At 56.1% G+C, this 56,130-nt stretch carries 46 protein-coding genes; 25 read left to right on the top strand and 21 right to left on the bottom strand.

Annotation, left to right across the window (positions count from 1 at the left end; genetic code table 11):
* Positions 1-192: DUF3290 family protein (locus HX778_RS16255; protein ID WP_176982542.1), on the bottom strand; the 192-nt coding region annotated here is incomplete at its 3' end.
* 208 nt (positions 193-400) lie between these two features.
* Here HX778_RS16255 and HX778_RS16250 point away from each other — a divergent pair.
* From HX778_RS16250 to HX778_RS16235, 4 genes are all read left to right on the top strand, one after another.
* Positions 401-790, top strand: coding sequence for a RidA family protein (locus HX778_RS16250; RefSeq protein ID WP_176982541.1), 390 nt, complete (start codon positions 401-403; stop codon positions 788-790).
* A gap of 23 nt (positions 791-813) precedes the next feature.
* Positions 814-1,794 (top strand): threo-3-hydroxy-L-aspartate ammonia-lyase, encoded by a 981-nt coding sequence (locus HX778_RS16245; RefSeq protein WP_038472326.1) that lies wholly within the window; start codon positions 814-816, stop codon positions 1,792-1,794.
* Between the two features lie 18 nt (positions 1,795-1,812).
* Positions 1,813-2,460: a helix-turn-helix transcriptional regulator gene (locus HX778_RS16240; protein ID WP_176982540.1), complete on the top strand. Its 648-nt coding sequence runs from the start codon at positions 1,813-1,815 to the stop codon at positions 2,458-2,460.
* A gap of 89 nt (positions 2,461-2,549) precedes the next feature.
* Positions 2,550-3,422 (top strand): dienelactone hydrolase family protein, encoded by an 873-nt coding sequence (locus tag HX778_RS16235; protein WP_255483414.1) that lies wholly within the window; start codon positions 2,550-2,552, stop codon positions 3,420-3,422.
* A 29-nt stretch (positions 3,423-3,451) separates the two neighbouring features.
* On the opposite strand, the gene HX778_RS16230 is transcribed toward HX778_RS16235, so the two are convergent.
* A complete protein-coding gene (locus HX778_RS16230) occupies positions 3,452-4,360 on the bottom strand; it encodes a LysR family transcriptional regulator (RefSeq protein ID WP_176982538.1) in 909 nt (302 codons plus the stop codon).
* Positions 4,361-4,481: 121 nt separating this feature from the next.
* Here HX778_RS16230 and HX778_RS16225 point away from each other — a divergent pair, with 121 nt between their 5' ends.
* The 3 genes from HX778_RS16225 (at position 4,482) to HX778_RS16215 (ending at position 6,470) form a co-directional block, all read left to right on the top strand.
* The gene (locus tag HX778_RS16225; protein WP_038472317.1) at positions 4,482-5,219 is read left to right on the top strand and encodes an SDR family oxidoreductase; all 738 of its coding nucleotides are present in this window, start codon (positions 4,482-4,484) and stop codon (positions 5,217-5,219) included.
* Between the two features lie 25 nt (positions 5,220-5,244).
* Positions 5,245-6,141 (top strand): SDR family NAD(P)-dependent oxidoreductase, encoded by an 897-nt coding sequence (locus HX778_RS16220; protein WP_176982537.1) that lies wholly within the window; start codon positions 5,245-5,247, stop codon positions 6,139-6,141.
* Positions 6,142-6,209: 68 nt separating this feature from the next.
* A complete protein-coding gene (locus HX778_RS16215) occupies positions 6,210-6,470 on the top strand; it encodes a hypothetical protein (protein WP_038472314.1) in 261 nt (86 codons plus the stop codon).
* Between the two features lie 394 nt (positions 6,471-6,864).
* Here the strand turns inward: HX778_RS16215 and HX778_RS16210 are convergent, their stop codons facing one another.
* Both HX778_RS16210 and HX778_RS16205 read right to left on the bottom strand, forming a co-directional pair.
* On the bottom strand, positions 6,865-7,497 hold the full coding sequence (locus tag HX778_RS16210) for a Vat family streptogramin A O-acetyltransferase (protein WP_176982536.1): 633 nt from the start codon (positions 7,495-7,497) through the stop codon (positions 6,865-6,867).
* Between the two features lie 190 nt (positions 7,498-7,687).
* Complete coding sequence (locus HX778_RS16205; RefSeq protein WP_176982535.1) at positions 7,688-8,596, bottom strand: LysR family transcriptional regulator; 909 nt, start codon at positions 8,594-8,596, stop codon at positions 7,688-7,690.
* A gap of 110 nt (positions 8,597-8,706) precedes the next feature.
* On the opposite strand from HX778_RS16205, the gene HX778_RS16200 reads away from it, so the two are divergent.
* From HX778_RS16200 to HX778_RS16185, 4 genes are all read left to right on the top strand, one after another.
* Positions 8,707-9,921, top strand: coding sequence for an MFS transporter (locus HX778_RS16200; protein ID WP_176982534.1), 1,215 nt, complete (start codon positions 8,707-8,709; stop codon positions 9,919-9,921).
* 111 nt (positions 9,922-10,032) lie between these two features.
* Positions 10,033-10,812 carry an alpha/beta fold hydrolase gene (locus tag HX778_RS16195; RefSeq protein WP_176982533.1) on the top strand — a complete coding sequence of 260 codons (780 nt, stop codon included), beginning with the start codon at positions 10,033-10,035 and terminating at the stop codon, positions 10,810-10,812.
* 76 nt (positions 10,813-10,888) lie between these two features.
* Positions 10,889-11,566, top strand: a complete 678-nt coding sequence (locus tag HX778_RS16190) for a heavy metal response regulator transcription factor (protein WP_176982532.1) — start codon at positions 10,889-10,891, stop codon at positions 11,564-11,566.
* Positions 11,563-12,954 carry a heavy metal sensor histidine kinase gene (locus HX778_RS16185; RefSeq protein ID WP_176982531.1) on the top strand — a complete coding sequence of 464 codons (1,392 nt, stop codon included), beginning with the start codon at positions 11,563-11,565 and terminating at the stop codon, positions 12,952-12,954. The genes HX778_RS16190 and HX778_RS16185 overlap by 4 nt, the downstream gene beginning before the upstream one ends.
* A gap of 26 nt (positions 12,955-12,980) precedes the next feature.
* Here the strand turns inward: HX778_RS16185 and HX778_RS16180 are convergent, their stop codons facing one another.
* The 5 genes from HX778_RS16180 to HX778_RS16160 all read right to left on the bottom strand — a co-directional run bounded on the left by HX778_RS16180 (position 12,981) and on the right by HX778_RS16160 (position 19,456).
* Positions 12,981-13,988: a LacI family DNA-binding transcriptional regulator gene (locus HX778_RS16180; RefSeq protein WP_038472300.1), complete on the bottom strand. Its 1,008-nt coding sequence runs from the start codon at positions 13,986-13,988 to the stop codon at positions 12,981-12,983.
* A 29-nt stretch (positions 13,989-14,017) separates the two neighbouring features.
* Positions 14,018-15,427, bottom strand: a complete 1,410-nt coding sequence (locus HX778_RS16175; protein ID WP_176982530.1) for a sucrose-6-phosphate hydrolase — start codon at positions 15,425-15,427, stop codon at positions 14,018-14,020.
* Positions 15,427-16,797 carry a sucrose-specific PTS transporter subunit IIBC gene (locus HX778_RS16170; protein ID WP_176982529.1) on the bottom strand — a complete coding sequence of 457 codons (1,371 nt, stop codon included), beginning with the start codon at positions 16,795-16,797 and terminating at the stop codon, positions 15,427-15,429. The genes HX778_RS16175 and HX778_RS16170 overlap by 1 nt, the downstream gene beginning before the upstream one ends.
* Positions 16,798-16,860: 63 nt before the next feature.
* Entirely contained in the window at positions 16,861-18,378 is a 1,518-nt protein-coding gene (locus HX778_RS16165; RefSeq protein WP_038472292.1) for a carbohydrate porin, read from the bottom strand.
* A gap of 154 nt (positions 18,379-18,532) precedes the next feature.
* Positions 18,533-19,456, bottom strand: a complete 924-nt coding sequence (locus tag HX778_RS16160) for an aminoimidazole riboside kinase (RefSeq protein ID WP_176982528.1) — start codon at positions 19,454-19,456, stop codon at positions 18,533-18,535.
* 222 nt (positions 19,457-19,678) lie between these two features.
* Between HX778_RS16160 and HX778_RS16155 the strand changes: the two genes are divergently transcribed.
* Complete coding sequence (locus tag HX778_RS16155) at positions 19,679-21,376, top strand: NAD-dependent malic enzyme (RefSeq protein ID WP_038472287.1); 1,698 nt, start codon at positions 19,679-19,681, stop codon at positions 21,374-21,376.
* A gap of 121 nt (positions 21,377-21,497) precedes the next feature.
* Here the strand turns inward: HX778_RS16155 and HX778_RS16150 are convergent, their stop codons facing one another.
* Positions 21,498-22,607, bottom strand: a complete 1,110-nt coding sequence (locus tag HX778_RS16150) for an ABC transporter substrate-binding protein (RefSeq protein WP_176982527.1) — start codon at positions 22,605-22,607, stop codon at positions 21,498-21,500.
* Between the two features lie 246 nt (positions 22,608-22,853).
* Between HX778_RS16150 and tyrP the strand changes: the two genes are divergently transcribed.
* From tyrP to HX778_RS16130, 4 genes are all read left to right on the top strand, one after another.
* Positions 22,854-24,065, top strand: a complete 1,212-nt coding sequence (gene tyrP, locus HX778_RS16145; RefSeq protein ID WP_038472283.1) for a tyrosine transporter TyrP — start codon at positions 22,854-22,856, stop codon at positions 24,063-24,065.
* Between the two features lie 191 nt (positions 24,066-24,256).
* Complete coding sequence (locus HX778_RS16140; protein ID WP_038472281.1) at positions 24,257-26,398, top strand: TonB-dependent siderophore receptor; 2,142 nt, start codon at positions 24,257-24,259, stop codon at positions 26,396-26,398.
* A gap of 1 nt (position 26,399) precedes the next feature.
* On the top strand, positions 26,400-27,497 hold the full coding sequence (locus HX778_RS16135) for an ABC transporter substrate-binding protein (protein ID WP_176982526.1): 1,098 nt from the start codon (positions 26,400-26,402) through the stop codon (positions 27,495-27,497).
* Positions 27,498-27,598: 101 nt separating this feature from the next.
* Complete coding sequence (locus HX778_RS16130; RefSeq protein ID WP_176982525.1) at positions 27,599-28,093, top strand: ATP-binding protein; 495 nt, start codon at positions 27,599-27,601, stop codon at positions 28,091-28,093.
* 26 nt (positions 28,094-28,119) lie between these two features.
* On the opposite strand, the gene pptA is transcribed toward HX778_RS16130, so the two are convergent.
* From pptA to betI, 4 genes are all read right to left on the bottom strand, one after another.
* Complete coding sequence (pptA, locus tag HX778_RS16125; protein ID WP_038472275.1) at positions 28,120-28,350, bottom strand: tautomerase PptA; 231 nt, start codon at positions 28,348-28,350, stop codon at positions 28,120-28,122.
* Between the two features lie 102 nt (positions 28,351-28,452).
* Complete coding sequence (gene betA, locus HX778_RS16120) at positions 28,453-30,138, bottom strand: choline dehydrogenase (RefSeq protein ID WP_176982524.1); 1,686 nt, start codon at positions 30,136-30,138, stop codon at positions 28,453-28,455.
* A gap of 19 nt (positions 30,139-30,157) precedes the next feature.
* Positions 30,158-31,630: a betaine-aldehyde dehydrogenase gene (betB, locus tag HX778_RS16115; RefSeq protein ID WP_176982523.1), complete on the bottom strand. Its 1,473-nt coding sequence runs from the start codon at positions 31,628-31,630 to the stop codon at positions 30,158-30,160.
* 17 nt (positions 31,631-31,647) lie between these two features.
* Complete coding sequence (gene betI / locus HX778_RS16110) at positions 31,648-32,241, bottom strand: transcriptional regulator BetI (protein ID WP_061275843.1); 594 nt, start codon at positions 32,239-32,241, stop codon at positions 31,648-31,650.
* A gap of 291 nt (positions 32,242-32,532) precedes the next feature.
* On the opposite strand from betI, the gene HX778_RS16105 reads away from it, so the two are divergent.
* Positions 32,533-34,575, top strand: coding sequence for a choline transporter (locus HX778_RS16105; RefSeq protein ID WP_038472266.1), 2,043 nt, complete (start codon positions 32,533-32,535; stop codon positions 34,573-34,575).
* 3 nt (positions 34,576-34,578) lie between these two features.
* Here HX778_RS16105 and HX778_RS16100 read toward each other — a convergent pair whose 3' ends face one another.
* Positions 34,579-35,532 carry a GlxA family transcriptional regulator gene (locus tag HX778_RS16100; RefSeq protein ID WP_176982522.1) on the bottom strand — a complete coding sequence of 318 codons (954 nt, stop codon included), beginning with the start codon at positions 35,530-35,532 and terminating at the stop codon, positions 34,579-34,581.
* Positions 35,533-35,645: 113 nt separating this feature from the next.
* Here HX778_RS16100 and HX778_RS16095 point away from each other — a divergent pair, with 113 nt between their 5' ends.
* Entirely contained in the window at positions 35,646-36,287 is a 642-nt protein-coding gene (locus HX778_RS16095; RefSeq protein ID WP_176982521.1) for an HD domain-containing protein, read from the top strand.
* A 415-nt stretch (positions 36,288-36,702) separates the two neighbouring features.
* Here HX778_RS16095 and HX778_RS16090 read toward each other — a convergent pair whose 3' ends face one another.
* Positions 36,703-37,515 carry an arylamine N-acetyltransferase gene (locus HX778_RS16090; RefSeq protein ID WP_176982520.1) on the bottom strand — a complete coding sequence of 271 codons (813 nt, stop codon included), beginning with the start codon at positions 37,513-37,515 and terminating at the stop codon, positions 36,703-36,705.
* Between the two features lie 176 nt (positions 37,516-37,691).
* Between HX778_RS16090 and HX778_RS16085 the strand changes: the two genes are divergently transcribed.
* From HX778_RS16085 to HX778_RS16060, 6 genes are all read left to right on the top strand, one after another.
* Entirely contained in the window at positions 37,692-38,771 is a 1,080-nt protein-coding gene (locus HX778_RS16085; RefSeq protein ID WP_176982519.1) for a LacI family DNA-binding transcriptional regulator, read from the top strand.
* A 110-nt stretch (positions 38,772-38,881) separates the two neighbouring features.
* Positions 38,882-41,953 (top strand): beta-galactosidase, encoded by a 3,072-nt coding sequence (locus HX778_RS16080; RefSeq protein ID WP_176982518.1) that lies wholly within the window; start codon positions 38,882-38,884, stop codon positions 41,951-41,953.
* A 153-nt stretch (positions 41,954-42,106) separates the two neighbouring features.
* Complete coding sequence (locus HX778_RS16075) at positions 42,107-43,108, top strand: LacI family DNA-binding transcriptional regulator (protein ID WP_176982517.1); 1,002 nt, start codon at positions 42,107-42,109, stop codon at positions 43,106-43,108.
* A 47-nt stretch (positions 43,109-43,155) separates the two neighbouring features.
* On the top strand, positions 43,156-44,841 hold the full coding sequence (locus tag HX778_RS16070) for an alpha-glucosidase (protein WP_176982516.1): 1,686 nt from the start codon (positions 43,156-43,158) through the stop codon (positions 44,839-44,841).
* Positions 44,834-46,225, top strand: coding sequence for a PTS transporter subunit EIIC (locus tag HX778_RS16065; RefSeq protein WP_176982515.1), 1,392 nt, complete (start codon positions 44,834-44,836; stop codon positions 46,223-46,225). Before HX778_RS16070 ends, HX778_RS16065 begins: the two co-directional genes overlap by 8 nt.
* Before the next feature lie 103 nt (positions 46,226-46,328).
* Entirely contained in the window at positions 46,329-47,834 is a 1,506-nt protein-coding gene (locus HX778_RS16060; RefSeq protein WP_038472247.1) for a carbohydrate porin, read from the top strand.
* A 55-nt stretch (positions 47,835-47,889) separates the two neighbouring features.
* Here the strand turns inward: HX778_RS16060 and HX778_RS16055 are convergent, their stop codons facing one another.
* The 5 genes from HX778_RS16055 to HX778_RS16035 form a co-directional block, all read right to left on the bottom strand.
* Positions 47,890-48,240: an MmcQ/YjbR family DNA-binding protein gene (locus HX778_RS16055; RefSeq protein WP_176982514.1), complete on the bottom strand. Its 351-nt coding sequence runs from the start codon at positions 48,238-48,240 to the stop codon at positions 47,890-47,892.
* An 84-nt stretch (positions 48,241-48,324) separates the two neighbouring features.
* Entirely contained in the window at positions 48,325-49,227 is a 903-nt protein-coding gene (locus HX778_RS16050; RefSeq protein ID WP_038472240.1) for a DMT family transporter, read from the bottom strand.
* 135 nt (positions 49,228-49,362) lie between these two features.
* Entirely contained in the window at positions 49,363-50,733 is a 1,371-nt protein-coding gene (locus tag HX778_RS16045; protein WP_176982513.1) for an efflux transporter outer membrane subunit, read from the bottom strand.
* A 3-nt stretch (positions 50,734-50,736) separates the two neighbouring features.
* A complete protein-coding gene (locus HX778_RS16040) occupies positions 50,737-52,677 on the bottom strand; it encodes a MacB family efflux pump subunit (protein WP_176982512.1) in 1,941 nt (646 codons plus the stop codon).
* Complete coding sequence (locus HX778_RS16035; RefSeq protein ID WP_176982511.1) at positions 52,674-53,861, bottom strand: efflux RND transporter periplasmic adaptor subunit; 1,188 nt, start codon at positions 53,859-53,861, stop codon at positions 52,674-52,676. Before HX778_RS16035 ends, HX778_RS16040 begins: the two co-directional genes overlap by 4 nt.
* Positions 53,862-54,476: 615 nt before the next feature.
* Here HX778_RS16035 and ansP point away from each other — a divergent pair.
* Entirely contained in the window at positions 54,477-55,925 is a 1,449-nt protein-coding gene (gene ansP, locus HX778_RS16030; RefSeq protein ID WP_061275884.1) for an L-asparagine permease, read from the top strand.
* Positions 55,926-56,130: the final 205 nt, after the last annotated feature.

The following is a 56,130-nucleotide window of genomic DNA, read 5'->3' as shown; positions in this document are numbered from 1 at the left end:
AACACCAGAAATGAACAGTAAAAATAAAAATACGATTATTGTTAGGTCTCGATATTTAGTTTGTAAGCGATGACGCATGTAGAGGCTAAAAAAAACGATCAGGATAAATAAAGCACTAAATATAATGATGTATTTTAAATAATCATTAATATTAGACTGCGTTTGTAGATAGTCGATGCCATAAAATCTCATATAGTTATAATCCCTAAACACTTAAGACCCCGTTTTTATTATAGTAACACATTGCCATTTCCCGCTCTAACGACCACGATCCTGACTTTCTCCTCCCTTCCAACTCACCACTATCTCCCTTGCTGCTTTCCATGTTGAAAACTACTTGATCAACATTTAGTCCAGATATAGATTATTTGTCTAAATCTGAACGCAATTGAGAGGACACATGGCTCCGGATATCACGCTGCGCAATATCGAAAACGTGCCTGCTCCCGTGGGGCACTATTCGCACACCACTACCGCAGGCGGATTGGTGTTTATTTCCGGGCAGCTACCCGTTGCCGTTGACGGCAGCCCACGCTGCGATGCGCCTTTTGAGGAGCAGGCCCGGCTGGTGCTGCAAAACATAGAGTCCTGCCTCGGCTGCGCGGGCGTAACAAAGCAGCACCTTGTTTCCGTGCGGGTGTACATCACGGATATCAATCTCTGGCCGCTATTTAACAAAATCTACGCGGAGTGGATTGGCGAGCATCGCCCTTCCCGCGCGGTAGCCGGCGTTTCACAGCTCCATTACGGCGCAGCGCTTGAAGTTGAAGCCGTGGCGCTCTCTGAATAAGACAACCGATTGAAGGAGGCATAATGAGTGAACTAGTTCTTCCCGTTTATGACGATGTGGTGGCCGCAGCTCAGCGTATTAAAGACCATGCCAACCGCACGCCGGTGATGACTTCCCGCACCGTGAATGAAGAGTTTGGCGCAGAAGTCTTTTTCAAATGTGAAAATTACCAGCGCATGGGTGCGTTTAAATTTCGTGGCGCAATGAACGCCCTCGCCCAGTTCACGCCCGCGCAGAAAGAAGCTGGCGTGGTGGCCTTCTCCTCCGGGAACCACGCCCAGGCGATTGCGCTGGCAGCAAGGCTGTTGGGTATTCCGGCCACTATCGTGATGCCGGAAGATGCCCCGGCGGCCAAAATAGCCGCGACGCGGGAATACGGCGGGAAAGTCATTCTCTATAACCGCTACACCGAAGACCGCCAGCAGATCGGTAACGATCTGGCTGAGAAATATGGCCTGACCCTGATCCCTCCTTACGATCATCCACACGTGATTGCGGGCCAGGGTACGGCGGCAAAAGAGCTGTTTGACGAGGTCGGCGAACTGGACGCGCTGTTTGTCTGCCTGGGGGGCGGTGGCTTAATTTCCGGCTGCTCGCTGGCGGCACGCAGGCTTTCGCCCCACTGTAAGGTTTATGGCGTTGAGCCGGAGGCGGGGAATGACGCGCAACAGTCCTTCCGACGCGGTAAGATTGTGCGCATCGATACGCCAAAAACGATAGCAGACGGCGCGCAGACCACCTTCCTCGGCGACTATACCTTCGAGATGATTCGCCAGAACGTGGACGATATCTTTACCGCCAGCGATGACGAACTGATCGACTCGATGAAGTTTTTCGCCGAGCGCATGAAAATGGTCGTCGAGCCGACGGGTTGCCTTGGTTTTGCTGCCGCACGCGGGATGAAAGAGAGCCTTCGCGGCAAGCGTGTGGGCATCATCCTTAGCGGCGGTAACGTCGACATCAGCCGCTACGGCGAGTTACTCGCCAGGGCCGCACAGCGTTAAACATCAGGAGAGAATAGCGTGACAAAACCAGCAGACAATACCCTGCTAGAGCAGCTCGACAATATTGCCCAGGGGATAAGCGAGACCTTCGCGCCGTTTTGTGAGGTGGTAGTGCATGACCTGCAACAGCCGCAACACTCTATTCTCTCCATACATAACAATCTGTCGGGCCGAAAAGTCGGCCAGGCCGCAACCGAAATGGGGCTGGCTCGCATTGCCTCCCCGGATTTTCCGGCAGTGGTTGCCAATTACGCCAACCAGTTTGCCGATGGTCGCCCGGTAAAAAGTACCTCCATCGGGCTGAAAGATGCCTCCGGGGAGTACGTCGCCGCGCTGTGCCTGAATCTGGATATGACCTTGTTCAGAGGGATGCAAAGCATGCTGTCGCGCTTCACTGAAACCCACGCGGGTCCGGTGGAAGAGCACATTGAACCCGTAGGTTCAGAGGCCATAAGGCTGAGAATCGACCAGTATGCTGCCGGGCTGGCGACGACGCCGCGCGCGCTGAAAACTTCGGAAAGAATTGAGCTGTTGCAGACGCTGAAAAAAGAAGGATTACTGGATATCCGTAAATCGATGGAAACCGTGGCGCAGCATCTGGGCATTTCGCGGGCGTCGGTTTATCTGTATGCAAAACAACAGCCGACCGTGGACGACACGGCGTAATTCAACCGCGATTTTTTTGCCAGGGCAGACAGATGGGTTCTTTGAAGTGGCTGATAGCGTCTTTACCCCAGGAACCAAAGCGCTCCGGAATGGCTCTCAAAAGCATCGCAGTTTCGGTGCTATTCCTCACCCTCAGCGGCTGCCGCTCTGCCCCTGACGCTTCTGCTTCATCAATGCGGCTGGATCGCCGACTCAACGAACAGGTTGTGATGCTGCCGGTCGAAACTGACGGGAAAATCGTTGAGCTCGAAACCACGCTCTACAAGCCTCCGGGCAACGGTCCTTTCCCTCTGCTGTTAATGAATCACGGCAAAAATCCCGGCAACGCCCGCACGCAGCCTCGTTCACGTCACCTTGAAATTGCCTCGGTATTTGTTCACCGCGGGTTTGTGGTTGCCATACCTATGCGGGAAGGCTTCGCGGCATCAGGCGGGCAGTATCCGCGCGACGGATGCGACGTTCGCCGCCACGCGTTTGACGAGGCCAAAGATTCTGCCGCCGCCCTCAGTGCGCTGGTAAAGTTGCCGTATGTCGATCGCACACGCATCGTGGTTGCCGGTCAGTCTGATGGCGGGCTGGTGACCATGGCCCTGAGTACCCGGCAAATTCCCGGCGTACTGGGCGTGATTAACTTTTCCGGCGGGCTACGCATGAAAACCTGCGCAGGCTGGCAGCAAAACTTGGTGAACGCCTACGACAGTATCGGGCAACGGGCGCGTTACCCGTCGCTTTGGTTCTACGGCGATAACGATGAACTTTGGCCGCAGCCGCTGCCGCAGCAGATGTTCAGCGCCTACACAAGCCAGGCCTCCGGGGCTGCAAACCGAGCCCGAATGGTTGATATCGGTACCTTCGGGAAAAACTCCCATGACTTTGCCGACAGCAAGGCCGGCGTCAGACTGTGGTACCCGCAGATGAAAACGTTCGTTCACTCGCTGGGCCTGCCGTTTGAACCTATTTAGCCGGTACTCAGTGCCTGGCCAGCCAGGCACTAACCCACCGCAGGAAACCTCGAGCTATAAATCTCTTTCAGCCAGTCGATAAACACGCGTACTCGCGGAGAAAGCTGCCGGTTTTGGGTATACACCGCAGAAACAGCGATGGCCGGACTTTGCCAGTCGCTCATCACTTCAACCAGCCGACCTGCAGTCAGCGCCTGTTCGACGTGGTAACGCGGGATCTGAACCAGGCCGCAGCCCCGCAGGGCGCAGATAACATAATTTTCCGCTTCGTTGACCGTCACCCAGCCTTTGGGCGAGAAGGCTCGCCGCTCGTTATCGATGATGAATTCGAAGGGATAATTCAGGCCGCCCGTGGTCGAGAAGAAGTTTACACACTGGTGATGCTCGAGATCGTCCGGATGCTCAGGTACACCAAATGACGCCAGATAATCCGGGCTGGCGCACACAATTTGCGGCAAATCCGCCAGGTGGCGCGCAACCAGCGAAGAATCCTGCAGCTTACCGGCTCGCACCACGCAGTCGATCCCCTCACGAACCAGATCAACCAGCCTGTCGCCGCTGCTGATAATCAGCTCGATGTCCGGGTAACGGCGATGAAACTCATCCAGCAGCGGAAGAACTATCTGTGACGCATGCGTTCCCTGCAGGTCGATGCGCAAAATTCCACGAGGCCTGGTGACCACCGGTCGCAGCGCGGCCTCTGCATCATTCAGCTCTGCCAGAATATATACGCAGCGCTGGTAATACGCTTTGCCGTCCTGGGAAGCTCGCACGTGGCGGGTAGTCCGTTCCAGCAGGCGGCAGCCAAGCTGGCTCTCCAGCTCTTTAATCGCATTGCTTGCCGTGGCTCTCGGGATGCCAAGCTGGTCTGCGGCCTGGCTGAAACTGCCCAGCTCAACAATGCGGGTGAACAGCTGCAACGTATCGAATTTATCCATCTATTATTAACCAAAACGAAATTATCTAATCAAATTAGCACCATTTATCCCGAATTCAAAAACATTAACAATGCACCCACGCCCACTCGGGGCGACCCACTCACAGCATCTGGAGAACAACATGACAACTGCAAAGAAAACTGCCCTGGTGACCGGCGCTTCCCGTGGGATTGGCCGGGCTATTGCCGAAAGACTGGCTCGCGACGGCTTCACCGTCATCGTCAACTATGCCGGTAACAAAGCCAGCGCCGATGAAACGGTGCAGGCGATTAAGGCCAGCGGCGGTGAAGCCGTGGCGATCCAGGCCGATGTCTCATCCGAAAGCGATGTCGCTCGCCTGTTTGCCGAAGCGAAAGCCGTTAATAACCAGCTCGATGTAGTGGTGCACAGCGCAGGGATTATGCCGATGGTGAAAATCACGCCAGCCGGCCTCGCTGAGTTTGACAAAGTCATCAACACAAACCTGCGCGGCGCGTTTATGGTGCTGGCTAATGCCGCCGAATCACTGAACGAAGGCGGCCGCATTATTGCCCTTTCAACCAGCGTTATCGCGAAATCCTTCCCGGCATACGGCCCTTACATTGCCTCTAAGGCCGGTGTTGAAGGCCTGGTTCACGTTCTCGCCAACGAGCTGCGCGGCCGCAATATTACCGTTAACGCCGTAGCGCCTGGGCCAACCGGCACGGATCTATTCCTGAACGGTAAAACCGAAGAGCAAATCCAGGCCATCGCCAACCTCGCCCCGCTCGGGCGCATCGGCACACCTGACGAAATTGCCAGCATTGTTGCCACGCTGGCTGGTCCGGACGGCAGCTGGGTGAATTCTCAGGTTATCCGCGTCAACGGCGGCTTTGCTTAAATTTCGCGGCAAACTGGAGAAAACCATGCAGCAAATCATTCTGATAACCGGGGCGTCCAGCGGCTTTGGGGCGTTATCCGCTCGCGCCCTCGCCCATGCCGGACATACCGTCTACGCCAGTATGCGGGACATCGCGGGCCGCAATGCCCCTCAGGTTGAAAGCCTTAAGGATTATGCGCGGCAGCACGAGGTCGATCTCCGTGCCGTTGAGCTTGACGTGCAGTCTCAGGATTCTGCGAATGCGGCCATCGCGCTGATTATTGCGGAACACGGCAGGCTCGACGTCGTGGTTCATAACGCCGGACATATGTCCTACGGCCCCGCTGAAGCCTTCCTGCCGGAGCAGTTCAGCCAGCTGTTTGACATTAACGTGCTGGGCACCCAGCGCGTTAACCGGGCGGCTCTGCCTTATTTGCGCCAGCAGAGAAAGGGCCTCGTGCTTTGGGTCGGCAGCAGCAGTACCAGGGGAGGCACGCCCCCCTATCTGGCCCCTTATTTTGCCGCCAAAGCCGCAATGGACGCCGTGGCCGTGAGCTATGCCGCCGAGCTAAGCCGCTGGGGTATTGAAAGCTCTATTCTGGTGCCGGGCGCCTTTACCAAAGGCACCAACCATTTCCTGCATTCCGGCAAGCCTGCGGATACCGAACGCGAACAGGCGTACACAAAACATGGCCCAACGGCCGGCCTGGAGGATGAAGCGCTGAAAGGCCTGGCGGCCTGCGAGCCGGAAGATGCAGACGTAGCAGACGTGGCCGCGGCGATGGTGGACATCGTGAATGCGCCGGACGGCAAACGCCCGTTCCGGGTGCACGTTGATCCCTCCGACGACGGCGCCGAAGTGGTGAACGCGGTGGCCGACCGCATCCGCAAAGAGTTTTTGCAACGTATTGGCTTAGGCGACCTGCTTACTCCCCGACGGTAAACCCCCGGCCTGCGGCTTATCTTGCATCTGGCAAAAGCTAGGCCGCAGGCCATTTCCTGGAGTGTTTGATGCGCACGTTTCTCTTTCTGTTGAGCGGATTTTTACTCGCCAGCGGGTGTTATCTGCTGATTCGACTTTTTACCCCGGACTACCCGCCAGCCCAGGCGATTATCGCCAGAGGCTTTGCGGTGCTGTGGTGCCTTATTACGGCGGTCAATATGCTGATCGGGGTTATTAAAGTGGGCTACGGCTGGGGTGAAGAGCTGACGATTTTCCTTATCATTTTCGCCCTGCCGGTGATTCCGCTGCTGTGGCTGGTCGAGCGTTAATCCTGGGGGTTACTCGTCAGACTCCTCGATACCTGCATCAATGCCAGAAAAGCCCGGCGGCTGTACGTTTCGCTGCTGCACAGCACTTCATACAAGTTGCCGTGAATTTGCTGTTGATGACCCGTTTCGTGGAAGCCATTTCGCAGGTAAAACGTTTTCCGTTTTATCTGCTGTTCGGCTAAGGGTAAAAAACCTCAAGCGGTTCTCTTTGACCTTCCGGGAAGGCGTGCTGATTAATGCTCTCAATCGCGTGAAAATGCTCAGTTTCCGGGGGTAGATCTTTAATACTTAGTGCCATAAAACCCGCTTTTACTCCGTGGCGGTATGCCATTGCCAGGCTGCTTTGAGCGAGGAACTGACGTTGCCGAATATAAGATGGCAACCGTAAACCAATTCATTCGGTATTGCGAAGTGCTTCAAGATCATTAGACATTATTGCAGTGAGGTATTTAGTAATCAGTTCTACAGGCCAATCCCACCACGCTAATTTTTCCAATTCGGATACTATTTCATCAGAAAATCGTTTCTTTATCACTTTTGCTGGATTCCCCCCCACGACTGTATAGGCAGACACATCAGTTGTGACGACTGATCGCGAGGAAATAATTGCGCCGTTACCAATTTTTACGCCAGGCATGATAAGTGCTTCATACCCTACCCACACATCGTTCCCGATAACCGTGTCGCCTTTGTAGGGCAGATCGCCGGATTGCGGCATAGCTTTTTCCCATCCATTTCCGAAGATGTAAAACGGGAAGGTAGAGAAGCCTGATAGTTTGTGGTTAGCGCCGTTCATGATGAACTGGACGCCTTTTGCGATAGCGCAAAACTTACCAATAACCAATTTATCGCCTATGAACGGGAAGTGATAGAGAACATTTCGTTCAAAATTCTCAGCCCCCTCAGGATCATCATAATAGGTGAAATCACCCACAATTATGTTTGGATTTGTCACTGTATTTTTAATGAAACAAACCTGAGGAAATCCTTCCATTGGATGTTTGTTCATTGGATTTGGTCCGTGCATATTTCCTCCGATTAGAATTTTACCGACATCAGATTATCACACACGACATACTCTTTCTTTTCAGTGAGGCATCTTCGGCGGCTAATGGCTTTAATAGCAAGCGTTCTGTATGGAGTTCTGGTATTTGCATATGCACATTTCCTTCCCAACGAAATATCTATTTCCGTTTTGCCTGATTTGCCTAAGAAGTTCAACCCACCAGCCCGCTGACAAAGTCCAGCAAGGCGCGGGTTTTCGCCGGAACGTGGTGCCGCGAGGGATAATAGGCGTAGAGCGGGAAGCGGTGATCTGACCACGCCGGGAAGAGTGGCACCAGGCGCCCCGAAGAAACGTATTCCTCGCTGCCGAGTTCAAAAATCTGCACCACGCCGAGCCCGGCCAGGCAGGTGCTGAATGCGGTTTCCGCATCGTTGACCGTCAGCATGCCTCTGGGCTGGATCATCAGCTTCTTTTTCCCCTGGTGAAACTCCCAGGCGAACGGTTTCCCCGTCAGCGGCTCGCGGAATAAAATGCAGCGGTGCGGCTCGTTCTGAAGCTCCTGAGGCGTTTTCGGGTGGCCAAAGCGCTGCAAATATTCGGGCGAGGCCATGGCAAAAACCCGCGTGTCGAACAGCTTTCTTGCTATCAGTGACGAAGACTGAGGGTGGCCAAAGCGCAGCGCCAGGTCAAAGCCGTCCGAGATAAGATCGCCCAGCTCATCACGGCTGCGAAGCTCAATTTCAAGATTCGGGTTTTCATCCATAAAGGTGCCGAGGCGCGGCCCCAAAACCTGGCTGGCAAACAGCGGGTCAACGTTAACCCTCAGCCTGCCCCGAATTTTTTGCCTGCCCCCTGCGGCCCCGCCGGTAACGTCGGCCAGGGCGGCAATCAGCGGCATTACCTGTTCGTAGAACTCACGCCCTTCATCGGTCAGCCTGACCGAACGCGTTGTTCTCTCAAATACGCGGATCCCAAGCCTTGTTTCAAGGCGGGCAATCGCCCTGCTCACGCCGGACTGCGACATATCCAGCATCTCTGCGGCAGCGCCAAAACTCAGGGTATCGACAACCGCCGCCATCACGTCCACGCCTTCCAGCAACTGCGAACTTAATGCTCTCATTGGTGACTCCGGGTCATAAGTCTTATGCCTTTCATGCTATCGCATTCTGCCCTTCGCGACGCCACAATTTGCTCGTCATTTCGATCTGTTCACCTTTTCAGGATGGTTTTATGCAATCAAGCAGTACAAATATTGCTGCGCCGCATGGCGCGCATGTGTCCCGGGCCCGCAGTATCGCGGCGGTGCTCGCGCTCAGCCTCGGCTGTTTCACCTTTGTCAGCACCGAGCTGATGCCGGTTGGCGTACTGCCGGGCATGGCCGCCGGACTCAACGTTTCTCTGGGCGTGGCCGGTTATCTGGTCACCATTTTTGCTTTTATGGTGGCCCTCACCGCCGCCCCGCTCACCGGGCTGCTGGGGCACATTAACCGCAAAACGCTGATGGCTGGCCTGCTGGCCGCCTGCTTTGCCGGGAACCTGATTACCTGGCTGGCAACGGATTACTTTGTGGTATTCATTGGCCGTATTCTGGTGGCTGCGGCTATCGGCGTATTTTGGTCAACCGCCGTGGTCACCGCCGTGCATCTGGTGGCTTCACGCAATGCCGTGCGGGCAACGTCGGTTGTTTTTGGCGGTGTTTCTCTGGCAACGGTGCTGGGCGTGCCTGCGGGCACCATGCTGGGTGATTTCTACGGCTGGCGTTCCGTGTTCGCCGCGCTGTGTATCTTGTGCCTGGTGGTTTTCACGCTTATCGCCTGGTCAGTTCCTGCGGTGAGGATCGCCAAATCTGCCAAACGCGGGGCTATTTCCGCGGTGTTTAAAAGTGGCGCCTTACTGGGTATTTTCGGCATCACCGCGCTGGTGGTCACCGCTAACTTCCTGGCCTACACCTACATTACGCCGTTCCTTGAGCAAATGGCCGGCCAGAGCGGCGGGCAAATCAGCATGCTGCTGCTGGTTTATGGCGCAGCAGGCGTTATCACCAACTTCGCCGTCGGGCCATTTGCCGCCCGTGCGCCACGCACAAGTCTGGGAATTGTTGCTGCGCTGTTCACCGCCAGTCTTGCCGGTCTTAATGCGGCAGCCGTCAGCCATACGGCCATCTTCATCACCATTGCGCTGTGGGGCGCGGCCTACGGCGCACTGCCGGTACTGTTGCAAACCCTGGTGTTTAAAGAAGCTTCTCGCCTGGAAGGCGGCGCCGATGCCGCGACCTCGGTCAACGTCTCGGTCTTTAACGCAGCCATCGGGCTGGGCTCTTTGACAGGCGGCCTGCTGATAAACCTGACCGGGCCTCGCCCCATTCCCTATGTTGCCGCCGCTTTTGCGCTGGCCGGGCTGCTCGCCGTGATGGTCACCCGTGAAAACAAATCCCGTGGTGGCTGATAGCCCTGGCTTTCCGTTTGTCATTTTTTTGTCATTTCCAGGTCAGCACTTTGTTGGCCTCCGCTCGCTAAATTAGCCGTGACCCCCTTTGTTGAATCCTGAGGATACACCATGAAATTACGCCATCTCTCTGCTATCGCCTCTCTCGTGCTTGCCGTGCTGGGCAGCTCCGTCGCTCATGCCGACACCACGCCAGCCCCCCAGGAAGTGAAGAATATCGTGCTGGTGCACGGCCTGTTTGCCGATGGCTCTAGCTGGGGCAAAGTTATCCCGCTGCTGCAGGCCAAAGGCCTGCACGTGACTGCGGTACAGAACCCAACTACCTCTCTGGATAACGATGTTGCCGCAGTGAAACGCACGCTGGCGCAGCAAGACGGCCCGGTTATTCTGGTGGCACACTCTTACGGCGGCATGGTCATCAGCCAGGCTGGCGATGAGCCTGAAGTTAAAGGCCTGGTGTATATCGCCGCCCGCGCGCCAGAAGCAGGTGAAGACTACCCGGCGCTCACCAAAAAATACCCTGCGGCTCCGGCTTCTGCTGGCCTGAAGTGGAGCGATGAAGGCTACGGCGCGCTGAGCGAGTCTGCGTTTGTGCATGATTTCGCCGGTGACCTGCCGGTGAAAGAAGCCGAAGCGTATTACGCAGTACAGCAGCCGATCGGTAAAGCCATCACCACGGCAAAAACCACGGTTGCCGCCTGGCACAACAAACCAACCTGGTATGCGGTGTCTACCGAAGACCGCACCATTAACCCGGATTTGGAGCGTTTCATGGCGAAGCGCATGCACGCTCAGACCATTGAGCTGAAGTCCAGCCACGTGTCGCTGATTTCTCAGCCAGAAGCGGTCGCTAACCTGATCATGAAAGCCGCACACGTGCCTGGATACTAAGGTTCACGCATCTTATACTGACGAGACTGGGGCGCCCTGCACGCCCTTTTCTCTCCTTTTAACAGGATCCCGCCGTTTGAAAATCCTCATCATTGAAGACGAAGCCAAAACCGCCTCCTACCTGGTCAGCGGGCTGAACGAAGCGGGCTATACCGCGGACTGGGCGGCCAACGGCATCGACGGCCTGCATCTGGCGCGGGAAGAAAGTTATGACCTGATTCTGCTGGACGTTATGCTGCCGGAAATGAACGGCTGGACGGTGATGGAGCGTTTACGCGCCCACAGCCAGACGCCGGTGCTGTTTCTGAGCGCGCGCGGCACGCTCGAAGACCGTTTACGCGGGCTTGGGCTGGGCGCCGATGAGTACCTGGTGAAACCTTTCTCCTTTGCCGAACTGCTGGCAAGGATCCGCATTATTTTACGCCGTGGTCAGCCGCTGGCCGAAGCCGAAGAAGTGCTGTCGCTGGCGGATCTGATGGTGGACGTTGCGAAGTTCCGCTGTGAGCGAGAAGGGAAACGCATCACCTTGACCAACAAAGAGTTCAAGCTGCTGGTGTGCTTTCTGCAGCATCCGGGGCAGGTTTTGTCGAGAACGTTTCTGGCTTCCCGCGTCTGGGATATGAACTTCGATAGCGACACCAACGTTGTGGACGTCGCGGTGCGCAGGCTGCGGCAAAAAGTGGACGATCCCTTTCCTGTGCGGCTGATTCATACCGTGCATGGCGTGGGCTACCGCTGCGAGCAAGAGTCATGAAGCGCGTCTCGCTGACCTTTCGCCTGGCCGTCCTGCTGGCGGCGTTCTCGTTGGTTGCTTTTACCGTGATGGGCAGCGCGCTTTATTACGCCCTCCGCCAGCAGCTGTCGATACGCGACGATGCCGCGCTGGTTTCCCGCGTGGACCAGATCAGCACGCTGCTGAGGGATCTTGACGCGCGGCAGCTGATCCGCGAAAAGCCCCATTTGTTTGCCAATATGCTGGGCAATACTGAATCCCTGCTGGTGATCCGCTATGTGGGCGGCGCTACGCTGCTGGAAGTGAACCCCATGCAGCGCGCGATTCCCGGCGTTACGGCAGTTGCTGCCAACCAGCGGCTGACGCTTGAGGCCGTGCATCACGCCAATAACGCGGACGGCACGCCGATGGTGTATATGGCCGCGATTAGCCCTTCTGCCAACGATTTACCACCGCTGGAGATTATCTCGGCGCGCGTACTGAGCGACAGAACTCATATCCTGGAAGAGTACCGCAACAAGATTATTCTCTTTGCCTCGATGATGGCGGCAATCTCCGTTGTGCTGGCGGTGATTTTTGCCCGTCGTGGCATTTCCCCTTTGCGCAGGCTGGCCGACCGCACGGCAAAAATCGGCACCAAAACGCTCTCTTCACGGCTTGATAAGCAGGATGTTCCGACCGAACTTGATACGCTGATCGACCAGATTAATGCCATGCTCGAACGCCTGGAACGCGGGTTCCAGCAGTTAAAACAGGTCAGCGCCGATATGGCCCATGACCTGCGCACGCCGATAACCACCCTGCTCGGCCAGACGGAAGTCGGCCTGGGCACCGCGAGGGACAACGCTTATTACCAGCGGCTGCTGGGCTCGAATTTTGAAGAGCTGCAGCGCATGTCGCGGATGATCGACAACATGCTGTTTCTGGCCCAGGCGGAGCAGCCTGACCAGGAGATCCAGCGGCTTCATATTGAGGTTGCCGAAGAGGTCCATCGTATCGGTGAGTATTTTGAGGACCTGGCCGCCGACCGTGACGTAACGATTCAAATTCGCGCCAGCGGAACGGTATATGCCGATGCCCTGCTGCTGCGCCGCGCTCTGGCGAACCTGCTTTCTAACGCGGTGCGCTTTGCACAGCCTGGTAGCGAGATTCTCATTGAGGCGAAGCCAGCAGATAAAGGCATGTCTATCGAGGTGATTAACCGAGGCGAGACGATTTCCCCTGCGCATCAGGAAAGGATTTTCGATCGTTTTTACCGCGCGGACCCTTCCCGTAACGACTCGGCGCACTCCAGCGGGCTTGGGTTATCCATCGTTAACTCCATCATGCAGCTGCATCAGGGCCGCTGCCGGGTTGAAAGTCAGGCTGGCGTAACCCGGTTTGGCTTATGGTTCCCGAATGGCCAGTAGCGCTGGTGGACGATGAACCGCGTGGTTTATGGGTGTCGGCGCACTATTTTGGCCGGAAGATAGCGCTGCAAAGGCTCCGGCGACTGCCCGTCAATCAGGTTGCTAATCAGCTCATAGCAATGAAAAGCCAGCTGGCGGTTATCCTGCTGGATGGTGTCGATTCGCACCGACAGCGAGTCGTAGAGATAGTGATCGTCAAAGCTTGCCAGATGGATATCGCTTTCCAGCAGGTTGTGCTGGCTCATGTAGCGCAGCACGCCTTCAAGCAGGCCGCAGGCGGCGGTGAACAGCGCCTTTGGCGGGCGGCCAAGCTGCGCGCAAAGTGCGGCAAAAGACTCATAGCCGGCACTCGGATGGTAGCTGCCGTGAATAATCCACTCCGGGCGCAACGCAACGCCTGCGCGGGTAAGTCCCTGAGTGAATCCTTCCAGGCGATCCCTCGTTGGCGATAATCTTGACTGCCCGCCCAGAAAGTAAAATTCATCCGCATGTTGGCGGGCAATAGGCTCAATCAGTTCGGCGGTAGGTTGCACAGAATCGGTGATAACCAGAGGCAGCGTGGTGTCGTTCATGTGCCTGTCGAACAGAACCACCGGCAGCTGTTCGCTCAGCTTGTGGTAATCCACCGCACTCAGCATGCTCGAAGCAACAATCAGGCCGTCTACCTGGCGCGCAATCATATTGCTGACCACCATGTTTTCCTGCCCCGGGTTTTCATCCGTGCAGGAGATAAGCAGCTGAACGCCCGCCTCGCGGCAGAGCATTTCCAGCTCGTGGGAGAAAACGGCGAAGCCGTAGTTGGTTATCTCCGGCACCACGAGACCAATGGTGTGGCTGCGATCGTCGCGCAGCGAACGCGCGTGAATGCTCGGCTGGTAGTGCTGCTGTTGCGCAATCGTCATGATGCGCTCGCGGGTAGCCTGCGCCACCCTCAGCTCTTTGCCTCGTCCATTGAGCACCAGGCTGGCGGTCGCCTTTGAAACGCCCGCCAGTTCGGCAATATCTTTAATCGTGACGCGTTTGGTTTTTTTCACAGCGCAACCGTGGCAGTTAGTCCAAACCCTCATTCTATCATGCAGGAACGCAGCGACCAGTAGCGCAACGTGACCTCCGACTCACCGTTGAAAGAGAGCCGCTCTGAAGATTGTGGAAAATAGCGGCTGCTCATCACGCCTTCCCCGTGATTGATAAAAATCTCTACGCTCGAGCTGTCGCAGAGGATCTGCAGGGAAGAAACCTTGCCGTGCCAGTAGCGGTATAGTGGCTCACCCGTCGCCAGGCCCGGACGCTGAAGCGTAATGCCCTGCCCGGTAACTTCTAGCGTCAGGCCGCCGCCAAAATGGATGCCCAGCTCGCCGCTCAGCTCTATCTGTAGCTCAAGACGTTTTGCCTCCAGCCCCGGTGCCAGGCTGGCTTCGCCCTGCCAGCGCTGTTCTGCTTCGCGAAGCTGAGCCAGTTCCGCAATCGGCTGTTGATAAAGCTTGCCGTTTTTAAGCGTCAGCTCCCGCAGGCAGGTCATCTGGTGGATCCAGCCATGCTCCCGCGTTGGCTGCAGCATCTCTTCCCCATCCGGTACGCCCATCCAGCCAACAAGCAAACGCCGTCCGTCCGGAGCCAGCGCCGTTTGCGGGGCGTAAAACTCAAAGCCGGCGTCCAGCTCGTTCAGCTCGCCGTGGTTAAATTTGGCCGAAGCGTAATCAAAGTCGCCGACCAGATATGCCGCCGGGTAAACGTTAAGAAAACGTTCAGCCCGGCGGGCAAGCCCCTGTGGGCAGCACAGCAGCAGGTGTTTACCGTCCAGCGGGAAAAGATCGGGGCATTCCCACATATAGCCTGCATCCGTAAGCCCGTTGACGCCGTGACCGGCGATTTCCCCCCTGCTCTCCCAGTCATGCAGGTTGGCAGAGGAAAACAGCAAAACCTTGCCTTGCTTGTGCAGATCCTGAGCGCCCAGCACCATGTACCAGACGCCTTCGTGCTGCCAGACCTTCGGGTCACGCACGTGGCCGCTGTAGCCCGCAGGCAGCGGCAAAACCGGGCCCACTTTGTCAAAACCGCCGTCGCTGTTTTCTACGGCGAGGCACTGCCAGGCCGTGCGGCTGCCGTCGTCAAACTTAACGTTGCCGGTGTAGCACAGCGTCAGCCTGCCTGCGTTATCAACGGCGCTGCCTGAGTAGCAGCCGTTGCGGTCGTAATCTTCATCCGGCATCAGCGCCAGCGGCTCGTGCCGCCACTGCACTAAATCTGCCGAACTCCAGTGGCCCCAGCACTTGTACTTATGATCTGCTGCCAGCGGGTTCCACTGATAAAACAGGTGCCAGCGCCCGGCAAACCAAGTGAATCCGTTGGGATCGTTCATTAACCCCGTCACCGGGGCGTGGTGCCACTGCGGGTAGTGGGTATCCTGCAGGGCCTTTGGCTGGCCTTTCATTACCGCCTGTAAGATGGCGGGCAGGCGGGAAGCTAACGTCATTATTCAGACTCCGCTTTGTATTTCAGCAGCAGCGAGAGAGCAAACGCCACGCCAAAGGCGATAACCATGCCGATAATGTAGTTCACCAGCGAACTGGCCTGCACGATGGCCATGCCCGGCAGCGCGGTTAAGCCCACAGCCGTCATGTAGACATGCACGGAGACCACCCAGGCCCCGCCCGCGGCGCCACCGATAAGCGCTGCAATAAAGGGTTTAACAAAGCGAAGGTTGATGCCGAAGATGGCCGCCTCGGTAATGCCTAACATGGCCGAAAACGCCGAGGGCAGCGTGATGGCCTTGATTTTCGCGTCCCGGGTTTTAAACCATACCGCCAGGCAGGCACCGCCCTGCGCGACGTTGGCCATCGCCCAGATTGGCAGCAGGAAGTTGACGCCAATAGCCGGGTTGCCCAGCAGCCCGGCCTCAATGGCGTGGAAGCTATGGTGGATGCCCGTTATCACAATCACCGAATACAGCCCGCCAAAGAGCAAACCGGCGAGCCAGCCCGCATGAGCAATGAGCGTGCTGAGTACCAGCGAGATGCCGTCACCCAGCGCCCGTCCGGCCGGGCCGATGATCAGCAGCGCAATAAAACCGGAAATAATGACGGTGAGGAACGGGGTCAGGATCAGGTCTAACGCATCGGGAATAACGCGGCGGAGCTGTTTTTCAACAATACTCATAAACCACACCGCCAGCAGCACCGGGAAGACCGTGCCCTGGTAGCCAATCATCGCCACTTCCAGCCCGAAGAAGTTCATGGTGTGGAACCCGGCGGCCACGCCCCAGGCGTTGGTTAACGCCGGGTGCGTTAAAATCCCGCCCAGCGTCGCGCCCAGATAAGGGTTGCCGCCGAACTCGCGGGCGGCCGTAAAACCAATCAGAATAGGCAGGATAATAAACGCGGCGGAGCTACACATATCCAGCATGATATAGAGCGCGTTGTCCGGGCTAACCCAGCCGTAGGTTTTCACCATCCCCAGCAGCCCCATCAGCAAACCAGAGGCTACAATGGCCGGGATGATGGGAACAAAAATGTTCGACAGCAAACGCGCTATGCGCTGGAACAGGTTCAGCTTTTTCGCCGCCAGATTTGCCGCCTCAGACTTGCTGGACTCCACGATCCCTGCGGCCTGAATAAACGCGGCATACACCTTGTTGACCACGCCGGTGCCGAAGATGACCTGCATCTGCCCTGCGTTGCGAAAACACCCCTTCACCCCGTCAATTTTGCCGATCGCCTGCTGGTCTGCGAGCGCATCGTCAACCAGCACCAGCCGCAGCCGTGTGGCGCAGTGTGCCGCACTGGCGATGTTTTCTTTACCGCCCAGCAGCGGAATCAGCTCGCGGGCAATGTGATTGAAATCCATAGACACCTCTAAACGCTTTATTGTTATTTCGTGGCTCTCCCGCCGCGGCGGGAGGCAAGTTCGTTAAAACCAGGTTTCCATCTGAACGCCAAAGTTCCATTCTCCGCCGGCGTTAAAGCCGCTGCTGCCGAAGGCGTCATTGCCGGCGTATTTGTCCAGCTTGCTGCTCCAGTCCATCCAGGTGGCAAACAGGCGCAGTTCCGGGCGGCTGAAGAAGTCGCCGATGCTGCCGGCCTTCAGCGTTGGGGCGAAAGTAAGCTTGTAGAAGCTGCCGTTGACCGCGTTGCGGTCTTTGTAACCTTCAGGTTTAAGATCCATGTACTGATAGCTGCCCTCGAAGGCCAGGGCAAAGTTTTGCGTCACCTCTTTAATAAGCCGCGCGTTGACCGTCGCCCACTGATAGCTGTCGCCCTTCACGTAGCGATCTTTACTGCTTTGTGCCAGCAATGCCGGGGCAATATGCCAGCCGCCGCCAATAGGCGTCACGCCAAAGCTCGCAAAGCGCCAGGTATTTGCCTCCGACAGCAGCGCGCCGTCTGAGCCAATGCCCTTTACCTCTGCCCCAAGGCCGTGGCCGTAAAGCAGCGCGGTTTTGGCGCTACCTTCGCGCAGGCCGTAGAAACTGTCATTATGCAGCCCCACCAGGGTATGCACGCCGGTATTCGCCGCTTCTTTTTGAATCAGATCGCCGTTTGCATCTTTGCGGTCGTCGTTGTCTTTCGCCCGCAGCCCCGTCACCATCAGCTGGAACGGCCCGGCAAAGTGATTCATGGTCAGCATATAGTTCTGGACGGTGTTGCCGGTGTCCTCGAGGTTGCCGAAGTTACGGCCATAGACCGCAAAGTTACTGCGCAGGCCGTCATTCCATTTCACGTCATACACGCCGCCGCCGGTACCCGCGAGGAACACCACGTCCGAGTCGAGCCAGTGAATGTCGAAGTTGTCCCGGTCAAAGCGCTTACCTGCCCACCAGGTACTGCCTTTAAGCGGGCCGTCGAAACCGGGCAGATTGCCCAGCTCGGCAAAAGCCTGGCGAATGTTCAGGTCGCTTGAGTCTGCCGACCAGTCGTTATAGGTTTTTTGCCCGTCAGCCAGCATGGCCTTAAAGCGGGTGGTTGTGCCGTTGTCGAGCGTCTGGCGATGCTCCAGATTTAGCTCAACGTAGGTATCCGCTTCGTTACCCAGGCGCCCTACCGCGCCGCCGGTTTCCCCTGCGGGGGTTAAATAAGGGCCGCTTTTGCTGCTGGAAGCAGAATCGTTCATTAGCAGGCCTGAACGCGCGTACCCGTGGAACTCAAAGCCATTTTGTTTATCCGCTTTAGATTCCAGCCTGGCGGTGCGTTCAGCAACTTCTTTGGTCGTCGCCTGAGTTTGTTGCTGTTGGGAAGCGAGCTGTTGAGCTTTGTTTTCAGCCACGGTTGCGCGTTTCTCGGCCGCCTGTGCGCGGCTTTCCGCATCCTGTAATCGCTGTTCCATCGCCGCAAGGCGTGATTCGATGCTGCTTAAATCCGTGGCGGCCTGTACGGAGGCCGTGCCGACCAGCAGCGCTATCATCACCGCCAGTTTGCTTTTCTGATACATGTTCGTCGTGTCCCTGAGAGGCTAATGTCAGTTATTTTGCTAAACCGGTTTAGTCAAAAAAGGGTAACCAGGCCTGAATGCTGAAAGCAATGAATTTGGCTAAACCGATTTAGTAAATGTGACAGGCACGACAATCAGAATATATTTTACCCGGCTACAGCGACTGCTCGACTTCCTCGCGACGCGGTAAGGCGGTCATCGCGCCTTTCGCCGTCGTCGCCAGCGCGCCGCAAAGCTGCGCCTGAGCGACAATCTCGGCCAGCTGCCGTTCGCTTTCGGGTAATCCCTGAGCCGCCAGGCCGCTGAGCAGCCCGGCGACGAAGGCATCACCCGCGCCGGTGGTGTCCACGCAAACTACGGGCCTGGCGTCAAAGTGATAGATTTCCCCCCGGTAGTAGACCAGCACGCCATCCTTGCCCTGCGTCACCAGCAGGAGGCTCATCTGATAGCGACCGGCCAGCTCGGTAATACCTTCCCGAAGGTCAGCTTTGCCGCTGATAAAAATAAGCTCTTCGACGGAAAGCTTCACGACATCGGCCAGCAGCAAGGCTCTGATCAGGCATGCCTGAAGCTCGGCGGCGTTGTGCCACAGATCGGGGCGGATATTGGGGTCAAAGCTCACCTGGCCGCCGGCTTTTTTAATCTGCTCCATCGCTGAAAACGTGGTGCTTCGGCTGGGCTCTGCGCTAAGGGCTATCGAGCAGACGTGCAGCCACTGGTGGTGCCTGAAGGACGGGATATCGCCCGATTCAAGGAATAAATCCGCGCCGGGACGAACCATAAAGGTGAACGTTCGTTCGCCGTGCTCGTCAAGATCGACCACCACGGTGGAGGTTCTATGGTCTGCATCCAGACGCATAAAATCGATGTTTACGTTTTCGTCTTTAAGGGTTTGCCGCATAAAGCGACCAAAGGGATCGTCCCCTACGCGGCCGATAAATCCGCTGCTGCCGCCGAGGCGAGCAATGCCTACGGCGACGTTGGCCGGCGCGCCACCCGGGCATTGCAATAGTCGGCCGTTGCCGTCCGGAAGCAGGTCGACAACCGCGTCTCCAAGAACCCAAACCTGTACGCTCATGGTATCTCCATTCTCAAGCTAAATTTTGCTAAACTGGTTTAGCTATTTAAGCACACTCAGAGAACACGCTGAAACAAAATTACTGATGATTTGGGGGACTTGTGTAACCAAAGTTCTTAGTCTGACTGTGTCAGATGCCAAACCGCTGTGCCATAATATCGCGCGACAACTCACCGAATGAGCCTTATTGGCAAGACGTTACGTCGAAAAAAGAGTATGCACATGGACATCAAACCTAAAAAACATCGTTCGCTTTACATCCCTTACGCCGGACCCGTTTTACTTGAATTCCCCCTGCTGAACAAAGGCAGCGCTTTCAGCATCGAAGAGCGCCGTAACTTCAACCTGCTTGGCCTGCTGCCGGAAGTGGTTGAAACCATCGAAGAACAAGCGGAACGCGCCTGGATCCAATACCAGGGCTTCAAAACCGAAATCGACAAGCACATCTACCTGCGCAACATTCAGGACACCAACGAAACGCTGTTCTACCGCCTGGTCGAAAATCATCTGGAAGAGATGATGCCGGTGATTTACACCCCGACCGTCGGCGCGGCCTGCGAACGCTTCTCCGAAATTTATCGTCGTTCCCGTGGCGTGTTCATCAACTATGAAAATCGTCACCACATGGACGATATCCTGCAGAACGTGCCTAACCACAACATTAAAGTGATCGTGGTGACCGACGGCGAGCGTATTCTCGGCCTCGGCGACCAGGGCATCGGCGGCATGGGCATTCCGATCGGTAAGCTTTCGCTCTACACCGCCTGTGGCGGCATCAGCCCGGCTTACACCCTGCCGGTGGTGCTGGACGTAGGGACCAATAATCAGCAACTGCTGAATGACCCGCTGTATATGGGCTCTCGCCACCCGCGTATTACCGGCGACGACTACTACGAATTCGTGGATGAATTTATTCAGGCCGTGCGCCACCGCTGGCCGGACGTGCTGCTGCAGTTCGAAGACTTCGCGCAGAAAAACGCCATGCCGCTGCTGACCCGTTACCGGGACGAAATCTGTTCGTTTAACGACGACATTCAGGGCACCGCGGCGGTAACCGTCGGCACGCTGATCGCCGCCAGCCGTGCGGCAGGCAGCCAGCTCAACCAGCAGAAAATCGTCTTCCTGGGCGCAGGCTCTGCAGGCTGTGGCATCGCCGAGCAAATCATCGCTCAGATGCAGCGCGAAGGGCTGAGCGAAGAAGCCGCCCGCAGCAACGTGTTCATGGTCGACCGCTTCGGCCTGCTGACCGACAACATGCCTAACCTGCTCTCCTTCCAGACTAAACTGGTGCAGAGTCGCGAAAGCCTGTCTGCGTGGGATCTGGAAAACGAAGCGATTTCGCTGCTGGACGTGGTGCGTAACGCGAAGCCAAATATTCTTATCGGCGTTTCTGGCCAGACCGGCCTGTTCACCGAAGAGATCATCCGCGAAATGCACAAGCACTGTGCCCGCCCAATCGTGATGCCGCTGTCCAACCCAACCTCCCGCGTGGAAGCAACTCCGCAGGATATCATCACCTGGACCGACGGCGCCGCGCTGGTGGCCACCGGCAGCCCGTTTGCGCCGGTGAGCTGGAAAGACAAAACCTATCCTATCGCCCAGTGTAACAACGCCTACATCTTCCCGGGCATTGGCCTGGGGGTGATTGCCTCCGGTGCGTCACGCATTACCGACGAAATGCTGATGGCGGCCAGCGAGTCCCTGGCGCAGCACTCTCCGCTGCTGAACGACGGTGAAGGCATGGTGCTGCCTGAGCTGAAGGATATCCAGAAAGTGTCCCGTGCGATCGCTTTTGCGGTGGCGAAAATTGCCCAGCAGCAAGGCGTGGCGGTGGTGACGTCTGCCGAAGCCCTGAAGCAGGCGATTGATGAGAACTTCTGGCAGCCGGAATACCGCGATTACCGCCGGACGTCTATTTAACGAAGTCATCGTGAAAGCCTTTCAAACCCGCCTTTTGGCGGGTTTTTTACTTTTGATTCCGCGCTTTAATGAAGTCCACAAAGCACGGAAAGCGGCGGAGGGATGCCTGCGGTTCTTGAAATCACGGTTTCTTATACGAATAGCTCAACAGAATCGGATCGTCAGGAATCTGCGTAAACTGCGTAATTATCTGGTGGTAATCCGCCGTAGGGTCAAGATCCTGCAATTTTTGCGGATACAGGTCTTTGGCTAAAATCTCCATCCCGATGATGTTATACGGGTGATTATAGAAGTGGTGGTAAACGCCATACACTTTGCCCTCTTTTACCGGCTCAATGCTCTGGAACGTGGTACGAGCCAGCAGCTTATCAAAGGTCGCATTCACTTCCTGCGGCGTGCCGCCATAGCCAAACGGCAGTACGCTTGGGTTCGGGCGTTTGGAGCCAGACATAATATAGACGTCAGGCTTCATGGCGATTATCTGCTCCATCGACACAAACCCTGCGCTGCCCGGCAGCAGCGTAGAGCCAATATTCTTCCCGCCTACGGCTTCGACCAGCGCCCCCCAACCGTTATGCCCGTGGGTGAAACAGCAGTTTTCGGTGTTGCCGGCAATCGGCTCAATAAATACGGTCGGTTTATTTTTAACGTCGGCGGTAACCTGCTGGATATGGGTCAGGTGCTGCTGATAATAATCGGTGTACTCTTTCGCTCGTTTTTCCTGATTAAGCACGGTGCCGAGCAGCTTCACGCTGTTCGCGGTGTTTTCCACCGGGTGCAGCTCATAATCAACAAACACTACGGGAATATTCAGTTTCTTAAGTGACTTAATGACGCCGGTTTGCTCCAGCGCGGGCTTGGCTCGCAGTTGCGCAATCATGATGTCCGGCTGCTGGGCCAGCACGCTCTCAAGGTTAACCTCGCCCTGATCGCTAAAGCCCATATCAATAATCTTCGTGGCCTCTGGCCATTTGCGCTTCAGTACGTCCCAGGTTTGGGTATCCTGCTTTTTCGGCAGGTTATTCCAGGCCACGACGCGCTTGAACGGATCTTCGCGGTCGAGCAGTGCGAGGGAAAGAATGTCGCGTCCGTCCTGCAAAATGACGTGCTGCGGTTCTTTTTCGATAGTAATGCGCTGGTTATCCATGTCGGTAACCGTGATGGGATACGTTGTTGCACCGCAGCCTGCCGAAGCGAGCAGTAACCCTGTCAGGACAAAATTTGCTTTCATTGATTGATGCTCTCCATGAGAAAGAGATTAGTTATTATTACTATTTATATTAATAAAGCCTTAATTCTCCCCGGCATGGCAAGCGCTCATTGGTTTAATTTTATTACGTGACAACGTCACTTAAACTCCATTTGGATTGTAAACATAACGATACACACACCGTAATCCTCATTTGACGCACCTGAGATTTTCCCTTACCCTGCGCGGAATAATTGCATACAGCTCTTCGTAAATTCAGAGGGAAGCGTGAAGAACAGGACTCTTGGCAGTGTTTTCATCGTGGCGGGAACCACAATTGGCGCAGGAATGCTGGCGATGCCGCTGGCTTCGGCGGGGGTAGGTTTTGGCGTCACGCTGCTGATGCTCGTCGGCCTTTGGGCATTGATGTGTTATACCGCGCTGCTGCTGGTTGAAGTTTATCAGCACGTCTCTGCGGACACCGGCCTTGGCACCCTCGCCCGGCGCTATCTTGGTCGCCCCGGGCAGTGGTTAACCGGTTTTAGCATGCTGTTCCTGATGTACGCTCTTACGGCGGCCTACATCAGCGGGGCGGGTGAACTGCTGGCCGCAAGCCTGAGTCAATGGCTTTCGACCTCAATTTCAGCCACCTCCGGCGTATTAATGTTTACCCTGGTCGCGGGCGGGATTGTCTGCGTCGGCACTCACATGGTGGACATGTTTAACCGCGTGTTGTTTAGCGCCAAAATCATTTTACTGGTGGTGATGCTGGCGCTGATGATGCCGCATATTCATCATACCAACCTGCTGACGATGCCGATTGAAAAAGGGCTGGCGCTCTCCGCTATTCCGGTAATTTTCACCTCTTTTGGCTTCCACGGCAGCGTGCCGAGCATCGTTAGCTACATGAACGGCAATATTCGTAAGCTGCGCTGGGTGTTTATCGTCGGCAGCGCCATTCCGCTGGTGGCCTATATCTTCTGGCAGCTCGCCACCCTCGGCGCGATTGACTCCGCTACCTTTACCGGGCTGATGGCCGAACACTCGGGACTTAACGGATTCCTGCAGGTTGTTCGTCAGGTTGTGGCCACCCCGCACGTGGAGCTGGCGGTGCATCTGTTTGCCGATTTCGCGCTAGCCACGTCGTTCCTTGGTGTTTCCCTGGGGCTGTTCGACTACCTGGGTGACCTCTTTGCCCGCAACCGCAAGGCTTCTGGCCGCCTGCAAACCGGGCTGATGACCTTCCTGCCGCCGCTGGTCTTTGCGCTGTTTTACCCGCAGGGCTTTGTGATGGCGCTGGGCTATGCGGGCGTTGCGCTGGCGGTGCTTGCCCTGCTGGTGCCTTCCATGCTGGTGTGGCAGAGCCGTAAGCAGCACGTCGATGCAGCCTGGCGAGTTGCGGGCGGCAAACCCCTGCTCGCGCTGGTCTTCGCCTGCGGTATCGCGGTTATCGTGATTCAGGGTCTGATTGCCGTTGGCCTGCTGCCGGAAGTCGGATAACCCCCTTCGCATTCACGCGGGACGCTCGTCCCGCGATCCCCTCTTTTCCTGCTTATTCCCCGCTAAATCATCAGGATTTTGGATAAAAAACCAGTAATTATGTAAGCAGAGTTAATATTGTAAATGCTAATTATTGTCATTATCATCTTAATTCCCATTATAAAATCGCTTCAGCACAGACAATAAACAACATGACTCGCATTTCATTTGGTTCTACTTTCGTTCGCCAGGCGCTTCTTAATTCAAAATTATTAATCATTTCAACCTTCATCGTGGGTGCCCCGGCTTTTGCGGCCGATAAGCCCAAAGAAGACACGCTGACGGTCGTGGCCAACGCTAACCCGGACGGCTCGTCAACCAGCTATACCCAGGATGACTCTGCCATCGCCTCGCGCAGCAAAACGCCGCGCAGCGAAATTCCGCAGTCCGTTAGCGTTGTCACACCTCAGGTGATTGACGATTACGCGGTCACTTCGGTCAACGACGCGATGAAGTTCGTCAGCGGCGTCGCGCAGAGTAATACCCTCGGCGGCATCGAGGACGGCTTTGTCAAACGCGGGTTTGGTTCGAACAGCGACGGCTCGGTGTTTATCGACGGCGTGCGCAGCAATCAGGGCCTGGCGATGGACTCCAGCATCGATCATGTTGAAGTGTTGAAAGGCTCGGCCTCCCTGCTCTACGGCATCCTGAACCCCGGCGGCGTAATTAACCTCGTCAGCAAGAAACCGCAGTACACCTGGAACACCCACGTCAGCGGCACAAGCAGCAGTAACGGCGGTGGTTCCGGCATGGTCGACGTGACTGGCCCGCTCGGCAACGGTTTCGCCTTCCGCCTGGTGGCTGAACGCCAGCACGAAGACTACTGGCGCAACTTTGGCACCGATGAACACACGTTGATTGCCCCGTCCCTGAGCTGGTACGGCGATAAAGCCTCCTTCAACATCAGCTACGTGGAATATAAGTTCGACATTCCTTATGACCGCGGCACGGCGTTTATCAACGGCAAACCGCTGAACATCCCTTACGATCGCCGCATCGACGATTACGCCAACCACGCCTGGGGCAAGAACAAACGCCTGACGACCAATTACTCGTACAAGCTGGATGACACCTGGGAAACCAACCTGAACTACGCCTGGATGCAGCGCCGCTACGACAGCAACGAAGTGCGCGCCACGGCGGTCGATCCAAACAGCGGTATCGTCTCCCGCCGCGCGGACGCCAACCGCGGCTTTAACCATCAGACCGATTACGCGTCATGGGATATTAACGGCAGTCCGGAACTGCTGGGGATGACCCACGACATCACGCTGGGCGCGGACTACGAGCAAAACGAAACCTACAAAAAGTATTCGTACCGTGGGAAGGTGTCAAAAACCTTCAATATGAATAACCCGGTGTACGGCGAAGCGCCGGTAACCAACAGCAGCACCTACAGCGACGCCAACAGTAACCTGCGCACTAATCTCTACAGCCGCTCCGTGTTTGCGAAAGACAGCATTCATCTGACCGACCAGTGGATAGCCGTGCTGGGTGGCCGCCTGCAGCGCTACACTCAAACTTCCAGCTCGGGCTGGGTAAAGCCGCAAACCACGCTTGAAGACAGAGGCGATGCCTTTCTGCCGCAAATGGGCCTGGTGTACAAAATCATTCCGGACGTTTCGCTGTACGGCAGCTACAGCAAATCATTTACGCCCTCGACACAGACCGACGATAACGGCAACGTCGCCTCCACCGAAAAAGGCACCACCTGGGAAGTGGGCGCGAAATGGCAAATGTCACCACGCCTTACCAGCAGCCTGGCGCTCTACCGCATTGATGAAAAAGACATGTCGGTGTTTATCAATGGCGTTACGCGCAACATCCCGAAAGCGCGCTCTACCGGCGCAGAATTAGAGCTCAACGGCGAAATTGCCGAGGACTGGAACCTGACGGCGAACTACAGCTACGACAAAACCGAGATCGTCGAAGACGATATCAACCCGGTAAACGTCGGCAACCGTCTGGTGAACGCCCCGACGACCATGGGCGGCCTCTACCTCAGCCATACCCTGCGTTTCTCCTGGCTGCCGGGTGAATTACGCCTGGGCGGCGGCGGACGCTATGTTGGCAGCCGTGCGGGTGACCCGGAAAACAGCTTCACCATGCCGGCTTACACCGTGGCGGATGCGTTCATTGCCTGGGACAGCAAGCTGGTTGGCAAAAACACCGAGCTGAAGCTGAACGTCAAAAACCTGTTTGACCGCGAGTACTATGAATCCAGCGCCGGTAACCTGCGCGTTATCGAAGGCGAGCCTCGCACCGTTTACCTCTCCGCCAGCGTGGATTTCTGAGATGAGAAAGTCGCTGTTACTGGCGGCCCTGCTGGCGCTCAGCGCCGGCAGTCAGGCCAAAACGATTACCGATATTCTGCAGCGTAAGGTTGAGGTGCCGGATAACCCGCGGCGCCTTGTCGTCGGCGAAAGCCGGATGATCTACACCCTTGCGCTGGTAGAAGACGGTAACCCGGCGAAGCGCGTAGTCGGCTGGCCTGCGGATCTACAGCGTCTGGACCCGCAGACCTGGAACCGCTATACGGCGGCCTTCCCGGAGATCGGCAATATCCCGATTATCGGCAACAATAACTTCTCGCAGATAAGCGTCGAAAAAGTTATCGCCCTGCATCCGGACCTGGTGATTTTGCCGATCTACGCCAAAAAAGAGAGCAATCACGACAGCTTTCTAAACCAGCTGACGCAGGCGCATATCCCGGTTATCTATGTCGATTTCCGCGTCGATCAGCTGAATAACACCGTCCCGAGCCTGCGTATTCTTGGCGAAGCGCTCAACGACCAGCCGAAAACGGAGAAGTTTATCGCCTTTTATCGGCAGCATATGGAGAAAATTGCCCAACGCTTAGCGGACGCTAAACCCGTTAAGCCCACGGTAATGCTGCAGCTGCATTTAGGGGATAAAAGCGACTGCTGTACCACCGTCGGGCGTGGAAATCTTGCCGATCTGCTGGCCTTTGCTGGAGGGGATAATATTGCCGCGAGCCGCTTCCCCGGCGTTTACGGCAAAATTTCCCCAGAGGCGCTGCTGACGGTTAACCCGGATATTTACATTGCGACCGGCAGCGCCGGGCCGGATCAAAAAGGCAGGCTACAGCTTGGCTCCGAGGTTTCGGCGGCTCAGGCTCAGCAAAGTTTCGCGCAAGTTCTTGGGCAGCAGAAAGTGGTTTCCAACCTGAACGCGGTTCACAGCGGTAAAGCGCTGGCGATATGGCACAATTTTTATCTCTCGCCGTGGCACCTGCTGGACGTTGAGTTCTTTGCCAAAACCTTCCACCCTCAGCTGTTTGAGGATATGGATCCGCAGCAAACGCTGGATGAAATGAACCAGCAGTTCCTGACGGTGAAGGAAGCGGGAACTTACTGGACGAAGCTGAAGTAAAGCCTGGGCGGGTCAACGCCTGGCCCGCCATTTTTACCAGTTGTATCTGTCGCCCCGCAGGTAGAGATTAGTGCAGACATGTTTCTGACCCTGAGGTATTGATGTCGACTTTCCCCGATAAACCCACTCTTCACCTGCTTTGCGGCAAAATCGCCGCCGGTAAATCCACGCTAAGCGCAAAGCTTATGGCAGCGCCCAGCACCATTCTGGTCAGTGAAGACAGCTGGCTTGCCGCGCTTTATGGCGAGCAGATGCAGAGCGTGGCGGACTACGTGGCGTGCTCCGGCAAGCTGAAAAACGCGCTGACGCCGCATCTCGTTTCCCTGTTGAGGAGCGGGCTGTCGGTGGTGCTCGATTTCCCAGCCAATACGCTGGCAAACCGGCAGTGGATGAAAACGCTGATTGACCAGGCTGGGGTGGATAACCGCCTGCACTATCTGGACGTGCCTGATGACGTTTGTCGGGAGAGATTGCGCGCCCGCAACAGCAGCGGAACTCACGATTTTGCCGCTACGGACGCGCAGTTTGATTTGATTACCCGCTACTCCGTTGCGCCGGATGAAAGCGAAGGTTTTACGATAATCCGCTATGCATAAGGTGACATTGTCACCTTTTATCTCACTTACAGACTGTAGCCCGGCTTCTTAAGCAGCGCGTCCATCTCGGGCGCGATCTGGGTGTCCCAGACTTCTTCTTTCCAGCGCGACTGTTCAATCATCTTTAGCGCCACGGACAGCGATTCGTCCTTCGAGCCGAAGTGCTTTTTCAGCACGTCACACATTTCGCTGGCAACGGCCTGCTTTTGCTCTTCGGTAAGGTCACGTGGGAAACATTTGATTTCGATATGCGGCACGGTGATTCTCCTTTTTGTTGTTGAGCAGTAGTTTTACTGCTTCACAAGGGGATCGGGCAAGCGCCGGGCAAAAGAAAGGCCAGTTTTACTGGCCTTTAATGGTTACTGAATTTTGCGAACCGGCTCTTTTCTCACCGGTGCCTGTTCCGCTTTGTAATAGCTGGCGGTGCTGCGCGGCAGCGCGGCCTTGCCGCGAATAGCATCGGCAATTTTTTCGCCAATCATAATGGTGGTGGCGTTCAGGTTGCCGGTGATGATTTGCGGCATGATGGAAGCATCGACCACACGCAGCCCCTGCAGGCCGTGAACCCGGCCCTGCTCGTCCACCACGGCCATTTCGTCGTGGCCCATTTTACAGCTGCCGCACGGGTGGAACGCGGTTTCCGCATGGTTACGCACAAACTCATCCAGCTGTTCGTCCGTCTGACAGTCAAGACCCGGACTGATTTCGCGCCCACGGTATTTATCCAGCGCAGGCTGCTGCATGATCTCGCGGGTAATACGAATGGCGTCGCGGAACTCCTGCCAGTCCTGTTCGTGAGACATGTAGTTGAACAGAATGCCTGGGTGCTCGTGCGGATCGCGCGATTTCAGCTTCACGCGGCCCCGGCTTGGGGAACGCATAGACCCCACGTGGCACTGGAAGCCGTGCTCTTTCAGCGCGTTCGAGCCGTTGTAGTTAATCGCCACCGGCAGGAAGTGGTACTGAATGTTCGGCCATCTGAACTCTTCGCGGCTGCGGATAAACCCGCCCGCTTCAAACTGGTTACTCGCGCCAACGCCGGTGCCGTTAAACAGCCACTCCGCGCCGATTTTGGGCTGGTTGTACCATTGCAGCGCCGGGTAAAGCGACACCGGCTCTTTGCATTCGTACTGCAGGTACATTTCCAGGTGATCCTGAAGGTTCTCGCCTACGCCCGGTAAGTCGTGAACCACTGGGATTTCCAGGCTTGCCAGGAATTCGGCATCACCTACCCCGGAACGCTGCAGGATCTGCGGCGAAGCAATCGCGCCTGCGCTCAGCAGAACTTCTTTACGTGCTTTCGCCACGGAATGCACGGGGCTGTCGTTCACCAGATATTCCACGCCAACCGCGCGCAAATTATCAAAGATGATGCGGTCGGTGGTGGCATGCGTCACGATGGTCAGGTTTTCACGCTTCTTTGCCTCATCGAGATAGCCACGGGCGGTGCTGGCGCGGCGGCCTTTTGGCGTCACGGTGCGGTCCATCGGCCCGAAGCCTTCCTGCTGGTAACCGTTCAGATCGTCGGTACGCGGATAGCCCGCCTCGACGCCCGCCTCGATCATCGCGTGAAACAGCGGATTGTTACCCTGCTTAGGCGTAGTGACGGACACCGGGCCTTCGCCGCCGTGGTAATCGTTCGGCCCGATATCGCGGGTTTCCGCTTTACGGTAGTACGGCAGGCAGTCCAGATAGCTCCAGTTCTCCAGCCCCGGCATCGACGCCCAGTTGTCGAGATCCATCGCGTTGCCACGGATGTAGCACATGCCGTTAATCAGGGATGAGCCGCCCAGCCCTTTGCCGCGCCCGCACTCCATGCGGCGGTTATTCATAAACGGCTCCGGGTCGGTTTCATACGCCCAGTTATAGCGCTTACCCTGCAGCGGAAATGCCAGCGCTGCAGGCATTTGAGTGCGAAAATCAAAGCGGTAATCCGGGCCGCCGGCCTCAAGCAGCAGGACGGTGGTGTCGGGATCTTCCGTTAAACGTGCAGCTAAAACATTACCTGCGGAACCAGCTCCAATAATGATGTAATCAAATTCCATTCATCCTCCTCAGGTGGGATTAAAAGATTGACTGCCAGGTGCCCATCTCCAGTTGGATTGACTTAACTTGCGTATAGCTTTGCAGGGTCATCAGGCCGTTTTCGCGCCCGATGCCGGAATGCTTGTAGCCGCCAACAGGCATTTCTGCCGCCGACTCGCCCCAGGTGTTAATCCAGCAAATCCCGGCTTCAAGCTGATGGATAACGCGGTGCGCCCGAGTGAGGTCGTTGGTGACCACGCCAGCCGCCAGGCCGTAATCCGTATCGTTGGCGCGGCGAATCACTTCCTCTTCTGTTTCGTAGCTGAGGATCGACATCACCGGCCCAAAGATTTCTTCACGGACGATTTTCATTTCATCGCGGCAGTCGGTGAAGACGGTGGGGGCAACCCAGGCGCCATTATCAAAATCTCCGCCGCGCAGTTTGTCGCCGCCGCATAGCAGCGTGGCGCCCTCTTCACGACCGGACTCGATGTAGCGTAGGACGTTTTCACGGTGCGGGAAGCTGACCAGCGGGCCAAAGTTAGTTTGCGGGTCCATGACGTCACCGGCGCGAACACGGCCGACGCGTTCAATAATTTTCTGCTCAAATTCGGCTTTCAGCGCGGCGGGAATAAACACGCGGGTGCCGTTGGTGCAGACCTGCCCGGAGCTGTAGAAGTTGGCCATCATCGCGATGTCCGCCGCCCGGTTGAGGTCCGCGTCGTCGAAAATAACCAGCGGAGACTTGCCGCCCAGTTCCATCGTGACCTGCTTCAGCGTTGAGCCCGCCGCGTTCGCCATCACCTTCTTGCCGCTGACTACGCCGCCGGTGAAGGAAACTTTGGCGATGCCAGGGTGTTCCGTCAGCAGTTGGCCAGTTTCCGCGCCAAGCCCCGGCAGAACGTTAAAGACGCCGGCCGGCACGCCCGCTTCGGTGTAGATCTCTGCCAGCTTAAGCGTGGTAAGCGGCGTCACTTCGCTCGGTTTGAAGATCATCGCGTTACCTGCCGCCAGCGCGGGGGCGGACTTCCAAAGCGCAATCTGAATCGGGTAATTCCACGCGCCAATGCCGGCCACCACGCCCAAAGGCTCCCGGCGGGTGTAAACAAACGAGCTGTCCCGCAGCGGGATCTGCTGGCCTTCCAGCGTCGTCGTCAACCCAGCGTAATACTCGAGCACGTCTGCACCGGTAACGATGTCCACGCTGGAGGTTTCGCTGAAAGCTTTGCCGGTATCGAGCGTTTCCAGCTCTGCCAGCTCATCGTTACGCTCGCGCAGAATGTCGACCGCGCGGCGCAAAATGCGTGCACGCTCAACGGGCGTTTTCGCCGCCCAAATCTTCTGCCCTTTCTTCGCGGCTGCAACGGCGCGCTCGACGTCTTCCCGGCCTGCGGCCTGAACTACCGCCAGCACTTCGCCATTGGCCGGGTTGATCGTGTCGAAGGTTTTACCGCTTTGCGCGGCAACGTAACCTCCGTCGATATAAAGCTGTTGTTCACCAAATCGGGACATATTATCTCCTCGCTAAATTAGGTTTTCGCCGCAGCAAGATGCTGATTAATGAATTGCGTGGTCAGCACGCTCGCCGCTTTGCGGTCAAATGGTTTGCCGCTTAAGGCCGCGCGCAGCCAAAGGCCGTCTATCAGCGCAGCGAGGCCGTAGCCCGCCAGCCTGGCTTCCTGCTTCGGCAGCTCGCGTCTGAACTCGGCGGTGAGCGTGGAAAGCAGGCGACGGCTGCTGACCTGCTGTAAGCGATACAGCATCGGCTGGTGCATGCTGCTGGCCCAAAATGCCAGCCAGGCTTTCATCGCCGCACTGTGGGTCTGCGTCTCGTCAAAATTTCCGTCAACGATGGCGCACAGCCGCCGTTCAGCAGAAGCGCCTGGCAATGCCTTAAGTCTGCCGACGACCGCATCGCGAAGCTGGGTCGTCACATCACGCATGGTGGCTTCCAGCAGGCCGTTTTTGTCCTGGAAGTAGTGGCTGATGATGCCGGTTGATACCCCGGCCCGGCGGGCGATTTGCGCCACCGTCGCATCATGCATACCCACTTCATTTATTGCGCTTAGGGTGGCGTCAATCAGCTGCCGCCGCCGTATCGGCTGCATACCTTTTTTGGGCATGGCCCCCGCTCCATTCATCAATTCTTGTTATCTATTTAAGCTTTTATTGATTGAACGTTCAATATAAAATGTGTATTAATTGTTATGCAAAGGTAAGGAAGACGCGAATTATTCGCATTTCAAAAACAAAAAACAGGAATTAACATGCTAAAAATCAACATGATAACGTTTTATGTTTTATAGAAACCCAACATTGATTGCGGATTTGTTAAAAATCCCCCTCTCTTCAACTTACAAGAAAAACTTAACTGCTCATCTGAGTAGTCACCGTTACTTAACCTGAGGTAATCGATGACGAAGCCCGTTACTGCCCCTGAAACCAGCGAAAAAGACAAAATCAACCCGGTGGTGTTCTACACGTCCGCCGGGCTGATTTTGTGCTTTTCCCTGATGACCATTTTCTACAGCGATTTCTCCGCAAATCTGATTAGCCACACCCTGAACTGGGTCTCTTCCCGTTTCGGCTGGTATTACCTGCTCGCCGCCACGCTCTATATCGTTTTTGTGGTGTTTATCGCCTGCTCCCGTTTCGGCTCCATCAAGCTCGGGCCGGAACAATCCAAGCCCGAATTTAGCGTACTGAGCTGGGCGGCTATGCTGTTTGCCGCCGGGATAGGCATCGACCTGATGTTCTTCTCCGTTGCCGAGCCGGTGACGCAGTATATGCAGCCGCCGGAAGGTGCCGGGCAAACCATCGAGGCCGCGCGCCAGGCGATGGTCTGGACGCTGTTCCACTACGGGCTAACCGGCTGGTCGATGTATGCGCTGATGGGCATCGCGCTGGGCTACTTCAGCTATCGCTATAACCTGCCGCTGACGATTCGCTCGGCGCTGTACCCCATTTTCGGCAAGAAAATTAACGGCCCGATCGGCCACACGGTGGATATCGCGGCGGTGATTGGTACGATTTTCGGTATCGCCACTACGCTTGGGATTGGCGTTGTGCAGCTGAACTACGGGCTGAACGTGCTGTTTGATATCCCGGATAGCCTGGGTGCCAAAGCGGCATTGATCGTGCTGTCAGTGGTTATCGCCACTATTTCGGTGACCTCCGGCGTCGATAAAGGCATTCGAATCCTTTCCGAGCTGAACGTGGCGTTAGCGCTGGGGTTAATCCTGTTCGTGCTGTTTATGGGCAACACCGAATTCCTGCTCAACGCGCTGGTGCTGAACGTGGGCGATTACATCAACCGCTTTATGGGCATGACGTTAAACAGCTTTGCGTTTGACCGCCCGGTGGAATGGATGAACAACTGGACCCTGTTCTTCTGGGCCTGGTGGGTGGCGTGGTCGCCGTTTGTCGGCCTGTTCCTCGCCCGAATCTCCCGTGGCCGCACCATTCGTGAGTTTGTGCTCGGCACGCTGATTATTCCGTTCACCTTTACCCTGCTGTGGCTTTCAGTGTTCGGCAACAGCGCGCTCTACGAAATTATTCACGGCGACGGCACCTTTGCTCAGGAAGCGATGGCCCATCCGGAACGCGGCTTCTACAGCCTGCTGGCGCAGTATCCCGGCTTTACCTTTAGCGCATCCGTAGCGACGATTACCGGGCTGCTGTTCTACGTCACTTCGGCGGACTCCGGCGCGCTGGTGCTGGGGAACTTCACCTCTAAGCTGAAGGATATCAACAGCGATGCGCCCAACTGGCTGCGCATTTTCTGGTCCATTGCTATTGGCCTGCTGACCATGGGGATGCTGATGACCAACGGTATTTCCGCGCTGCAGAACATGACGGTGATTATGGGGCTGCCGTTCAGCTTCGTGATCTTCTTCGTGATGGCCGGATTGTATAAATCCCTGAAGATAGAGGATTACCGCCGCGTCAGCGCCAGCCGCGATACCGCGCCGTACATGATGACCGCACAGGATCGCCTCGGCTGGAAAAAACGCCTGTCCCGACTGATGAACTACCCCGGCACGCGCTATACCCAGAAGATGATGGACACCGTTTGCTACCCGGCAATGGAAGAGGTTTCTCAGGAGCTGGAGCTGCGTGGTGCGAAGGTCGAGCTTTCCGTCGAGCCGCCGCTGCCGGATGAAAAACTGGGGCACCTGGAGCTGCGGGTACATATGGGCGACGAGCAAAACTTCGTCTACCAGATCTGGCCGCAGAAATACTCGGTGCCGGGCTTTACCTACCGCGCCCGCAGCGGTAAATCAACCTATTACCGGCTGGAAACCTTCCTGCTGGAGGGCAGCCAGGGCAATGACCTGATGGATTACAGCAAAGAACAGGTGATCATCGACATTCTCGACCAGTACGAACGCCACCTGAACTTTATCCATCTGCACCGTGAAGCGCCGGGCAACAGCATTACGTTCCCGAACGTGTAGCGTCTAACAAATCCTCTTGTACGCGGCGGGCGTGATGCCCATCCGGCGCACAAAAGCCCGCCGCAGCGTATCTACCCCGGAAAACCCGCTGGCGGCGGGGATCGCCTTCACCGGCAGCTTGCCGGACTCCAGCAGCTGTCTTGCCTTCGCCACCTTCTCCGCTTCCAGCCAGTCTCCCGGCGTGACCTGCAGTTCGTGATGAAACAGGCGCGTTAGATGCCGCACGCTGAGGTGAATATGCGCCGCCATTTGCCTTACGGTGGTTACCTCCGCTATGTTGGCGATTGTCCAGCGCTGGAGATCCTGCAGTGCGCTTCGCCCGCTGAGCGAAGTTTTTTGCTCGCGGATAAAGTGGTTTTGGTTCACTGGCCGCTTAAAGAACATCACCAGCCTGGCGGCAACGTCCTGCGCCACTTCCCGGCCAAGATCCTCCTCCACCAGCCGCAGGGCGAGGTCTAACCCAGAGGTCACGCCCGCCGCCGTGCGTAGCGGACCGTCCATGACGTACAGCGCATCGGCGGTAACATCGGTGTCTGGATAGCGGGCCGCTAAAAGCGATGAAGCCGACCAGTGGGTGGTCACCTTCTTGCCGCTTAACAATCCTGTTTGCGCCAGCAAAAGCGCGCCGGTGCAGACGGAGCCAAAACGGCGGCTCTGCTCGCAAAGTCCGGTCATTATCTGGCGCTGTTTATCGCTAAGCGTTCTGTCTGCCGCATCCGGCGCACCGGCGACCAAAAATGTAGTTTCCCGGCCGCTAACCGCCGTTTCAAGCACATCATCAGCCAGCATTTTGACGCCGGAAGAAGCCACAACCGTCGCTGCTTCCAGCGCAATAATGCGGGATTGGTAAACCTCGCGATGCAGCACGCGATTTGCCTCGGCAAATACGTCCAGCGGACCTGATACATCCAGCAGCTGTACGCCGGGCACCGCCAGGATCAGGATTTGATGCGCCATTCTTTTCTCCACGTCGCGAAGTACGGCATAAGTCTTAAATCGTCGCAACACGATCATTTAAGACATTTCAACTGCGGCCTATGCTACTCCAACCCCAACGTGAGGAGAAAGAGATGAGCTTAAAAATTAACGGCATTGCCATTCCGGACACAAAAATGGCCCGTGAAGCCACGCAGCTGGTGCGTGACACCGAATCAGATTTGCTGTTCCACCACTCCAGCCGGGTTTACTACTGGGCCGCGCTGGCCGGGCAACGCCGTGAACTGAAGGTTGACCACGAGCTGCTGTACATCGGCTGCATGTTCCACGACATGGGGCTGACCCACGAACATTGCAGCTGCGACAAGCGCTTTGAAGTGGACGGCGCGTTTGCCGCGCAGGATTTTATGCGCCAGTACGGCGTCAATCAGGCCGATATCGACAAAGTGTGGACGGCGATTGCGCTGCATACCACGCCGGGAATCCCGGAATTTATGGCCCCGGAAATTGCGCTGGTGACGGCAGGCGTAGAAATGGATGTGCTGGGGATTGATTACGATAAATTCAGCGACGAACAGCGCGAGCAGGTGGTGAAGCAGCACCCTCGCCCGGCGGCATTTAAAGAAGAGATTATTCAGGCATTTTACGACGGGATTAAAAACAAACCGGCCACCACGTTTGGCAACGTGAAGGCCGATGTCATTCAGGATAAAGAACCTGGGTTCGAACCGCTGAACTTCTGCAGCATTATTCGTGCTTCCCGCTGGGCTGGTTAAGCAACCTCAGGCGGGTGACTTAACTGTCACCTGCCCTGTACGGCGGCGATGGTATCAAGCCCGGTACCCGGCTGTGGATCGTGAGCAAAAGCGCCAATGACCATAAGAGAAAGTACGATTGCCAGAAAGATGTTTTTCATAACGTGTGTTAACCGCTTGCCGCACTGATTAGGACCGCCGCTATGCTAAAAGAAAAAGGCTCAAATTGATAAAGGAAATTTTCAAAGAAACGTCAGTTTTTGAATATTCCTCATATTATTCCACTTTTTGCCCTTGCGTCCGGCCGAAAACAAGATATATCCACCCCCTGGGGGCTCACGGTTAATATTTAATTTTGTATTTTTCGCGGAATATTTACGATCGCTGCGGATCGCCGCCTCTCGCTGGCACGAGCTGCGGCGGTGATGGGGGAAAATCAGACCGGTTTTATCACGCCAATACGCACCAGCATCGCTGAAAAATCATCAAGGCTGATGCCGTGGTTCGGGTGGTCGAAACGTAAATTGAAGTTTTTCTGCAGAAGGTCATAGACCTCTTGCGCTCGGGTAAACACCGGGGCATTTTCCCCTACGCTTGAAAGCGTATTTTTAGTGCCGTCCGCATGGTAAAGGCTCAGCGCCAGGCAATAACGGAAGTGGGATTCAGGCCAGGTCGAAACGTAGTGGTTCCCGGCTTCGTAATCAGAGTCGTACTGCGGTTCGAGGCTAAAGCGATAGAGGTTAATCGCCTTGTCGGCGGCATGGAATTTCAGCAGCCAGTCGTGCTCAACCCGTTCGAAACTATAAACGCCATGCGTCGTCGGCTGCATTTCGCCTTCCACAAGACGAACCGGCTCGGGTAACGTTTTACCGCCGAAGCCGACGTCGGCTACCCAGGCCTGGCCGTCGATAGTCACTTTCGTGAGCCGATGCGTTCTGGCGGGCATCTGCGGCGGGTTGGCCAGCAGCACGCGGGCCGCTAAGTTTTCCACCTCAAACCCCAGCTCAGCGAGCACGTTACGGAACAGGCCGTTTTGCTCAAAACACCAGCCGCCGCGCCCGGCCACGACCAGCTTTTCAAAAACGCTGTCGTCGTCGATATGGATTGTTCTGCGAAGAAGAACATCCAGATTTTCAAACGGTATAGCGCAGGTGTGCGCCAGGTGCAGCGCCCGCAGGGTTTCTAACGTCGCAGTACGCGCCCCCTGGTAGTTGATACGGTCGAAATAAAGCGCCAGATCTAATGCCATTTTTCCGATTCCATGCTGATAATGAATGGCGTCACTATAAATCTGCGGACCGCAAGACGGATGATCGTTAGTGCTTTAGCCCGACACGCCATACAGTTTGTACATAAGTTTCTCCCGGCTTTCGCGTTATGTGTAGAATAGCCGCCCTATCAGCGTCTGCGAGAAGGAAGCCTGCAATGAAAGCGAAATCTGTGACACTGTACGATGTTGCCGAGTCGGCTGGCGTCTCGTACCAGACGGTCTCACGCGTGATCAATCAGGCTTCACATGTTTCAGAGAAAACCCGGCAAAAAGTAGAAGACGCGATGAAAGCGCTGAACTACGTGCCGAACCGCGTGGCGCAGCAGCTGGCAGGGAAACTCAGCCAGACGCTTGGCCTGGCGACCACCACCCTTTCCCTGCATGCCCCTTCTCAGATCGCGGCGGCGATAAAATCCAAAGCCGGCGAGCTGCAGTTCAATGTGATGATTTCGATGGTTGAGCAGCCCGGTGCAGCTGCGGCCAGCGCCGCCGTGCAGAGTTTGCTTGCCCAGCGCGTTGACGGCCTGATTGTGAATATTCCGCTGGAAACGGCGGAGGTGAAAGCCGTGCAGGCGGCCTGCGGTGATGTTCCCGTGCTGTTCCTGGATGTTTCACCGGAGGTTTCGGCTAATCACATCGTTACCGACGCCGCATCAGGCGCTGACATTGCTGTGGCACATCTGGTCACGCTGGGTCATCGCCATATTGCCTTGCTTGCCGGCCCCGAAAATTCAGTCTCCGCCCGGCTGCGGCTTGAAGGCTGGCAGCGCTCTCTGGCGCAGCATCAGCTTGCACCTGTGGCGTTTATGCGGGGGGACTGGAGTTCCCTTTCTGGCTACCAGCAGGTTAGCCAGCTTTTACGCGATGAGCAGAAGCCGACGGCGATCCTTGTGGCTAACGATCAGATGGCGCTGGGCGCGCTCCGAGCCATTCACGAAGCCGGGTTTGCGGTGCCGCAGGATGTTTCCGTTATTGGCTTTGATGACACCGCAGACAGCGCCTGTTTTCTTCCCCCGCTGACCACCATCCGGCAGGATTTCAGGCAGCTCGGTGAAGCGAGCGTAAACGGCATCCTGGCGCTCATTCAGCATGAAGATACATTCACGGCGCTGCAGCCGGTAAGCCTTGTGGAGCGTAAGACGACCGCTGCTCCGGGTAGCCTGATACAGCCCACGGCGGCGCAGCTGGCCGACGAGCTTTCACGCCTCGCGCACCAGATTTCTCGCCTGAAATAAAGCCTGAATTGTTTGTGAAGCTCATCACCGAATACGGTGAGATGGCTTTACTCCTGAACAACTGACGTTAAATTGTGAGCGAATAACAATTATCTCACAGGCGCATCATTATGACCAACACGTCATCTTCGCTCCAGGCCACGCTGGCCCGCCGCGACTGGGAAACTCCGGCCGTAACTCAGCTAAACGCCCTGGCGGCTCATCCACCGTTTTCTAGCTGGCGTTCGCTGGAAGATGCCAGAGATGATAAGCGCTCACCGTCGCGGCAATCCCTTAACGGCGATTGGGCGTTTAGCTATTTCCCTCGCCCGGAAGCGGTGCCTGAAAGCTGGCTCAGCGACGATCTCCCCGATGCAGACGCCATTCCCGTGCCGTCGAACTGGCAAATGCTGGGGTACGATGCGCCCATTTATACCAACATCAGCTACCCAATTCCGGTCAACCCGCCTTTTGTACCAGCAGAGAATCCGACCGGTTGTTATTCGCTCACATTTGATATTGATGACGCCTGGCTGGAGAGCGGGCAAACGCGCATTATCTTTGATGGCGTAAACTCTGCTTTTCATCTGTGGTGCAACGGCCTCTGGATGGGCTACGCCCAGGACAGCCGCCTGCCCTCAGAATTCGACCTGAGCGCGGCGCTGAAAGCGGGAAGCAACCGCATTGCGGTGATGGTGCTGCGCTGGAGTGACGGCACGTATCTGGAAGATCAGGATATGTGGCGGATGAGCGGTATTTTCCGGGATGTTACGCTGCTGCATAAGCCGGATACGCGCCTCGCAGACGTGCAATTACGGACCGGGCTTAACGAAGATTTTTCACGCGGCGAGCTACAGGCCCTGGTAGTACTGGAAGGTAAGAACGTTAGCGCCTGTGAAGTGTTGATTCAGCTCTGGCATGGCGAAACGTTGTTGCAAGAAAAGCAGCAGCCTGTCGGCAGCCAAATCATTGACGAACGTGGGGCCTGGCACGACCGCACTACCCTGCGTTTACCGGTTGAACAGCCGCTACTGTGGAACGCCGAAGTCCCAAATCTGTATCGGGCAGTGATTGTCCTGAAGCAAGGCTGCGCGGTTATCGAAGCGGAAAGCTATGACGTTGGTTTCCGCAAGGTGGAAATCACCGGCGGCCTGCTGAAGCTCAACGGCAAACCGCTGCTGCTGCGCGGCACAAACCGCCATGAACATCACCCGGTAAACGGCCAGGTGATGGATGAAGAGACAATGCGGCGTGACATTCTGTTGATGAAGCAGAACAATTTTAATGCCGTGCGCTGCGCCCACTATCCGAACCACCCGCTGTGGTATCGGCTGTGTGATTTTTACGGCCTTTATGTCGTGGATGAAGCCAATATTGAAACCCACGGCATGGTGCCGATGAATCGCCTGAGCGACGACCCACTCTGGCTTCCGGCGATGACCGAGCGAGTCACCCGCATGGTGCAGCGCGATCGCAATCATCCGTCCATTATCATCTGGTCTTTGGGCAACGAGTCCGGGCACGGCAGCAATCACGATGCCCTATACCGCTGGATAAAATCCAACGATCCCACCCGACCAGTGCAGTACGAAGGCGGCGGCGCGGATACGGCGGCCACCGATATTATTTGCCCGATGTACGCCCGGGTCGATCAGGATCAGCCCTTCCCGCAGGTGCCAAAGTGGTCGATTAAGAAATGGATTGGGCTGCCTGAAGAGCACCGGCCGCTGATTCTGTGCGAATATGCCCACGCGATGGGCAACAGCTTCGGCGGCTTCAGCAAGTATTGGGCGGCGTTTCGCCAACACCCTCGCCTGCAGGGCGGTTTTGTCTGGGACTGGGTCGACCAGTCGCTGGTAAAATATGACGAAAACGGCCAGCCGTGGTCCGCGTACGGTGGCGATTTTGGCGATAAGCCTAACGACCGTCAGTTCTGCATGAACGGCCTGGTCTTTGCAGACCGCACGCCGCATCCCGCCTTATTCGAAGCTAAGCAGGCCCAGCAGTTCTTCCAGTTCCGCCTTCTGCCCGAAAACCGGCTGGAGGTCACCAGCGAATATCTGTTCCGCCATAGCGATAACGAACGGTTGGTGTGGGCGTTAAAAAGCGAAGGCGAAGTGCTGGTCAGCGGTGAACTCTCGCTGCACCTTGCGCCGGAAGAAACCCGAGTGTTTCCGCTTGAGCTGCCGGAGGTAATCAGCGCGGGCCAGGTCTGGCTGCATGTTGAAGTGCTACAGACGGCCTCGACGTCATGGAGTGAAGCCGGGCATAGCTCCGCTCGGGCACAATGGCCGCTGGCGTCGAATTTAAGGTTGCCGGGTCTCAGCCATTCCGGCTCAGCGCCTTTGCTGCAGGCGGACGACAGACACGTTGACGTGTTCCACGGCGAACAGCACTGGCGTTTTGAGCGTAGAAGCGGTCTGCTCTGCCAGTGGTTTAACCATCAGAATCCAACGCTTCTCACGCCCCTGCAGGATAATTTCACCCGCGCGCCGCTGGACAATGACATCGGCATCAGCGAAGCCGCGCACATCGACCCTAATGCCTGGGTGGAACGCTGGAAGGCCGCGGGCATGTACAACCTGACGCCCGTGTTGCTTAGTTTTGACGCCGACGCATTGAGCAACGCCGTGCTGGTTCGCACCGTCCACGGCTGGCAAGGCAATGGCAATACGCTGTTTATCAGCCGTAAAAATTACCTGATCGACAGCGAGGGTGAGCTGAATATTACGGTAGACGTGGAGATTGCGTCCGGCGCACCGGCTCCTGCGCGTATTGGCCTCAGCTGCCAGCTTGCGGATCTGGAGCCAGAAGTCAGTTGGTTTGGGCTCGGGCCGCATGAAAACTACCCCGACCGCAAAAGCTCTGCATCGTTTGACCGATGGACGCTGGCGCTGGCCGACATGTACACGCCTTACGTTTTTCCGAGTGAAAACGGGCTGCGCTGTGACACTTCTCGGCTTGAGTACGGTAGTAATCAGTGGCGCGGCAAGTTTCACTTCAATATCAGCCGCTACGGCCAGAAACAGCTCCGGGAAGCTACTCATCGGCACTTATTGAAAGCAGAAGCTGGAAGCTGGCTGAATATCGACGGCTATCACATGGGCGTGGGCGGTGATGACTCGTGGAGCCCGAGCGTCTCGCCGGAGTTTTTACTCTCCGGGTCGCATTATCACTACGCCGTGAGCTGGAAGAAAAGGTAATGGTAAAGGCCGTCTGTTACCCAGGCGGCCTCCCCGCCATCTGGAATTCTCGACGGATTTCATGTGATTACGATCAAACTCTGAAAGACTGTGATTGACAATTTTTCTGGAGAGAAATAGCGTAGCGCCATTCTGATATCGATTTCATACATTATGACTGCAACCATTAAAGATGTGGCAGAACACGCCGGACTGTCGGTATCGACCGTTTCGCGCTTTCTGAACAACCACCCTTACATCTCTGAAGATAAAAAAGCACGTATCCACGCGGCGATGAAGGCGCTGGACTATGAGCCAAGCACCGCCGCACAGCAAATGCGCGGGGTGAAGTCGCACCGCATCGGCATTCTGGTGTCGCGGATCACCAACCCCTTCTTCGCCAATCTGGTGGATGCGCTGGAAGTCACGGCGCGTAAAAACGGCTATTCGGTGCTGATCGTGCAGAACCACGACAGCGTGGGGGAAGAAGCCAACTGCCTCGACCTGCTGAAGAAAAAGATTATTGATGGCCTGATCCTCTGCTCGGTTGAGAGCGATAAAGCGGTGCTGGAAAAATATCAGCAGCACGGCCCTATCCTGCTGTGCAATACCAGCGTGGACGGCGCTGAGCTGCCGGTGGTACGGGTGGATGATGAAGAGGCAACGTTTAACGCGATTGGCTATCTGCTGGAACAGGGTTACCAGAAAATCGCCTACTGCACCGGCGGTGATTTCCTGCAAAAAGGCCACGGCGAGCGCCGTAACCGGGGCTTCCAGAAGGCGATGACAGCCGCGGGTAAAACCATTGATAACGCGCTGATTTTTCGCAGGCTGCACACCTACAAAGACGGTATCCGCCTGGCGGAACAGCTGGCGGCGCGGCTTCCTTCCGCACGGCCCGACGTGGTGTTTACCGGCAGTGACGATGTGGCCTGCGGCCTGGTCACCTGGCTGACCAACCATGACATTCGGGTGCCGCAGGATATCGCGGTCGTCGGCTTCGATAACCTGCCGGTTTCCGAAATGGTCAGCGTGCCGATTACCACGGTGAACCAGCCGGTGGACAAGCTGGGTCAGTTCTCGGTGGAATATTTGATTGCCCTTATCGCCGGTAAACCCTACCGCTACAACAGTGACGATCTGAAAGCGGAACTGGTGCTTAGAAAGTCGGCGTAAATTTTTTTATCACAATGTGGTATCGATACCACATCACAGAGGTGGACATGTTAAAGCAGCAAGCAGGCCAGGATAACGCCTGGTGGAAAGAATCCGTGATTTACCAAATCTATCCAAGGAGCTTTAAGGACAGTAATAACGACGGGATTGGCGATCTGCCGGGGATTATCGAAAAGCTGCCCTACCTGCAGTCGCTGGGCGTGACTATGTTGTGGATTTCGCCGTTTTATCTGTCGCCGATGGCCGATAACGGCTATGACATCGCCGATTACTACGCGGTGAACCCGGAGTTCGGCGAGATGCGCGATGTGGATACGCTGATCGACAAAGCCGCAGTGCTGGGGATTAAAATCATGATCGATCTGGTGGTGAATCACACCAGCGATGAGCATCAGTGGTTCCAGCAGGCGCTGGCCGATGCGGATTCCCCCTATCGCGATTATTATCTGTTCCGCCCGGCGGTCAACGGCCTGCCGCCGAATAACTGGCGCTCGATTTTCGGCGGCAGCGCGTGGGAAAAAGTGCCGGGGGAAGAGACGTATTACCTGCACGTGTTCCATAAAAAGCAGCCTGACCTGAACTGGGAAAATCCGCAGATGCGCGAGGCGATTTACCGAATGATTAACTGGTGGCTGGAGAAAGGCGTGGCCGGATTCCGCGTGGATGCGATTACCTTTATCAAGAAAGATGCCGACTACGCCTCCGTGCCGGTCGACGGCGTTGACGGGCTGGGGTCGATCAAAAGCAAGGCGCGCAACCGCCCCGGCATTGACGTGTTTCTGAACGAGCTGAAGGAAAACACCTTTGATAAATATGCCTGCGTCACCGTCGGCGAAGCGCCGGGCGTTCCCTATGCGGAGTACGGCCAGTTTATCGGCGAAAACGGCTACTTCGATATGATTTTTGACTTCCACGCGGCGGATATTGATGTGGAAAACGGCTCGGAGTGGTTCCGCCGCCGCGACTGGACGGTGGCCGAGTTCCGCGAGGCGCTGTTCGACAGCCAGAACGCCTTTGCGCAGTGCGGCTGGGGCACCAGCTTTATCGAGAATCACGACCAGCCGCGAGCGCTGTCGAAACTGGTTCACCCCGATTACCAGAATGCGACTGGTGCCAAGTGCCTGGCGGCAATGTACTTCTTCCTGCGCGGCACGCCGTACATCTATCAGGGGCAGGAACTGGGCATGGCTAACTTCTGCCGCAGCGATATCAGCGAATTCGACGATATTTCCAGCATTGATAACTATCATCGCGCGCTGGCGGAAGGCTTCTCCGCGCGGCAGTCGCTGGCGTTCGTCAATCACCGCTCGCGTGACAACTCGCGCACACCGTTCCCGTGGGACAACACGGTGAACAGCGGATTTAATCAGGGGGCGAAACCCTGGCTGGCGCTGTCGGCAGAGGACGCGCTGATTAACGCCGCCGCACAGCAGCAGGATGCGCATTCAGTCTTTGCCTTTTACCAGCAGCTTATTCGCCTGCGCAACAATGATTATCCTGACACATTGATCTACGGTGATTTTATCCCGCTGGAAACCGCCTCGCCGGAAATCATCAGCTATCAACGCCGCACGGCGAGTGAATACTTTACTTCTGTCACTAACCTCAGTAACCACACGGTTTATTATAAAATACCGGAGGGCGATATTATCGTTAATAACTATCCGCAGCTCAGTTCATCATTAGAGCCTTATCAAAGCATTCTTATCAAGGGAACAACCCAACATGAATAAATATAAAAACATTGCCGTTGAACTGGTGAATATCATTGGCCGGGAAAATATTATTTCCGCCACCCACTGTGCTACCCGCCTGCGATTACAGGTAAAAGATCGCGGCCTGATAGAAGATGAGAAAATAAGAAACGTCGATGAAGTGAAAGGCGTGTTTTTTAACTCAGGGCAGTATCAGGTGATTCTCGGAACCGGGATTGTGAATAAAGTTTACGCCGAGTTTATGCAGGCGTTTAATATCAGCGAAGTCAGCAAGGATGAAATGAGCCGCCAGGGCAGCAGCTCGTTACAGGCGGGAATTCGCCACCTCTCGGATGTGTTTGTGCCGATCGTGCCGGTGCTGGGTGCAACGGGCCTGTTCCTTGGGCTGAAGGGCGTGCTGTTTAACGATACGGTGCTGGCGACGTTTGGCGCCAGCACCCTCGCCCTGCCGGCGTCGGTGACCACCCTGATGACCGTGCTGTGCGATACGGCCTTTGCTTTCCTGGCGGCGTTTATCTGCTGGTCGGCGTTTAAGAAGTTTGGCGGCACGCCGATTATCGGTTTTCTGATCGGGCTGATGCTGGTTTCCCCCGCCCTGCCTAACGCCTATTCGGTGGCTTACGGCAATGCGCAGCCGATCTATCTCTTCGATTTTATTCCACTGGTCGGCTATCAGGGATCGATCCTGACCGCGCTTATCACCGGCATTATCGGAGCGAAGCTGGAGAAGATTTTCCGTCGGATTATGCCTGACTCGATGGATCTGATCTTCACCCCGTTCCTGGTGATCCTCTGCGCCGTGGCAATTGCGCTGCTGGCGCTCGGCCCGCTGGTTCACGGCTTTGAGCACTATGCGGTGATGGCTATCCAGCAGTTCCTCGCGCTGCCTGCCGGTATCGGCGGCCTGCTGATCGGCTTTATTTATCCAATTGCGGTGATGACCGGGATGCATCATATGTTCATTATGATTGAGACCTCGCTGATCGCCGGTACCGGCTTCAACCCGCTGATTACCGTCTGCGCGATGTACGGTTTCGCCAATGCCGCCGTGTGCCTGGCTATTTCCCTGAAGTCGAAAAACGTAGCGTTTAAGACCGCCGGGATCTCGGCAACCGTTACCCAGCTGCTGGGCGTTTCGGAACCTGCGCTGTTCGGTATCGTCATGCAGTCCGGTATGCGGGCGATTGCCGTAATGCTGTGCAGCTCGGCGCTGGGCGGCATGGTGCTCTCCCTACTTTCAATTAAAGCCAACGCCTATGGGCTGGCGGTGCTGCTGTCACCGCTGATGTATTTGTACGATCGCTATCAGTTTATTACCTATATCACCGTCGGCGTGGCCGTTGCAGTCTTTGCCTTTATCTGCACGCTGTTGTTGGTCAACGTGGATAATAAAAAAAGATAAATAATACAGTAAACCCTGTACTGTAAAAGCATGTTTCACCTTATTAAGGACACCCGTATGCCCTGAGTATATCTATTCAGAGCAGGGGCGATCACAGGTATTAATGATGAAAATAACATTTCTAACTTTCTGTACCCTGGCCTGTGCTTTACCTGCGCATGCAGCGGAATTAACCCTGGCAGAAATTAACGCCAGACTGGAAAAAGTGGAGGCGGAACTTAAGCTTTCACAAAATAAATTAACGCTGGCCGAAAATAAAATTGCCGTAGCGGAGAAAAGAGCCAGCGACGCAGAATTAAAAAATAAAAACAGCAAGAGCGATATTATTAATGACGATACCGAAATTAAATTTGGCGGCTACGCCCGCACCGGCATCCTGAGCGGAAAACAAGGCACCACCACCACCGTCGGTCCATCACTGACGCCGGCGGGCAGCACTGGCGGCAGCGTTGGTCGCCTGGGCAACGAGGCCGACACCTACGTCACCGCCGACTTCGACTATAAACGCCATTACGCCAACGACTCGAGCTTCCGCTACTACATGAAAATTGCCGAATGGGACAAAACCTACAACACCGACAGCGCGTTTAACGGCCAGATGAATCTGCGCCAGGCGTTTGTAGAGATGAGCAACCTCCCTGCCTTCACCGGTGCGTTTAGCGGGTCAACGCTGTGGGCGGGCAAGCGAGAGGACCGTGATAACTTCGATATCCACTGGCTGGACTCGGATATGATGAACCTGGTCGGCACCGGTGCGGGGATTTACGATGTGAAGTTCTTCGGCGATGTTAAAACCAACCTGGCTGTGTATGGGCGTAACTTCAACGATATAGATGCAATGGAGAACGTTGAATACAACAACATGACCGGCGCGGAGAATACCTTTATCCAGAATTACACCCTCTCGCTGAACAACCGCATCGGCAACTGGCAGTGGATGCTGAACGGCCTCTATTCTAAGGAAAATGACAAGCGGATCAACGATGGCCTGGCAAAGGATAATGCCGCCTCGCACGGCTTCAATACCATGTTAGCGTGGCACGGCGACAGTTTCTACGGTCTCAATAAAGGTTCGACCAAAACCGTGCTGCTTTACGGCAAAGCGCTGGGGGCTGAAGTGCGGGGGCCGGGATCGGATGGCTATCTGATCGACGATGCATGGACAGTGAAATTTGCCACCTACGGCATAACCCAGTTGAGCGACCGAATGAGCATCGCCCCGCTATTGGTGGCGCAAAGCAGCAACAGTCGCTACATCGAATCCGACCACTATGACTGGGTGACACTCAACTCACGGCTGATCCAGGAGGTTAATCAGAACTTTGCCCTGCAGTACGAGGCCAGCTATCAGTATATGGACATCGACCCGAAGGGCTTCAACGGCAATAAGCCGGTATCCGGCAGCTTCTACAAGCTGACCTTCGCGCCGACCTTTAAAATGCAGAACGTCACCGACTTCTTCGAGCGCCCGGAGATCCGTTTCTTCGTCAGCTGGATGAACTGGGACAAAAATCTGGATAACTATTCCTTGACCGATACCTTCGGCAATTCAGGCTATCACAGCGGTGGCTCGCTAATGTTCGGTACGCAGTTGGAAACCTGGTTCTGAGTTAAAGGGTTCCCCGGATGCCGTGGTCTCTTTTGGCATTCGGGGCACGAAACGATTAGCGCGTCAGGCCAAAGCTTTCATCGATAAGGCCCAGGATCAGTTCATCCGGCACCTTGTCAATTAGCACCGTCACCCAATGTTCTTTGTTCATATGGTAAGCGGGTAAAATACCCGGCTGCATTCTCAGTGAGCCTACGGCGCCAGGCATCACTTTTACGTTGAGAATATCGACGATCTCATCGCTTTCCAGCCCCAGTTTTGCGGATGAAATGCTCAGCACCACGCCAAACCATTTGCGCTTGTAGCGGTGCCGCAGCACGGCGTAGTCCTTAAACTTGTCCCACGGATAGTCCGGCTCGACCTGATACTTGTCAAACACCGCAGCGAACAGCGCTTCTCGTTTCATCGTTTTTCCTTAACCGCGTAACCCGGAAACCTTATCCGGGCTCGCGGCTAGTATAACTACAATTATTCGTTGCCGGGTGCCGGCTTAACTTTTTACGGCAAGCATTTTCTTGTCCGGGCTTATCACCAGCCAGACGGAGAAACAAACAATCACCGCGCCGATAATAAACGCTTCGCTGATGGTTTCATGCAAAATGAGATATCCCCACAGCACGCCAAACGGTGGAATTAAAAAGGTCACAGTGAGGCTGCGTAATGGCCCGATATCGGCAATTAAACGGAAATAGAAAATATAGGCCACGGCGGTGCACAGAATACCCAGGCCCAGCACGCTGAACCAGACATTGCCCTGCAGCCAGTTGATTGAAGGCCCCGTCGCCACGCTCCAGGCAAAGAACGGCAGCAGGAAAAGCGTGGCACCAATTTGGCTGCCGAAAGCGACGATTTTAGGGTCAAGTCCGCCCTTGTTGGAGATCCAGCGGCGGGTTAAAAAGCCCGCCACGCCGTAGCAGCTCGTGGCTACCAGGCAGGCAATAATCCCGGCAATTTTGTCCTCGTTTGACTGTGCGTCACCGACCGAGGTAATCACCATAATCCCCGCCAGGCCCAGCACTACGCCCAGCCATTTTCGTGCCGTTAATTTTTCACCAAAGAAAGAGAACCCAATAATGGCGCCCATTAGCGGCGTGGTTGCGTTTAAAATAGCGGAGTATCCGGCCGGTAGCCATTTTGCGGCCAGGCAATACATAAAGAAAGGCAGCCCGGAGTTAATCGCGCCTAAAATAAGCGCCGAACGGAATTTTCCTTCAAAGCGAAAAGAAGACCTAAGGGTGAAAAGAATCACCGCCAGCCCTACAAAACCAAAAAATACCCTTAAAAAGGCCGTGTTTACCGCCCCGAACTCCGGCGCCGCTATTTTCATAAAAAGGAAGCTGGCTCCCCACACCGCGGCAAGAAATAACAGCCTGATATAATCTGACACACGCATGCCTTCACCCTTCCCCATAAAATAAGCGCTCGTTTATCATTTTGTTCGCTTAAACACGTTAAGCCAGCCAGACTTTAAACGAGCGCCAGAGAAAGAAAAACCGTTTTCTGTTTGTGGAGAATGAGTTAGCAAGATTTAGGGGAATTTAGACGACCCGCCAAACTCGAGATAAATTTTTGCCAGATTCTGGAACTGATTAAAGCGATTTTCATCCAGCAACAGTTCCGCCTGGCGACGTTTTTCCTGGGCATCGAGCCAGAATGAAATACGCGCAGCCCCCTGACGGTAGCGCACTTCATTCAGCCGCTCTGACTTACGCGCAAGCTCCAGCCCCTCCCGGAGCCTTAATTCCTGCGCCAGCAGCTGATTGCGCAGGGATAGTTCGTCTTCAATGCTGCTCATTGCTTTATAAAGCGACTGTTTAAACGCCAGCACTCGCTGTTCGTAATCGTTGCGGGCGATTTTCACCTCCACGCCCCGCTGCCGCCACTCGAGGAACGGTAGCGTCAGGCTCGCGCCAACGGAACCGATTGGGTTATGCAGCACGTTCAGCAGCGAGCTACTGCCGGTGCCAAGAGATCCCGTCAGGCTGAACGCGGGATAGTATTCGGTACGCCGGATATCAACATTGGCCAGCGCTTCACGCACCCGCCACTCTTGCGCGCTGATATCAGGCCGATGCATCAGCACGCTGGCAGGAATGTTCGCGTTAACCTGCGGCAGGGTTCCTTTTGGCAGTTTTCTTGGCTCCACAACAGCGCTGCCCGGCGCGGTACCGAGCAATACTGCCTGTTGGTTAAGCCCCAGCAGGCGGTCCCGCTGCAGCCCGGTGAGTCGATTTTCCTGCGCCAGCAGGCTTTGTTGAGCATCAACGACATCCAGGGCTGAAGCTCCACCTGCACGATAGCGAGCCTCCGCCAGACGCAGCGTCTCTTTTGCATAGCCGATGCTCTGCTGGAGCACGTCGATTTGTTGGTTCACAAAGCCGATGCGCCAGTAATTATTGCTGGCCTCTGAAAGCAGCGTCAGGCGTGCGGCGCGTAAATCTTCTTCGCTGGCATGACTTACCCACTCCGCCGCATCGCGCTGGCGGGCTATTTTCCCCCAGAGATCCAGCTCATAGCTGGTGCTGAGGCTGGCAGAGCTGCCTTTTGTCCAGCCGGACGAGTTATTCAGCGGGGTTTTTCCGTCTACGCCCAGCGAACCTTTTAGCCCAGGATCGTTGGTGATACCAACTCTTTCCGCGTCCAGTCGCGCCCGGTACACGCGCAGCACGGCGATAGCCACGTCGTTATTGCTTGCCATGACCTGGCGCAGCCAGTTATCGAGCTGGGGATCGTTAAACGCTTTCCAGTCAAACGGGGCAATGTCTCCGACCGGCTCGCTCTTGTTCCAGCTGGCGGGATAGCTCACTTCGGGCGCGTGATAGTCGCTTTTAAGCGTATTTGCGCAGCCTGCGCTGAACGCGGCGGCAAGGCATAAAGCCAAAGGTGATAAAATTTTCATAGGTTACTCGCTGGCCAGTGAAACGACCGGGTCCATCCTTGCCGCTTTGCGGGCGGGGAGATAACCGAAGATCATGCCGATTAATGTTGAACAACAGAACGCGGCGGCAGCGGCCTGCCACGAATAAATAGCCGTGAACATTCCGCCCGCCAGGGCGGTAAATAACGCGCCTGCGGCATAAGAAAGCGCAATGCCCAGCGCCCCGCCAATCAGGCAAACCAGTACGGCTTCAATCATAAACTGCTGCATGATGTCGCTCCGTCGCGCACCTACCGCCATGCGTACGCCGATTTCATGGGTTCTTTCGGTCACGGAGACCAGCATGATGTTCATCACGCCGATACTGCCGATCATCAGCGAGATGCAGGCGACCATCAGAATCAAAATGCTAAAGGTCATCGAGGTGCGTTCGATAGATTTTCTGATCTGTTCGAAGTTATAGAGCTGGAAATCTTTCACGCCGTGGCGCTGGGTTAGCAGCTGAGAAATGGCGCTTACCGCCGCCTCGTTAGCCACATTGTCTTTGAGTCGGACGCTGATGCTGCTCAAAACCGGTTTGCCTACCATGCGGTACATCACCGTGCTGTAGGGCATCCACACGGTAATGCGGTTAGGGGCGTAGCTCCGGTTGTTACTTTGGGCGATGCCCACCACGCGTGCCGGAACGGAACCCAGAAAAACGATTTGCCCCAGCGCCTGCAGCCCGGCGTCGTCGAATAGCGCTTTGCGGGCGTTCTCATCGATAATCACTTCCTGCAGCGCGTTACGATCGTCCCTGAAGGTAGCCCCTTGCAGAAGCTGAATGCCGTTTACGCGGAAGTGATCTCGCCCGACGCCGTTGATCGAAGCGGTTGCGGATTTACCGAGAAAGCGAATGTTGTCTGAGGCGCTAACCTCCGGGCTTACGCTGTCGACAAAGCCCTGCTTCGCCAGCGCCTCAGCGTCTGCCGGCACCAGCGTTCGAATGCCCTCGATGCTGTCATCAAAGAAATCCCGGCCGGGATAGATGCTGACCACGTTAGTACCCAGATCCTTAATATTCTCCAGCGTCTTCTGCTTCGCCCCCTCGCCCAGCGCCACAACGGTGACCACGGCGGCAATACCGAAAATTATCCCGGTCATGGTTAGCGTGGTACGTAAACGGTGCGCGTTCATCGCTTTGAGCGCCATTTGCAGCGATTCACGCGTACGGTCGAGCAAGCTTTGCCAGCGGCTTTGCCGGGTACGGTTGGGCGGCGGCAGCGTTTCCGTGGCGGTTACGCAACTGCCGCTATCGGCGATAATTTCGCCGTCGCGCAGCTCGATAATACGCCGTGCGTGCTGCGCCACTTTCATATCGTGGGTCACCATCACCACCGTATGGCCGCGCTGGTTAAGCTCGCTCAGGATGGCTAACACTTCCTGCCCGGACTGAGAATCCAGCGCGCCGGTCGGCTCATCCGCCAGAATTATCTCCCCACCGTTAATCAGCGAGCGGGCAATACTCACGCGCTGCTGCTGGCCGCCGGAAAGCTCGCCGGGCTTATGGTGCTCGCGGCCTTCCAGCCCAAGCCTGCCAAGCAAAGCCGCCGCCCGCAGCCGACGTTTGTCGCGCTCGCTGTTGGCGTAAATGGCCGGGATCTCAACGTTGCCCAGGGCGCTAAGGTCGGGCATCAAATGGTAGCGCTGGAAGATAAAGCCGATATGTTCCCGGCGCACCCTGGCCAGCTCATCGGGCGAAAGTTGAGCGGCGTTTTGCCCGCCGATGAAGTAATCCCCGCGGTCGGGCACGTCAAGGCAGCCCATAATGTTCATCAGGGTCGATTTACCCGAACCCGAGGCGCCAATGATGGCCACCATTTCTCCGGCCGCGATGGCCAGACTCACGTTTTTCAGGACGGTCAGCGCCTGGCCGCCGTTGCCATAGGTCCGGCTGATACCCTTCAGCTCAATGATGTTGCTCACAGCACAAACCCTTCCCCAGGCGCTTTCTCACCCGGCTGCGACAGCACCACATTTTCCCCGACGTTTAAGCCCTCGAGGATCTGAATATCCACGTTGTTGGTAATCCCGGTTTTCACCTCCCGGGTTTCCAGCTTGCCGTTAGCCGTGAGCACCTGAACCTGCTGCTTATTTTCTTCGGCTTTACGCACGGCCTGGATCGGCACCAACAGCGTATCTTTGGCTTCTCCGGCTAGCAGCGTGACCTGAGCGGTCATCGCTATACGGAGACGATTCTCTGGGTTTGGAACGTCGAGCAGAGCGTTGTAATAGACGGACGCATTGGAAGTGCCAGAACCGGATGCCGTGCTGCTGCCGGCAAGAGAGTCATCTTTCATTACCGACTCCGGCGCCAGCTCAACGGTGCGCAGCGTCGCGTCATAGCGTTTGTCCGGCTCGGAGAAAATCGTGAAGCGGGCTTTTTGACCGGCAGAAATTTTGGTGATATCGGCCTCAGAGATCTGCGCCTTGATGGTCATGACGTCGAGACGGGCCAGCTTAATAATGGTCGGCGCGCTCTGGCTGGAGTTTACGGTCTGCCCCTGCTGCGTGACAACGGCGATAACAATGCCGTCCATCGGCGCCAGGACTCGCGTATAGCCAAGGTCGACCTTTTTCTTATCCACCTCTATCTGCGCCTGAACAAGTTTGGCATTCAGTGACAGTAATTCAGCGCGCGTGGTGGCAAGCGTTGCCTCGGCAGATTCAAAATCTTCGCGCGAGCTGGCATCTTCACTCAGCATCTGGCGCTGGCGTTTAAATCGCAGTTCAGATTGTTTCAGGAGCGCTTGCTTAGCCTGCAGATCGGCTTTGACCACGTTTAGCGCGGCTTCGGCGTTACGCAGGTCGTTCCGCTGCGGCACGTCATCAATGTCGGCAATCGACTGCCCTTTGGTCACGTGATCGCCCAGCTTCACTTTAAGCGACTTGACCTGGCCTGAAACCTGCGCCCCGACGTTAACGCGTTCAATGGCGTCGATGCGGCCGGTCGCCAGGACGGAATTTTCTATATCCCCCTTGCGCACGGGGGCCGTGACATAGTCGGGCACATCCGGGCTTCTCAGAAAGAAGAACAACGCGATGATAAGAACGGTGAGTAGCACCACGGCCAGGGCGACGGCGCGGCGCGAGAGGAATTTCGTTAGCATTGTGCAGGTTTTCCATAACGATTAAAGCGGTGATCCAGGGCCTCATAGTGAACGCCCCAGTCTCTACTGGAGCTAAACACGACGCATCAGTTTAGATTTTATCCTGAAGAGGACAAAGGGCTACCTGTTTACGTCACTGAGACTCATTGCGCTTAATTTCGTTCCTGCAAGGAGAGATTATTCTGCGTTATTTAAGCGTTTCGTGTCGCGGCAACGAGAGCGTAAACGTACTGCCGCGCCCGGCCATCCTGCATCGCCTGCGGCGGTAAGACGACAACGTCCGGCGCGTAAAGCCGTTTTTGTTTGCGTTGCTGGCGAAGAGGCCTGGGAGTACATCCAAAGCCCTGCCGTGCAGGCTAGCACGCAGGCAACCGCGAGCCGTTTTTTTGACCATTTAATGTTCATGATGCAGCCCTTCTCAGAGTCCTGGTATATCAGGAATGTTACGCCCGTCACACCAACAGAACGCCGCCACTAAAATGACAAGTTTGTAATTTTGATTCTCATTCAATTTTCTGGCAGGATTCCTCGCCCTCTTTTTTACGGCCCCCGCAGCCAGAATTAACGGGCGGAAAAGGACGGCGCTTTTTAACTCAAAGGCAGACAGGAATCTCAATGAAAACAAAGACTGAAGCGGAACACCGCGCCGCCAAACGGCGCTGGTTGAATTCTCAGGACTCGGGGTATCACCAGGCAATGGGCAACCGCCACGTGCAGATGATTGCCATCGGCGGCGCCATCGGTACCGGCCTGTTCCTCGGCGCAGGTGCTCGCCTGCAGGCCGCAGGGCCCGCGCTGGCGTTAATCTATCTGGTTTGCGGTATTTTCTCTTTCTTCATCCTTCGCGCTTTGGGCGAGCTGGTTATCCATCGCCCTTCCAGCGGCAGCTTCGTTTCATACACCCGTGAGTTTCTCGGGGAAAAGGCCGCCTACGTTTGTGGCTGGATGTACTTCGTCAACTGGGCGATGACCGGGATCGTGGACATCACCGCCGTTGCGCTCTACATGCACTATTGGGGCGCGTTCGGGGATGTGCCGCAATGGGTCTTCGCGCTCGGTGCGCTGGCCGTGGTCGCGGCAATGAACATGATTGGCGTGAAGTGGTTCGCCGAAATGGAGTTCTGGTTTGCACTGGTCAAAGTGTTGGCTATCGTCGCCTTCCTGATTGTCGGGACCATTTTCCTCGGCACAGGGAAACCGATTGACGGCAACAGCACCGGCTTCCACCTGATAACCGATAACGGCGGCTTCTTCCCCCACGGCCTGCTGCCCGCGCTGGTGCTGATTCAGGGCGTAGTCTTCGCTTTCGCCTCTATTGAATTAGTCGGCACCGCGGCCGGGGAATGTAAAGACCCGAAAACCATGGTGCCAAAGGCGATCAACAGCGTTATCTGGCGTATCGGCCTGTTCTATGTCGGCTCCGTCGTGCTGCTGGTGCTGTTGCTGCCGTGGAACGCCTATCAGGCGGGGCAAAGCCCGTTTGTGACCTTCTTCTCGAAGCTCGGCGTGCCTTACATCGGCGACGTGATGAACATCGTGGTGCTGACAGCCGCTCTCTCGAGTCTGAACTCTGGCCTGTACTGCACCGGGCGTATTCTGCGTTCAATGTCGATGGGCGGTTCCGCGCCGCAGTTCATGTCGAAGATGAGCAAGAATCAGGTGCCGTATGCCGGGATTCTGGTCACCAGCGGCGTGTACGTGCTTGGCGTGTTCCTCAACTACCTGGTGCCTTCCCAGGTGTTTGAAATTGTGCTGAATATGGCGTCTCTGGGCATCATCACCTCCTGGGCGTTTATCGTGCTGTGCCAGATTCGTCTGCGCAAGGCGATTAAAGAAGGGAAAGCGGACGACGTGAGCTTCAAGCTGCCGGGCGCGCCGTTTACCTCATGGTTGACGCTGCTGTTCCTGCTCGGCGTTCTGGTACTGATGGCGATGGACTACCCGAATGGGACCTTCACCATTGCCTCTATTCCGGTGCTGGCGATTCTGCTGACGCTGGGCTGGTTTGGCGCACGTAAGCGCGTGCATGAAGTGGCCCAACAGGTTCACGATCACCACGAGTAGTGCCCCTCACCCTGACCCTCTCCCCGCCGGGGAGAGGGGATCAAGTCTCAGATTTCACTCTTTGGCATCCCTTAGTCACAAATTCCCACGATTATGTAGGGACGGCAAACATTCCGTTCACCTCCAGTCCTGTTTTATATGCAGCCATCAAACTCGTGAACGTCTCGGGAGAATCACCGTCATTCCCCCGAGCCCCCCGACTCCC

The sequence above is a fragment of the Cedecea sp. P7760 genome (assembly GCF_013386425.1).
Taxonomy (GTDB): Bacteria; Pseudomonadota; Gammaproteobacteria; order Enterobacterales; family Enterobacteriaceae; genus Cedecea; species Cedecea selenatireducens.
Note: the sequence above shows the minus strand (reverse complement) of the source record. Positions and strands in the feature narration are given on the sequence as shown.

Bases quoted from the DNA above. Each gene is read 5' to 3' on its own strand.
- HX778_RS16215 (WP_038472314.1), top strand. From the start codon at position 6,210: ATGCGCACGTTTCTCTTTCTGTTGAGCGGATTTTTACTCGCCAGCGGG.
- ansP (WP_061275884.1), top strand. From the start codon at position 54,477: ATGAAAACAAAGACTGAAGCGGAACACCGCGCCGCCAAACGGCGCTGG.
- HX778_RS16195 (WP_176982533.1), top strand. From the start codon at position 10,033: ATGAAATTACGCCATCTCTCTGCTATCGCCTCTCTCGTGCTTGCCGTG.
- HX778_RS16155 (WP_038472287.1), top strand. From the start codon at position 19,679: ATGGACATCAAACCTAAAAAACATCGTTCGCTTTACATCCCTTACGCC.
- HX778_RS16055 (WP_176982514.1), bottom strand. From the start codon at position 48,240: ATGAAACGAGAAGCGCTGTTCGCTGCGGTGTTTGACAAGTATCAGGTC.
- HX778_RS16185 (WP_176982531.1), top strand. From the start codon at position 11,563: ATGAAGCGCGTCTCGCTGACCTTTCGCCTGGCCGTCCTGCTGGCGGCG.
- HX778_RS16165 (WP_038472292.1), bottom strand. From the start codon at position 18,378: ATGTATCAGAAAAGCAAACTGGCGGTGATGATAGCGCTGCTGGTCGGC.
- HX778_RS16105 (WP_038472266.1), top strand. From the start codon at position 32,533: ATGACGAAGCCCGTTACTGCCCCTGAAACCAGCGAAAAAGACAAAATC.
- HX778_RS16130 (WP_176982525.1), top strand. From the start codon at position 27,599: ATGTCGACTTTCCCCGATAAACCCACTCTTCACCTGCTTTGCGGCAAA.
- HX778_RS16245 (WP_038472326.1), top strand. From the start codon at position 814: ATGAGTGAACTAGTTCTTCCCGTTTATGACGATGTGGTGGCCGCAGCT.
- betB (WP_176982523.1), bottom strand. From the start codon at position 31,630: ATGTCCCGATTTGGTGAACAACAGCTTTATATCGACGGAGGTTACGTT.
- betA (WP_176982524.1), bottom strand. From the start codon at position 30,138: ATGGAATTTGATTACATCATTATTGGAGCTGGTTCCGCAGGTAATGTT.
- HX778_RS16175 (WP_176982530.1), bottom strand. From the start codon at position 15,427: ATGACGTTAGCTTCCCGCCTGCCCGCCATCTTACAGGCGGTAATGAAA.
- betI (WP_061275843.1), bottom strand. From the start codon at position 32,241: ATGCCCAAAAAAGGTATGCAGCCGATACGGCGGCGGCAGCTGATTGAC.
- HX778_RS16095 (WP_176982521.1), top strand. From the start codon at position 35,646: ATGAGCTTAAAAATTAACGGCATTGCCATTCCGGACACAAAAATGGCC.
- HX778_RS16205 (WP_176982535.1), bottom strand. From the start codon at position 8,596: ATGAGAGCATTAAGTTCGCAGTTGCTGGAAGGCGTGGACGTGATGGCG.
- HX778_RS16140 (WP_038472281.1), top strand. From the start codon at position 24,257: ATGACTCGCATTTCATTTGGTTCTACTTTCGTTCGCCAGGCGCTTCTT.
- HX778_RS16100 (WP_176982522.1), bottom strand. From the start codon at position 35,532: ATGGCGCATCAAATCCTGATCCTGGCGGTGCCCGGCGTACAGCTGCTG.
- HX778_RS16080 (WP_176982518.1), top strand. From the start codon at position 38,882: ATGACCAACACGTCATCTTCGCTCCAGGCCACGCTGGCCCGCCGCGAC.
- HX778_RS16235 (WP_255483414.1), top strand. From the start codon at position 2,550: ATGGCTCTCAAAAGCATCGCAGTTTCGGTGCTATTCCTCACCCTCAGC.
- HX778_RS16045 (WP_176982513.1), bottom strand. From the start codon at position 50,733: ATGAAAATTTTATCACCTTTGGCTTTATGCCTTGCCGCCGCGTTCAGC.
- HX778_RS16035 (WP_176982511.1), bottom strand. From the start codon at position 53,861: ATGCTAACGAAATTCCTCTCGCGCCGCGCCGTCGCCCTGGCCGTGGTG.
- HX778_RS16150 (WP_176982527.1), bottom strand. From the start codon at position 22,607: ATGAAAGCAAATTTTGTCCTGACAGGGTTACTGCTCGCTTCGGCAGGC.
- HX778_RS16220 (WP_176982537.1), top strand. From the start codon at position 5,245: ATGCAGCAAATCATTCTGATAACCGGGGCGTCCAGCGGCTTTGGGGCG.
- HX778_RS16225 (WP_038472317.1), top strand. From the start codon at position 4,482: ATGACAACTGCAAAGAAAACTGCCCTGGTGACCGGCGCTTCCCGTGGG.
- HX778_RS16070 (WP_176982516.1), top strand. From the start codon at position 43,156: ATGTTAAAGCAGCAAGCAGGCCAGGATAACGCCTGGTGGAAAGAATCC.
- HX778_RS16230 (WP_176982538.1), bottom strand. From the start codon at position 4,360: ATGGATAAATTCGATACGTTGCAGCTGTTCACCCGCATTGTTGAGCTG.
- HX778_RS16085 (WP_176982519.1), top strand. From the start codon at position 37,692: ATGAAAGCGAAATCTGTGACACTGTACGATGTTGCCGAGTCGGCTGGC.
- HX778_RS16210 (WP_176982536.1), bottom strand. From the start codon at position 7,497: ATGCACGGACCAAATCCAATGAACAAACATCCAATGGAAGGATTTCCT.
- HX778_RS16065 (WP_176982515.1), top strand. From the start codon at position 44,834: ATGAATAAATATAAAAACATTGCCGTTGAACTGGTGAATATCATTGGC.
- HX778_RS16060 (WP_038472247.1), top strand. From the start codon at position 46,329: ATGATGAAAATAACATTTCTAACTTTCTGTACCCTGGCCTGTGCTTTA.
- HX778_RS16090 (WP_176982520.1), bottom strand. From the start codon at position 37,515: ATGGCATTAGATCTGGCGCTTTATTTCGACCGTATCAACTACCAGGGG.
- HX778_RS16250 (WP_176982541.1), top strand. From the start codon at position 401: ATGGCTCCGGATATCACGCTGCGCAATATCGAAAACGTGCCTGCTCCC.
- HX778_RS16160 (WP_176982528.1), bottom strand. From the start codon at position 19,456: ATGAGCGTACAGGTTTGGGTTCTTGGAGACGCGGTTGTCGACCTGCTT.
- HX778_RS16200 (WP_176982534.1), top strand. From the start codon at position 8,707: ATGCAATCAAGCAGTACAAATATTGCTGCGCCGCATGGCGCGCATGTG.
- HX778_RS16170 (WP_176982529.1), bottom strand. From the start codon at position 16,797: ATGGATTTCAATCACATTGCCCGCGAGCTGATTCCGCTGCTGGGCGGT.
- HX778_RS16050 (WP_038472240.1), bottom strand. From the start codon at position 49,227: ATGCGTGTGTCAGATTATATCAGGCTGTTATTTCTTGCCGCGGTGTGG.
- HX778_RS16135 (WP_176982526.1), top strand. From the start codon at position 26,400: ATGAGAAAGTCGCTGTTACTGGCGGCCCTGCTGGCGCTCAGCGCCGGC.
- HX778_RS16075 (WP_176982517.1), top strand. From the start codon at position 42,107: ATGACTGCAACCATTAAAGATGTGGCAGAACACGCCGGACTGTCGGTA.